Below are 55867 nucleotides of genomic sequence, written 5' to 3'. Positions count from 1 at the left end.
CGTAGAACAACGGGCTCGGAGATTCGTTGTGATTTGAGTATACGAAATACCTCATTGATAAGACAGCTAAAGCAGATGAATTATTGACCCTTATCAAGGTCGCGTTAATTATCTGTGACAGGTGAGAGCAAGATCACATAAATTAATTCAATGTGCTTGTGGGCTCTTTTTTGTTTGAAAGCGACATTTGAGGTAAGGTGAGCCTAAAAAACATTCGATACCAAATCGAAGTATCAAGACATCAAAGCAAAAGGTGAAATGATGGAACGCGAATCGATGGAATTTGACGTAGTGATTGTCGGGGCTGGTCCTTCTGGTCTTGCAACCGCTTGTCGTCTTATGCAAATAGCTCAAGATACAGAGCAAGAGTTAACCGTGTGTGTGGTTGAAAAAGGCTCTGAGGTTGGGGCTCATATCTTATCTGGGGCAGTATTCGAGCCTAAAGTGCTTGATGAACTGTTCAGTGATTGGCGAGATAAAGATGCACCTCTAAAAACCACTGTGACTCATGATGAAATTTATCTGCTGAATTCTGATAAAAATAGCCGTTTAATGCCGAATGCCTTTGTGCCTAAGACCATGCATAACGAAGGCAATTTCATCATCAGTGTTGGAAATCTTTGTCGCTGGTTGGCTGAGCAAGCCGAAGGCTTAGGCGTCGAAATCTTCCCAGGCTTTGCCGCCAGTGAAACCCTGTATCATGAAGATGGCAGCGTAAAAGGCATCTTAATTGGCGATATGGGCGTGGGTGAAAACGGTGAGCCAAAAGACAGTTACATGCCGGGTATGGAGTTGCACGCCAAGTACACGGTATTTTCTGAAGGGTGCCGAGGTCATCTTGGTAAAGAGTTAATCCAAAAATTTGACCTTGATAACGGCAAAACACCACAACACTATGGCATTGGCTTTAAAGAAATTTGGACCATTCCAGCAGATAAGCATCAAGCCGGTAAAGTGGTTCACACAGGTGGCTGGCCGTTAACAGAAGGTGCCTCTGGCGGTGGGTTCCTATATCACGCTGACGATAACCAAGTGGTCGTCGGCTTGATCATTGACTTGAATTACCAAAATCCACACCTTAGCCCATTTGATGAATTCCAACGCTATAAAACACACCCTGTTATCGCTAAAGAGTTAGAAGGTGGTGAGCGTGTAACTTATGGTGCCAGAGCCATTGCCAAAGGTGGATTAAACTCATTGCCAAAAATGAGTTTCCCTGGTGGTCTATTGGTGGGCTGTGATGCAGGTACATTGAACTTCTCGAAGATCAAAGGCACCCACACTGCAATGAAGAGTGGCATGATTGCCGCTGAAACCATTGCCGAAGCCTTAATGGCAGGTGTTGAAGGCGGAAAAGATCTCGACAGCTATCAAACTAAATTTGAACAAAGCTGGTTGTATCAAGAGCTCTATAGCTCTCGTAATTTTGGTCCTGCGCTGCACAAATTCGGCACGCTATTAGGTGGTGCGTTTAACTATATTGACCAAAATTGGTTTGGCGGTAAGTTCCCGATCACACTGCGTGATGAAATCCCTGATTATGCGCAAATGGCTGAAAAGTCGGCGTATAAAGTGATTGATTACCCGAAGCCAGACGGCAAACTCACCTTTGATAAATTATCATCGGTGTATTTATCCAACACTTACCATGAAGAAGATCAGCCGTGTCATTTAAAATTGACCGATGTGAACATTCCAATTGCGGTGAATCTTGAGAAATACGACGAGCCAGCACAGCGTTATTGCCCTGCTGGTGTGTATGAAGTGGTGGAAGACGCTGGCGAGAAGACCTTTGTCATTAATGGACAAAACTGCATTCACTGTAAGACGTGTGATATTAAAGATCCAAGCCAGAACATTACATGGGTGACGCCTGAAGGCGGTGGTGGTCCGAATTACCCGAATATGTAGTAGCCAGATAAAAATCGGCCGGATAAGACAATATTATCCGGCTTTTTTATGTCATTTCTTATTTAAGTCGAAACCCACTAAGCCCATAAAATTATAGCGGCCAGCTTGTCCCGCGGCAGCCTGAGTGGCTTTAAAAGTATATTGGCCTTGATAGGTAAGGCCGCTATCATCGGCGGCAAAACCGCTTAATGAATAAGAGCGAAAGGCACCAAGGTTATACACGTACTTTCCGTCTGGTGTGACATACAGATCTTTACTGTCACCTTTAGGCGCGTAATCTTTACGGTATGTAAACTGCTTTATGGTGACTGATGGGGATCCAAAAGGCTGATACTGTAAAGTCATAACGGCATTATTATCAAAGCTAGAAACGTAATAGCGGTATGGGAATGCGCTTTGTATTGAAGTCATTGCCATCCAGCCGTTATGAGTTAGGTGGGTGTTTCCATCTATCAATGGCAATTGGTTTTTAGTACTGCTTACAAGTTTACTATCAATGTTGAGTAACCCCGTAAAATCAGGCTGATCATCATTGTGATTCATTGATAAAACAAAGTTAAGGTTAACGCCAAAGTAGTCGTTTAAGAATCCACTGACACCAGCAAAACTCTTCGGTTGCCATTTACAACAATAAAACACACTTCCTGTATCTTGATCGAAGTAATAGGCGCGAATGAGACTAGGGTGCATAAAAAATTGCCCTGTCTCAGGTTGCTCTGTGAACAGGTGTGGGATACCTGCGGTCGAAACAAGCAGATACCGACCTCTTCCAGAGTCGGCTTCTCCTAACGAAATAGGACCGCCACTATCGCGGTTAAAGGTGAACAGAGGCGCTTTAAATAGAGTGAGCTTACCGGTATGACTGTCGAAAGTATATTCTGACACATTGCGTTGTGAGTCACTTTTATCTAAGACGGTAAGATCTTGATTAAAGTATGCTTCATTTGGGTAACGCTTTACCTGTTTTCCATCACCTTGAACGCTAGGGTTACTTTGCTGGTTTGCTACAAATATTCGGTATATTCCTGTTGGTAGCGGCACTTTTGGATCTTTTTTGGGAAATTTTGTTTGAGCGACCGCTAATAAGCTGACAGGACGAGTACCTCCAGATGATACTTTGTATAGGAAGGTTAAATTGCCGTTGGTTTTATTAATATTAAAAACTGTAAAGCTGTTATCTCCAGCATTGACTGTAAACAGATAGTGATCGACGATTTGCATTGCACCACTAGAGTCGAAATTACCCTTGGATAAGCCGTTTCTATTAGGATCGGCAGCCCCAGCTCCCCTTGTTGGATAACTGATTTCATTGCCCACTTGACCATTACTATAACGGGTTACTTGTAACACAGTATTGCCCTTAGGATCATTGGTGCTGGTGTAGATAAACCCAAGTGGTACAGGTTTGGGATCTGCTGATAAATCAACTTGTAACGTATGAACACTTATGGGTAATGACGTATTAGAGAGCCGATCGGCTAACGACATGGGGGAGATAACAATAGAAAAAAGTACAAATGTATTTAATGACTTAATAATAAGTTGAAATAAACGCATCTCAATGCCCAAACTGAGATAATAGAGCTCCGATTCTGGAATAAAGAGAAAATACAAACCAATTAATTTGAGTTAATTATTATTCATTGTTTGTTTGAGGTATTGGAGTCATTTAAAGAAGGACTTACCAAGTAATCGATTTAGCTTGATAGTCTACAAAGCAACCACTATCAGTTTCTGTTAATTGTTGACACACATCATAGAAGCGCTCAGCAGTTTGCCTCGGCGTTTGCAGTTGCTTGGGTTTGAGATTGTGTTGAAACGGTTTGGAGAGCTCAGTGTCCGTGGTACCGGGGTGAAACCCAAATAGACAGCAGTTTTTTAAAGTCCGTTGCCATTCAATACTAATGGTTTTTATCGCCATATTGAGCGCCGCTTTACTGCAACGATAGCTGATCCAACCTCCCAAGCGATTATCACTGATACTGCCTATCCGAGCTGAGAGCACGGCTAAATGGCTCAGTTGGCCATTATTCCTTAGTACTGATTGAAAGTGTTTCGCCAGCAGCAGAGTGGGTAGGGTATTAAGACTTATGTTTTGCGCGAAAAATTCATCATCAAATTGTTGCAGGCTTTTCTCTGGTAAGCGTTTTTCTGTATGCAAAAAGCCGATGGCATTGATCAATAAATCTAAGTGAGAAAACAATTGTGACAGTGAATGGATCTGGCTTTCATTGGTGGCATCTAGAGAATACCAAACTAGATTCGGTGCTTTTAGTTGGGGCTTGTTTCGATGATAAGTGGCGTAAATGGTAACATAATCAAAGCGTCTTAACGCCTCTTTTATCAACGCTTGTCCTATGCCGCCACTGCCACCGATGATTAGTATTTCCATATGTTTATGAATTGAAGGTCACTTACCTCTTTTATACGAGAGAAGTGACCTTTTTGTTCAACCTTAAGGTGTTTTAAAATCCCATATATTGCGCAGGATATATGGCAAGACCAATGTAACGTCTTGAATCATCGTTGGGTAAGGTTAACTGTAATGGCGAGTTATCTAACTCTGTCAACTTACCATCATTTGCGACTTGGAATATGGATACCGTATGGCTTTCACCACCAAGCACCAATGCCAATTCGTTATCACGATTAAAGATAATATCTTTGGCATCTCCAGCAGGGGCACTTTTTCTATCAACTTGATCAATGAGGGACAGTTGAGAGCCATCAACGTGAAAGTAGCTAATGCGATTAGGCTCTGATGAAACAACATATAAATTTCGGTTATTAGCACTGAGCCAAGTCCAACAAGCTGCAGGACGTCCATCTGCCATCACCTCCCCAGTTCCAGCAGGAATTTGATCGTCTAAGGTATTAAATTGGTTTCCAACGTCAGTCGTATCAAGTGTGATCACATTAGAGGCTTGTTGCGTGGCTGACAAAATCGCGTTAGTGACATACAAATAGCGACTGTCAGATGACCAGCTAAAGCCAACAGATGCTGAAATCCCACGATTAGCAAAGCTCCCCACTTCCTCAAGACTCAGAGTATCTTGCGAGAACTGAGTGTTAAATAAAAACACTCTGGAAGGTTGCTGCTGCGTTGGGTCAGCAGGGTTGGCAGCATTTGGGATCCCAAAGGTGGTCAGTGCGAGTTTAGTACCATCTGGGCTAAATGACGCTTGAACTGGTCCCCCAACTCCGACGGTGAAAGTATGAGGAGTGGCGAGTGGAAATAGGCGACCATTCTCAAATCGGAAAATAGCGATATTCCGTCGTCCAGGAAAATCATTATCCCTTAGGTCACTCATCGAATTGCCATCGGCATCGAGACAATCAAAAAAATTACGATTGTCGGCCACTTTTTCGCACTCAGGTGTTTGATACTGGTTCGTCACTACCGCGTACTGAGTACTGTTATGTTGAACGATATCAATTGAGCTGGGTCGATATCCTTGAGAGTCCATATTTTGAATACCATCGGTACTTAAATCTTGGTCAACACGGGTTAAGGCTCCGTTGGATGGGTTGATATCAAATACACTTATGCTGCCGTTAGTGTCGCCACCAGCATTGACAACCAGTAAGTGATCGTCAATCACTCGTATACTGCCTTGGTTGGGAAAACCTGCACCAGTACCTTGTCCACCTGTACTGTATTCAGCAGTTTGTTCAAGCTGACCATTGGATTTTAAGGTTAATGCGACAACATGGTTATCACTGGCACTGTTAGAGCTGGTGTAGACCATTTGTATCGAAGGCTTTTTGTGATCAGAGCAGGCGGAGATCGTGGCAAAGCACATAAGGGTAACAGCGGTTTTAAAAATCCTTTTCATGACTATCTAACTTCCATTTCAGAATAATGGATTAAGTATAGATAGCCATAGCATTTTTGCTTCAACCTAAAAATATTAGCTGGCATCGCCCTCAGCCGAAAAAATGATTGATAGCTGTACTAAGCTAATTAAGCGTAATAGGAAGTTATAGTCGTTTAAACAGGGAGTTTCGTTTTAATGATAGAGTTCAATGAATATATCAAGCTCACGGTAAGCTTATTTGCAATCACGGTTCCCGTCGCCGCATCGGCCGTCTATTTGGGGTTAACCAGAGAATATAGCCACATTGATAAATTAAAAACCATCGGCCTTACGGCGGTGATGTTTTTTTCTATTCTGACCTTGTTTACGTTTTTTGGCGAAAACATCCTTAACTTTTTTTCGATTTCTATCGAAGCCTTTAAGGTAGCTGGTGGTGCGATATTGTTCTTGAGCGCACTGCAGCTTGTCAGTAGTAAAACAAATATTAGTTCGAGCGATAACGATGAACAATCCTCAAGTCCGATGGCAATCGCTATTGTACCACTGGCTATGCCGATGTTAGTGGGGCCGGGCACGATCAGTACCGTCGTGATTTACACTCACATGCATCCTTCTTTGCTGCATGAGCTGCTAATGGTAGGCGTCATTTTAACGAATACTTTAATCATCATGTTAGTGTTTTGGTTGACGAATCATTTTGGAAAACTGCTCAGTGACAATGTGACCAGTATCGTAAATCGATTAATGGGGCTAATCATTGCTTCTATGGCGGTGGAGTTTTTATTAACGGGTAGTATTAGCCACATACAGCAAAATTGGGTACAGCCGTAGCCTTTTGTTCGAGCTAGCAATGCGGTTTTCTGTTGTTTATCCTATTGTAAGAAAACCGCGTTGATTAGACTAATGACACACAGAGCAGTTGGCATTAGGGTTGAGTTTCATTTCCCGCATTTGTAAGGTCATGGCATCAAACATCAAAATTCGACCTACTAATGGCTCACCTATTTGGGTAATAACTTTGATGGTTTCTAAAGCTTGTAAACTGCCCATCACCCCAATGACGGGGGCAAGTATCCCGGATTCCACACACGTCAGTTGCTGTTCACCAAATAAGCTTGAAAAGCATTGATAACATGGTGTATTTGCTTGGTAGTTAAACACTGTCAATAGCCCTTCCATACGAATGGCGGCACCAGAAACCAACGGGGTTTTATGTTGAAAACACGCATGGTTTAACTGCTGACGAATCGTGAGGTTATCGGTGCAATCCACCACTACATCGTGGTTAGCAACTAATATAGAGATTTCAGATTCATCAAGAGACTGATTAATGGCTTCAACATCAATATGAGGGTTAAGCTGTTTCAGGCTATCGGCGCCTGAATCCACTTTAGCGCGACTAATATCAGCATCATGATGTAGCACCTGACGCTGCAAGTTAGACAGCTCAACAGTATCAAAATCTACGATCGTAAGATGACCAACACCTGCAACTGCCAGATATTGGCTGGCAGCGCAGCCAAGACCGCCCATCCCCAATATCAATACTCGTGCTTGCTTGAGCTTTTCTTGACCGTCAATGTCCATGGATTTTATGGAGATTTGGCGGCTATAGCGCAACAACTCTTGATCCGTCAGCAGATCGTTTACAATATCGGTCACCACAACTCCCTATGATAAAACCTGATTAAACAGTTCGACTGTCACTTGGCTTCCAGCGACCATCTCGCCTTGCTCTCTCGGTACAATTAAAAAGCTGTTGGCTAAAGACATCGAGGTCAGCATGCCAGAGCCTTGAGCACCTGTAGTACTGACTTCAAGTTCTCCTTGTGCGTTACGAGATACCACAGCACGTTGATATTCCACACGACCCGGTTTACGGCGAATATCATGGGTTAAGGTCGCTTTGACAAGTTGACGTTTTAATCCACCACGCCCTTGCATTTTATGAATGAGTGGCAGTACCAATTGATAGTAAGTGACCATCGATGCGACAGGATTACCCGGTAACCCGCAGAAAATCGCATTAGGTAATGCCCCCATAGCGAATGGTTTGCCCGGTTTCATGGCTAGGCGCCAGAACGTGATTTTGCCAACCTCTTTTAGAACTTGCTTTACATAATCAGCATCACCGACCGATACGCCACCAGAGGTCAATACCAAATCCGCTTGCTCTGAGGCATTTAAAAAGGCTTGTTTAATCGCATTGGGGCAATCTTCAATGATGCCAAGATCAATCCATTCCACGCCTGTTTTACTGAGCAGTCCACGAATGGAGTAACGGTTGGAGTCATAAATCTGCCCAGGCTCTAGCTCTGTGCCCACAGGCTTGAGTTCATCACCAGTGGAGAAAAACGCCACTTTGAGTTTACGAAATACCGTGACTTTAGCTTGACCTAAGGTGGCGAGAACACCGAGCTCAGCAGCTCGAATTACAGTGCCTGTTTTCAATACTGTTTGCCCAATACTAACCTCTTCACCTTTTGAACGTACATTGGCGCCTGTTTTTCTTGGGTGAGTAATACAGATTTGATCGCCTTGTACTTCCGTTTGCTCTTGCATCTGTACGGTATCTAACGCGCTTGGTACTTGAGCGCCTGTCATAATACGAACACAGGCGCCAGTAGGGATATCACCAGTAAACGGATGCCCTGCAAAGGCTTCACCTACCAGTGTTAAGCTGGTGATATCAGTGTCTGAGTTGAGGTCGGCAAAGCGAAACGCATAACCATCCATTGCAGAGTTATCAAACGGCGGTAAGTCGATTTTTGAAATGACATCTTCTGCCAGCACATGATCCAAAGCCTCTTCCAATGGGAGAGCTAAGGTGTCTGTAACAGTATTGACTTGCTCAAGTAATAATGGGAGAGCATCATCAGGGTGGATCAGTTCTGGTTTTGCACAAGGATCGGACGGCGTAGACATACAATTCACTTTAAAAGTCTGGTTATGGGCGTAATGCTGCCACTAGCTGAGGGGTAAGTGCAAGTGTAGAAAAATAAACTACGTATCAGTTTGATCTATAACAAAATGGGGTTGCAAATAAAAATTATTCTTATTTAACAGTGTGTTATGTGATCTTGTGTTGTTGATTTTTTATGTGGGATGGCTCACAATATGACTATTATGATGTCTCCAGCTCAATTGAGGTAAATACATGTTAACGGACGTGATGGTTAAGCAGTTGAATGATCAAATCAACTTAGAGTTTTTTTCTTCGAATCTATACCTACAAATGAGCGCTTGGTGTGAAGACAAAGGCTTTGATGGTGCAGCAAAGTTCATGCGTGCTCATGCTGAAGAAGAAATGGAACATATGCGCCGTTTGTTCACTTATGTAAGTGAGACGGGTGGTATGCCGTTAATTGGTGCCATTGAATCTCCGCAGTCTGAATTTGATTCGTTATTGTCATTGTTTGAGCATACTTATGAGCATGAGCAAATGATCACTGGCAAGATCAATGAGTTAGCTCACCATGCTTTCACTAACCATGATTACTCAACATTCAACTTCCTACAGTGGTATGTCGCTGAGCAGCATGAAGAAGAAAAACTGTTTAAGTCGATTGTTGATAAAATCCGTTTAGTGGGTGAAGACGGTAAAGCGCTATTCTTCATCGATAAAGATCTTGAAGTGATGGCTGGGCAAGGGCACGAAAGCGTGATGAATGCGCAGATCAGCGCGGGATAATAAACGTTTTTTTCCAGTTATCCTATGAGAAAGCAGCCTGAATTGGCTGCTTTTTTATTGATAGCACATGAGGTGTTGCTGAAGGAATGAAGAGGTTAATGTTACTGGTTTTTATTGGTGTTGTGGCAGCACTAATACTTTTTGATCTCTATCGAGGTAAGGTGTCTGTTCGAAACGGCCACTATACTTTGACTGATGAGCCTTCAATGTTTTGGATTAATATCCTCATTCGTCTAGGTATCGCGCTGGTTTTCATTATGCTTTATTTCAGAAAAAAGAATAACTAAAACCGAATCAAACCGATTGCGCTTTTTTAGCGTATTTTTACATTCAGTAAACAGTAAGCAAATAGCCGCTAGGATAGTGCTATCTATACATAAAATTTGCTGGAAATATTATGGCTGAAGGTGCGGCGTCTACATCACGTAGTTTTACTTTAGAATCGGTTTGGGACTGTTCTGATCAATGGCACTATAAGTTATCAGAAAATGATGTAAAGGGCTTATCAGTATTTGTTCCTCCTAAAGATCAGCCTGATTGTGAAGTTAACCCTGTTACATTTACTTATACCTACAAAGTAAGGACTTTAGGTGGATGGGGACCTAAAATAGAAGAGTCTTATACTAATATGATGTGTATTGATCGTGATTGGGAGTCGGAGCAAAAAGAAGTATTGATCTACTTCTGGAATCACACAACTACCGATGACATTCATAATGATTTTGCTGAAAAACTTCAACAGCTGTACAGAATCGCAGAAAAAAAAGGTGTGGACCTAGATCTAAACCAAAAAGCAATATTAAAGCGGGCTGAAATGGGGGAACAAGGTATGTATCGATACAAGAATGCAAGTGGAGAAGAATTGATCACTGTTCATAAAAAAACAGCCGAGGCAGCAAAAACTACAAAGAAAGCATTTTGGAAAAGGTAGGTTTTGTACTTAGATATATTCTGTTATTGCTTTTTCCATTACCCTTATTAGGGAAGTATCAATTTTAGCTTTGAGATTTCTATTATGGCTGAAGAATTGGTACTTGATGAGTCACTCCATTGTTATGTTTCACTAAAAAAGCGGTAATTAATGCCAGTAATAAATCCAACTCAATGGTGGGTCTATATGATCCAATGCGCTAATGATGGACCACTGTATACAGGAATAACAACAGATGTTGAACGTCGATTTAATGAGCATCAAACAGGTGGTGCAAAAGCCGCAAAATTTTTGCGAGGTAAAGGGCCATTGACTTTGCTTTATAGTGAATCAGTTTTTGATAAAAGTACGGCACTAAAAAGAGAAATAGCCATAAAAAAGCTCTCTCGGACTCAAAAGCTAGCCTTAATAAAAAGGCAATGCTGAGCGATGCTACTGCTCAGCGTTGCGTCGGGAAAGAGTTAATCTTCTACGGATACAGGCCCATCAATATCTTTAAAACTCAAGCTTCCAGAGCCTGAATCAATAATATTCAGCCCTTTGGTGTGCCTAACCTTGATACCACCAGAGCCATCATCAATCGTGACCATTCCATTAATATGTTCGGCGTAGATACTGCCTGAACCGTCATTGATGTCGGTATCGCCACCAATTTGGGTTAACTCAATGCCACCCGAGCCGTCATTAATATCCACAGTGCTTTGGGTTTCTTCAATATCAATGTCACCCGAACCGTCTTTAATACGAATCTTGCCCGCTATTTGAGCTAAATCGATATCACCGGAACCATCATTAATGGTTACAGCACCCGTTTCAGTAACCTCAATACTGCCAGAGCCATCGTTGATTCGAATTTTCTTGCCTTGATGGACAGTAATGCCGCCAGAGCCATCATTGATATTGATGTCGGCATTCACCGAGTTGATGTCAATATCACCTGAGCCGTCGTTGATATCCAGCATCAAGCTTTCAGGTACGGTAATGGTTAAATCAATTCGAGGAGAACGGTTATAAAAGCGCTGGTTATCAAACTTAGCGATTAATAAGGCACGCTGACCACTGGGTTTTAAGGTGAGAATGGGAGAAGCATCCTTATAGGTGTATATGTCCGCTTGAACTTGGACACTTTGCTGTCCGCGGACACCGGAGATTTTTAAAAAACCAGAGGTCACTTCTGCTTTTAAACTGGCTAATTGCTCAGTGGATAATTCTAGGGTTTGCTGCTGATGTAGCGTGGGCTCGGCGTGGGCGCCCCCGATATGAATGATGCAGCCACTGAGTAACAGTGTCGTTGATGCTAATAGAAGAGTGGAAAGTGCTCTCATGTGTCTATCCCTAGTTTATTTGATTTAAAACTGGGATAGCACAAAGCATGCCAAAGGGTAATGTGTTGATTATTCGCTGTTTTTCATTTTTCGCGTAAGGCGAGAGTAACTAAGTTCATCAAAAGTTGGTGAAAATGCTCAATCATCACAGGAATAACGACGATTGAGCATTGAGCTTAGCTTAGTGTTGTCGATAGACGGGGTATTTTAAATATTGGTTGTCGTAATATGGACTGCGCTCATAAAACCAACGTAATCTGGCTTTCGGATCAGTGGCAAAAGTTTTATCTTTTAAGGCTTGTTCGAACTCAGCTTTTAGCTTGGTGTTCAGCATTTGTTGTGCCATTGGCTCAACCGCATAGGCTTCCATATATTCAGTGCGAGTGAAAATCGGGTTAAAAAAGCCCCACTGTAAAAAGGAGTCGGGTGATTGAGGCTCTAACAACATCATCGCTAAATCCCCTAACGGTTGCTTGGTATCGACTCTCACCGTTCCCTTCGGCAACTGTACTTTTACTTTTTGCAGTGTCGCTTTTACTTTGACTCGCTGATGGCTCTCATAAGACTGCTTAGCGAATTGGTGTTCATCAAAGTGGTATTGTTTCAGGCTTAGTGTTTGCGGCTGTTCTAGTCGAGTCATGCGAATGCCATGAACGCTTAAACGCTCAATTACAGTTTGCCATTGCGGTGGAATATAGTAGGCATTAGGTCGAGTGACTTGAATGTCGGGAATGGTGTTACCAATTACGGGTAGATTGGGATAAAGCTTAGGCTTTCCCGTCCAGCGGACCACTTCATTGCCACTGATAGGACTCGTTTCTTTGTAATACTCAATGCCTTTAAAGTCCCAGCCTTGAGGCTGAGTTTCACTTTTCCACGTTAAGGTTACAGTGTCGGGAAACGCATATTGGTCTTTTCTAATGGCGGTTTTAAGTTGAGTGCCATGTTTCGCGACGGTTTTCAAAGTTTGTTCAAGGTAAATATAGGTACCCAGCACCCGCTGTTTAAACGGCTTTAAGCTATGATTTTCCACCAGTATCGTGGGTAAGTGACGAGCATGACCATAACCATCGGAATAACGCTGTGATGCTATCCACTGATACAAGCCTTTAGAGAGATCGGTTTTATCCATCGCAAACACTAAAGGGCCGGGAATGTGTCCGGCTTTAGAGAGCTCGGTATCAATTGCGGGTTGATAAACGTCATGTAACCATTGATAACTATTTTGGCTTAATCCGCGAGGTAAGTTATAGCCATAGGTGATGTCATATTGGTAATCGATGCCATCAGTGACATGAACGTCGATATACAAATCCGGTTGCCATTGATTGATGGCTGACAGCATATGACGCATTTCTATTGAGTCGGCTTTAGCGTAATCACGATTAAGATTTAAATTAGTGGCATTGGTGCGCCAACCCATATCGATTGGACCACGCTGGTTTACGCGATTGTGGATACTGGAACGCTCGTGACCATCCACATTAAAAATCGGCACAAATAAGAGGTTTACGTTATCTAACAAATTGGCTTTGTCGCCTTTTACCATATCGCGAAGCAGCATCATGCCGGCATCTTTACCGTCGATTTCACCGGCGTGGATCCCTGCTTGCACTAATACGGTGGGTTTACCGTGATGGTGAAGGGCTTTAGGAGCATTAACGCCTTCTTTACTGGCGACGATCATCCAAATATCACGCCCTTGGGGGCTTTTACCTAAGCTGACTTTATGGAGCAATGATGTTTCACTGATCAAGGTATCTAGCCATTCAAAGGTATCATGGTAATTGGGGCTTTTAAGCCCTTTTGAGCGCTCAAAGGGCGTACTCCATACATGGGGTGGGTCTTTCATGATGGCTAGACTTTGACCTTGCCAATGCGGAAGCGGAGGTAGGATATCATCGTTAACAAACTGAGGTTCAGCCATCGTTGAAAAGGTCGTTGTTGCGGAGATTATGGTCGCTAGCAATAAGTGAAAGCGGTGAGTTTGCATCCTAGGCATCCTAATGATTCGTTCCAAATAAAAGAGATTATCTTTTCTTATTTCCTCACAAACAACAAACGAAATTGGTATAATTTTACCGATTTCAGTTTTTTGTGAGAGTGTCGTGCCACGTCCAATCTGTTCCCAATGTCAGTTTTTAATTCAGCAATGTCTTTGCGACCACTTGTCAGTGGTAAAGAGTGATATTGAGCTAGTGATCATGCAGCACCCAAGTGAAGTAGGGCACGCGAAAAATAGCGTACGATTATTACCTCACTTATTGGATAAAGTGCGGATCGTCGTGGGAGAGACAGAGCAAGACTTTGCTCAATTAAAAGCTGAACTTGAAGCAGAGTCGCGACCGATTTATCTCTTGTATCCATCAGAGCAAAGCGTTGAAGCTTCACAAGTGAAACACAGCCAACAAGGAATACTCATTGTATTAGATGGGACATGGCGTAAGGCGCTGAAGCTGTTGAAATTTAATCCGTGGCTGTTATCATTCCAATCGTTGCATTTTTCGCCACAGGCTCCAAGTCGCTATCGAATTCGAAAAGCGTCTCGGATTGACAGTTTATCTAGCCTTGAAGCGGCGGCTTTTGGCTTACAAGCCTTGCAACCACAAATGGACATCAAGCCCATATTATCTGCGTTTGATGCCATGATAGAACAACAATTGGTACACATGCCGGAGCATGTGCAAGCGCGCTACTAAAAGGATTTAGTTATGACCAAGAAACGGACTCTCATCCTCTCTTGTATGCTTATTGGCTTATCATTACCACTGTGGGCCGATGGTACACAAAAAAAACGCCTAAAGTGGTCTCCAAAGGCGAAATTAGAACAGGCTTCTAATACGCCACCTTTAAGGCAAGATTCTCGTGAAGCAGAGCTTTTACAACAAGCTAAGCTCGCTAATCAACAGCATGCAGCAAGAGCCGAACGCTATAAGAGCGAAGTTAAGCCAGATTGGGAAAAGCGCTTAAAAGAACAAGCTAACCAGCAATTTAAGCAAGCAAAACAACGCACTCAAGAACAGCTAGAGCAGGCAAAAGCAGCGGCGAAAAAACAGAAAAAAATAGCTTCAACACCATCGCAAAGTAGCGTTTTGGAGTAACGTTAGATAGCATACGCTTTTTCACGTTTCTAAATCCGCTATGAAATCTTCTCCTTGCCGTTTATGTCACAGTCCAAACGTAAACTTTTACTTTGCGGATAAACGACGGGAATATTGGCAGTGTCAGAATTGTCAGTTAGTACAAGTACCAAGCGAGTTCTTGTTAACTAAAGCCCAAGAAAAAGCCGAATACGATAAGCATGATAACCAAAGTGATGACATGGGTTATCGTGGTTTTTTATCTCGCTGTTTGCAACCTACGCTGGCGAGAGTAAATGTCAACGCTCAAGGGGTGGATTTTGGCTGTGGTGAGGGCAAAGTGCTATCCATTATGGCGAAAGAGCAAGGTGTGAGTGTTGCCAACTATGATTTGTTTTATGCCAACGATGAGTTACTGCTCAAACAAGAATATGATTTCATTACCTGTACCGAAGTGATTGAGCATATTAGTGATGCTCAATCTACCTTTGAGTTGTTCCAATCCATGCTCAAACCTAATGGCTTGTTAGCATTAATGACCAAACGTGTTCAAGATGTCGATGCATTTAGCCGTTGGCACTATAAAAACGATCTCACCCATATTTGTTTTTATTCGATTGCGACCTTTGAATGGATTGCCAACCACTACGATTGGCAATTAGAAGTCATCAGTAATGATGTGGTGATGTTTACTAAAAGCAACAAAATGTAACAACATTTGTTTAACAAAATCATGGATAACGGATAGAGTAGGGTAAATAACAATAACCGCTACCTACTTTTATGAAACTATCCACTATCGCTACCTTGATAGGGTTGAGTACTCTACTGTCTACGACTCACCTTCAAGCCGCCACGCCTAAATCTTTAACCGCTGATATCGAACCTCGTGTTATCGAGTTACGTCGCCAGCTTCATCAACACCCTGAGCTTTCCAATCGCGAATTTAATACCAGTAAGCTGGTGGCTGAAGAGTTACGTGCTTTAGGGCTCGAAGTACAAATCAATATAGCTCACACTGGTGTGGTTGCCATGCTGAAAGGCGGTAAGCAGGGGCCACTGATTGCACTTCGTGCCGATATGGATGCCTTGCCAGTGACTGAACAAGTAGACATTCCATTTGCATCAAAGGCAACGGCTGAATATCGTGGCCAAAAAGTCGGCGTAATGCATGCTTGTGGTCATGATACTCATGTGGCGATGTTACTGGGTGTTGCTCACAATCTGGTTAAGATGAAAGATCAACTGGCAGGGGATGTCATGTTTATCTTTCAGCCTGCTGAAGAAGGGGCGCCAGCTGGTGAAGAAGGTGGCGCTGAGTTGATGCTAAAAGAAGGACTGTTTGCTAAGCGAAAGCCTGAAAAAGTATTAGGTCTTCATGTGACTTCCAGCATGCATACGGGAACGATTGCACTAAGAAGCGGCCCAGCCATGGCAAGCGAAGATTCCTTTACGATTAAGGTCAAAGGTAAGCAAACGCATGGTTCTCGTCCATGGCAAGGGGTTGACCCCATTGTCGCTTCGGCTCAGGTGATCAATAGCGTGCAAACCATCATCAGCCGTCAGGTCGATGTGACTAAAGCGCCAGCCGTAGTCAGCTTTGGTGCCATTAACGGTGGTATTCGTAGCAATATTATTCCTGATGAAGTGGAATTGATTGGCACCATTCGTACCTTTGATCAAGGCATGCGTAAGGACATTAAAAAGCGCTTACCTGAAATTGCCAGTTTGTCCGCACAAACGCTAGGAGCATCGACATTGACTGAGATCCAACATGGATATCCAGTAACAGTTAACAACCCCGAGTTGGTTAAGCAAATGCGTCCAGTATTAGAAAGTGTCGTTGGTAAAGGAAATCTGATAGAGCCAAGTCTTATTACGGGGGCTGAAGATTTCTCATATTATGCGCTAGAGACACCGGGGTTGTTTTTCTTTTTAGGTGTGACCCCTAAAGATCAAGATTTATCAAAAGTGGCGGCGAACCATTCACCCAGTTTTTATGTGGATGAATCGGCATTGAAATTGGGTGTTGAAGCCATGACTAGCTTGGCTATCGCAAATTTAACTGAAAAAAGGTAATTATCAAGATGAAACGACAATTGAGTGCGCTCGCGTTATCGCTCAGTATACTGTTTGCCTCGACTACGGCATCAGCAACGACGGCGGCTGATGTAAAGAGCTTTACCCTCGATAACGGTATGAAAATCATGGTACTTGAGGACGATTCTATTCCGAATGCCAATATGTATTTGTTCTGGAAAGTGGGCTCTCGTAATGAAGTGCCGGGGATCACTGGGATCTCACACTTCTTTGAACACATGATGTTTAACGGTGCCAAAAAATACGGACCTAAGATGTTCGACCGCACCATGGAAGCCAATGGCGGTGCCAATAATGCTTACACTACCGAAGATCTTACGGTTTATACCGATTGGTTTCCTGCCAGTTCAATCGAAACCATCTTTGATTTAGAAGCAGATCGTATTGCTCACCTCGATATCAATCCTAAAATGGTGGAAAGTGAGCGAAATGTCGTGGCATCTGAGCGCAGAACGGGTTTGGAAAACTCAAATTGGCGTGCATTGCAAGGTCCACTAAAAAGTGTGGCCTTTAGTGCTCATCCGTATTCTTGGCCGGTGATCGGTTGGGAATCGGATATCCACGCATGGACGCTAGAAGACTTAGTGAATTACCACAAAACGTACTATGCACCGAACAATGCAGTCGTGGTGATTGCAGGTGATGTAAAACTGGATAATGTGAAGCGCCTAGCCAATAAATACTTTGCGCCGATTCCAGCGCAGACACCGCCAGCTAAAGTGCGTACTGTTGAGCCAAAGCAAACGGGCGAGCGTCGTTTATTTGTGAAAAAAGCCTCGGTCAGTACCCCAAATGTAATGCTGGCCTACCACACGCCGAATGCGAAATCTGACGATTACTACGCACTGGATATCCTGTCGTCGATCTTAAGCGATGGTAAAAGTTCTCGCCTTTATAAAGGCTTAGTGGATAAGCAAGTGGCTTTAGCTGCTGAAACCTATATGCCGACGGCGTTCGATCCTAACCTGTTCTACGTGTATGGCATCGCAGCTCCAGGTGTGTCTGAGCACAAGTTAGAGCGTGCCTTGATTGATCAAATCAATGACATTGCTAAAAACGGTGTGAAGCAAAAAGAGCTGGAAAAAGTGAAAAATATGAAGTTGATGGGGTTCTACAAAACCATGGAAACCATTAACGGTAAGGCCAATACCATTGGTACTTACGAAGTGTACTTCGGCAGTTACAAAAAACTGTTTGATGCCCCAAAACTGTATAGCAAAGTGACCCCTGCTGATATTCAGCGAGTGGCGAAAACCTATCTGATCAAATCGAATCGCACGGTAGGTGTATTAGCGGCGAAAGAGGAGAATAGCAAATGAAATACTCGCCATTAACGAAAGCGTGTGTGATGGCGTTAGCCATGGGAAGCTTGGCACTGACTGGATGTAAATCGACAACGGTTGGGTCATCACCTGCGCAAGTCTCGGTTGAGGCAAGCAGTCAGTTTTCAATGCCAAAGTACGAAAAGTATCAAATGGATAACGGTTTAACCGTGTATTTGATGCAGCGTAAAGAAGTGCCTTTGATCACCATGAATGCCGTAGTACGCGCTGGTAGCGTCAACGATCAAATTTCGGGTGAAGCCGGAATGACGGCAGAAGCCTTAGTATTAGGTGCGGGTAATCAAAGCAAAACGCAAATTGAAAACGCGGTCGACTTCTTAGGCGCAAGTTTGGGTACAGGAGCTGGCCGTGAAGGCAGCTCGGTAAACAGCAGCTTTATGGCTAAAGACATGGGCACCATGTTGCCTATCTTTACCTCAGTACTGACTAAGCCCAAATTCGACAGTGCTGAATTTGCCAAAATGAAGAAGCAACAAATTGCTGGGCTGGCTCAAGCAAAAGAAAGCCCTCGTAATGTGATTGGCAGCTATTTCAATAAGTTTATGTTTGGCAAGCAGCCTTATGGAAATCCAACATCAGGTGATCGCAATAGCCTGAAAAAAATCAATGTTGCCACCTTAAAGCGCTTCTACAAACAGTATTATCAGCCGAGTAATACTGCTATTACTGTCGTGGGTGATTTTAATATTGCCCAGGTGAAAGCTCAGCTGGATCAAGCGTTAGGTGGATGGAAGAATACACATTCTGTCAGTCAACCAGATTTAAGCGCCAACCTTCCAAGTTACAATAGTAGCCGTGTGTTATTGGTGAATAAGGGCGATGCCATTGAAACGCGCTTTATCATTGGCGGCAAAGGGATCGCGTTTGATAATCCAGACTCGGTTGCCATTAGCGTAGTGAACACCATTTTGGGTGGACGTTTCACCTCATGGCTTAATGATGAACTGCGTGTAAACGCGGGTCTTACTTATGGCGCAGGCTCTGGTTTTAGTGAATATTCAAAAGCAGGATTATTCCGTATTAGCTCATTTACCAAAACCTCAACCACTCAAGAAGCCATCGATTTAGCGTTAAAAACCTATGATCGCCTATGGTCACAAGGCATTGATGCAGCAACCTTGAAATCCGCGAAAGCCTATGTAAAAGGGCAATTCCCACCTGACTTTGAAACCAATGGTCAATTGGCTGGATTACTTGGAAACATGTACTTGTATGGATTTGGTGATAGTTATATCAATGACTTTGAAAACAAGGTTAACAGCCTAACGGTTGCAGATACTAAACGCATTATTGATACTTACTTCCCTCGTAACAACTTACAATTCGTACTGGTAGGTAATGCCGCTAAGATTGCACCGATTGCGGCTAAATATGGCAAAGTGACTCAAGTCGATATTAAAGATGTGGGTTTTGATGCCAAATAGTTTTTGACTTCTATAAATCTTAATGGCTTAAATCATACGGTTTAAGCCTTTTTTATGCCCTAAATATGCTTGGAAATGATGCGCATATTTCCAGTAGATTACCTTTACTTAATCTTATGGAATTTATCCATAAAAAGCCTAATCTATATGAGTAAGAGACTAATTTATAGACGGATTTATAACACTTCCTATTCATTATCTGCCCGTAAGTAGCCTCTCCTAATTACTAGGAGGTTTTCTATGAGTTTAGGTTTCATCAGAGTTAAAAACATTAACGCCCGCAAACTTGAGTTTCATGCATTTGAGCAAGCTGAAGCACTGAAAGCGGGTAATATAGATGGTGAATTGACCGTTCGTTGTGATAAGACGGGGTCAAAAAAAGTCTATCAAGTGACGGCAGTTAAAAACTCGACATTCGTACGTCAAGGCGGAATACTTGGTTGGCTAAGTTATTGGTTTACCGCAGGGTTGTACGTGTCGCGTTCAGCGCAACAGTTGAACAAACAATTGGCCAATTATCGTATGGCGCCCGTTCAAAAGCAGCCTGCTCCTATACCATCTGCTGTTAATTCACAGCCAAGTCGGACAATGACTGATATGACGCAAAGCTTACCTACTAAATTCAACCCAGCTTATCAGAAAGACGGTTCCCCAAAGGCTAGAGTAAAAACAGAGAGAGCAACCACGAGTTTAAGAGCACGCGATTTTAGAACTGTTATGATGCGTCAGTATCAGGGTGTAAAACTTGAAAATGAGCGGCAATTAGAAACACTCAGAGAATTGATGTTTGAGTCCAATGATATGTATGAAAAACGATTAGCTATGTTGAAACAGTGTAGCCCGAATGTGTATCAACTCTGGATCAAGTCGCTACAACTGCCTCGTTTGATGGAAACAATGGATGCGTTAAAGCTGAACAATGAGGAAGAGTATCAACTCGAACTGAATGCCTTGAGTGAACGAGATCCTGATTTACATGAAATGTATCTAAAAGAGCTCAAAAAACGTAAACCCTTACAACAAGTGGCGTAGAGGCTGGAAAGCAAAAACACCAGCCTTTAGATTAAATCAAAGCGCACCTTCATAGCCCAATTGGCGCCAGGCTTCATAGCAGATCACAGCCACTGAATTAGATAAGTTCAGGCTGCGGCTGCTCGGCACCATAGGGATGCGTAAGCGTTGATCCGTTGGCGTAGCTTCAATAATATCAGCAGGCAATCCACGCGTTTCAGGGCCAAACAGCAACACATCGTCTTTTTCAAACGTCAGCTCAGAATGAGGGCGACTGCCTTTGGTGGTACAAGCCATAATACGTTTACCTTCAACGGCTTTTAAAAACGCCGCAAAATCTTTATGGCGTGTAACGTTGGTAAGATCTTTGTAATCTAACCCTGCACGGCGTAACTTCTTTTCTTCAAAATCAAAACCCAGTGGTTCAATAAGGTGCAGATGTGTTCCAGTATTGGCACATAATCGAATAATGTTTCCCGTATTTGGGGCGATTTCGGGTTCATATAAGGCGATATGGAACATACAACTTCCTAAGTTTTGAAGAAAAAAAGCATTTTACAATATTTGCTGACTTCTGATCACCAAAACTACAGCACGGACTTGTGTAAAGAAGGCAACGGCTGGTTTTGGTGTTTATCGAAAAAATCTAAGGCCGCGTCGAGTACTTGAGTACGAATTTCATCGGATTCAACAAAGAGTTCATGCTTAGCGCCAGCAAAGCTTTTGATCTCACCTAAACCAATGTGTTTCATCGACCTATAGTATTTGTCGATTTTATGGTTATCAATAATGGTATCGGCTTGGGCTTTTAATAGCAGGATCGGGGCACGCATACCTGCTATGGCTGGCCAACAGCGGTCTGCCGCATGCAAAGCCTCTAACAACCAGCGATTGGTGGGATCGCCAAGCTGAACAGTGGGGCGTTTTCGATAAAGATCATGAAAGGCTTGATAACGCGCTTTACTTGATGTCAGTTTGTTGGTGCTGAAAGGCTTAAATCTAAAATCTCGGCCACCGATAATATATCGAGGGCGTTTAGATGAATCTAAACAGGTCGCTAGGAAATCCACTAACTTCCTCGGTATCGGTAAGTTGACCCCAAACATTGGTGCTGAAAATACAGCAGCATTAAAGGTTTGAGTGTGAAATTGCATGTAGAGTGCGGCGATGGCGCACCCCATTGAATGCGCGAGGCAAAATAACTGCTCGTGTTTTTTGGGTTTGACAACTTGTTGGATGAATTTTCCAAAGTCATCGACATAATCGTTAAATTTATTAACGTGCCCCATGTGTGGGTTTTTGGTTAAACGCGATGATAAACCTTGACCACGATGATCCAAACAATACACCGAATAGCCTTGCTGATATAAGTCGTAGATAAGCTCTTTGTATTTTTCATAACACTCAATACGGCCAGAGCTAATGACGATCGCTTTGGTTGTATGTGGTTGCAATAATTGACAATACGCCAGCGTTATATTCGCGTTAATGGGTAACAGGCCATGTTCCACCTTCTCCCATAGGGCTTGCTGCTCTGGAGTGTGGATGGCGTGTTCACTGGAGTATTGCCGTGTCGTCATTCGTTGGATCAATGTCCTTTAATTTTTGGCTTGCTGCTGAGCAATAAAATCATCAATTTGTTGCTCTAAGATCGGTAAAGTTACAGAGCCTTGGGCTAAAATTGCATCATGAAAGGCGCGAATATCAAATTGTTGTCCCAATGCTTGCTCGGCTTTGTTACGCAATCGCTTAATGGTTAATTCTCCAATTTTATAAGATAACGCCTGCCCCGGCCATGAAATATAGCGATCAACTTCGGTGGTGATATTGTGCAATGATAGTGCTGAGTTCTTCGCCATGTAATCGATAGCTTGTTGTCGAGTCCAGCCTTGAGCATGAATACCCGTATCGACTACTAAACGCGTTGCACGCCACATCTCATAGGTTAAGCGACCGAAATTATCGTAAGGCGTGGTATACATGCCAGCTTCTAACCCTAAATACTCTGAGTATAACCCCCAACCTTCTCCAAAAGCTGAGATATAACTGTAGCGACGAAAGTTAGGCAGTGAATCTAACTCTTTATTAAGCGAAATCTGTAAATGATGTCCCGGTACCGCTTCGTGCAATGTCAATGCCGTCAGTTCATAAAGAGGGCGCTTATTCAAGGCATAAGTATTTACCCAATAATAGCCGGGTTGATCGTCACGATTAGAGCCAGAGTAGCGTCCTGTTGTGTACTTAGGCGCAATTTCCGCTGGCACTGGCATAATGCCATACGGGGTACGAGGCAACTTGCCAAAGTACTTAGGCAGCATGGCATCGGCTTTTTTGGCAATAAAGCTGGCATCTTTTAGCAGCTCTTCTGCGGATTTTGGGTAGAACTTAGGATTGGTACGCAGATAATGCAGAAATTCAGCGAAACTACCTTTGAATCCCGTTTGCTTCATCACTTGTTGCATTTCACTACGGATACGCGCCACTTCTTTTAAACCGATTTGGTGTACTTCTTTTGAACTCATAGGCAGAGTGGTGTAGTAACGCACTCGGTTTTCGTAAAAGGCTTTACCATCGGGTAAGTCGTAGGCGGCAATACTGGTGCGACTATTTGGAATGTAAGTGTTTGTCATGAAGTCATAAAACTTCTGATAACTGGGCAATACGTCTTGGTTAACCGCTTGTAATCCCTGCTGTTTAAGCTCGGCTTTTAATGCCGTTGAAAAATGCTCAGGAAATTGAGTGAAAGGCTTAAAATAACCGCTTTTTTGTGCGGGTACAATAAAGGCTGAAATACTGTCTTCAAAGCCTCTTAAAGTGACTTTGGGTGGCGTAATGCCGGATTTTAATCCTTGAGTTAGCCAATAGGTTTGTTGCTTAAAATACTTCGGCAGTGCATGGAGTTGCGATAAGTAATTTCGATAATCTTGCTCTGTTTTAAAGCGCCCCTTGCTGATACTGGCGATATAGGCATGAAAGCCACTTTCTGCGGTAATGGGTACATATTGCGCGTGGAAACGGTACATATCCACACTGTTTTGTAATTGATATTGAAGTAATTGAGCATTGATTTTTTGCTGCTCGGATAGAGAAGTCATGTCCAGTACTTTTAGCTGTTGTAACAACTGCACACGACGTTGATTGATTTGAGCAAGGTGGCTTGGTGATAAGTCGTCCAGTTTTCCCTGTTGAGATTTATCTCCCATTGAAGCCGCGAGTTGCGCACTGGCATCCAATTTGATTTGCCAGTCTTGCTTGATCAGCGAATCTAGACTTACTTCGCCAAGTTGATGTTTAGATATTTGAGCGGGCTTTGTCGGTTCATTGGGTTGTTGAGTCACTTGTGATTGTTGTATTTCACTGAGAATGTGGGCGGACTGAGTAGTAAATTGTCCGCCATTACTGCAAGCTGTCAAACATAAGCATAACAGCGCGAGAGGGGTAAGCTTGTGCATGAAAATCTCAACTAATTGATAATTTTTTGTCGATTATGCCACTAACTGATTTATACTCAAGTCAAACAGCTTTACATAGAATGCGTTTTTGCTTCTGACGTTGTGGGCTTATCTCATTGATGGTTAACTAAATACTTTCCTTACGCGCAGTTATCCAACCTAGCTCACACATTTACTCAAAAGTGAATGCCAATATTGGCTCAGTTGGTAGACTCCGCTGCCAATTTACGGCTATTGGGGCGCAGATAGGGAGACACCATGATAAACAACACCATTCCGTTAGTGGATTTGCATCGTCATTTAGATGGCAATGTCAGAGTGAACACTATTTGGGAATTAGGGCACCAGCACGGCATTGCTCTACCCGCAGACAGTCTTGAAACACTTGCCCCTTTTGTTCAAATTCAAGGCAAAGAAAGTGATTTACTCGGTTTTTTAAAAAAACTGGACTGGATGGTGGCAGTATTAGCCGATTTGGATGCGGTAAAACGCGTTGCTTATGAAAATGTGGCTGATGCAGCGGAATCTGGATTAGATTATGCTGAGCTGCGCTTTAGTCCTTATTATATGGCGATGAATCATAAGCTGCCAATTGAAGGCGTGGTTGAAGCGGTAATCGATGGAGTTAAAGCTGGGCTTAAAGACTTCGACATCCGAATTAATCTGATTGGGATCATGTCTCGTTCATTTGGTGTAGAAGCCTGTCAGCAAGAACTTAATGCCTTACTTGCGCACAAACAGCATTTGGTCGGTATGGACTTAGCAGGAGATGAACTCGGTTTCCCTGGCGATTTGTTTAAGGATCATTTTAAACAAGTACGTGATGCGGACTTAAATATTACGGTTCATGCTGGTGAAGCCGCGGGCAGTGAAAGCATGTGGCAAGCGATCACCGAATTAGGCGCGACCCGCATCGGTCATGGTGTAAAAGCGGTTCACGATCCTAAGCTGATGGAGTATTTAGCCAAGTATCGAATTGGAATCGAATCTTGCCCAACCAGCAACTTACATACTTCTACTGTATCTAGCTATACAGAGCATCCATTTATTCAGTTCTTAGAACACGATATTTGTATCGGGCTTAATACAGATGATCCTGGTGTCAGTAATATTGATATTAAGCACGAATATCACGTTGCAGCTAATGAATTAGGACTTACAAGTGCTCAGCTTGAGAAGGCGCAACGAAATGGTGTTGAAATGACCTTCCTGTCTGATTCGGAACGTAAGGCCTTGTATCAAGCTAAGCAATAAGGTGCGTCCTAAGTTAAGTTCCTCCTCCCTCTGCAAAACGGCCAAAGCTTTCCTAAACTAGATACCATAGCATTGGCCAAGGAGGGAGCGATGAATCATCACAAAGGCATGTCTAATACCAAAATTTTGGTACTGGCCGCTGGCATAGTATTGATTTTGTTTATTTTGCTGGTCGCAATGAACCAGCAAAGAAAAATGGAAGTGCTTAAGACTAATCATCAACAAGCGCTTACCGATGTACAAGTGGCTATTCAACATGTTAACGATATCGTGCTAGGTGAAGAGCCAACAGGTAACTTTGGAATACACTATGATTATTTTGGTGATGTATCATTAGATTTGGTAAATGGTAAGCTCCGAGCCACGCCTTCGTCACTCGAAAACGGAATAGATATTGCTCGAAAAGTGCTTGTGTTGCCTCATATTCAAAAAATCGACTGGCACATGATCCCTTCAAAGTCCTCTTCAGTTGGTGCCCACCAAATTAAACTCATTCCAAGTGGAGCTAGTGAAAATTGCTACTTGCTTTATACTGAAGCGGGTATCAGTAGTACACCTAAATCACCTCAATACATCATAGTTAATAGCGGATGCTGAACAATAGCTGACAGCTTCAAGTGTAGCGCTTTCTTGTTGATTCAGAGTTAGGTAAAACAACCAAAACTCTGTAATGCCAATCACATTGAGAAAAATGAGGATGCGCTATGAAGAACAACTATGGAACGGGTCAATCTAAGATCACTGGGGTGTTATTAATCTTGGGGATTGCCATTGTCGCTGGAGTTATTGTCAGTCAGAAAACAACAAATGAACAAGTGGCAAAAGAAACGCATGCGAAGGCCATAGACTCACTAAAAATCGCATTAGAACACGCCAATAATATCATTCATAAAAATGCTGAAGAAAATCAGGTTAGTAAAGGTAAAGCGGATATTACCATTAGCTCAATACCCGTATCTTTGATAAATGGTTATTTAAAGGCCAGTCGCTTATCGTTAGAAAATGGACTCAATATTGTCTATAACGCACAACAAGATTTATACAGCGCAGTCTCTAATTGGAATATGGACATCATTGATGTTGCCGCAAATATGCCGGGCAAAGTAAAAATTTACGAACCCAGCGCACCTAAAAATTGTTATTTGATCTACACCGAAGCCGGTACGCTGGGTCACCCTAAACAACCAATTGAATCAATGGTTAAATCAGGCTGTTAATTACCCTTTGAGACTGTCATATTGGCAATACGTTGTGAAAAGTATTATCAATATGACAGCGATTTCATTTTTCTGATTTATGAACGAGTATGTGTTTGATTTGCATCAAATATACTCACTGTTTTAGTTATTGTACGACAATATTTTTTGTAAAGTTTTACTTGTTGTTGGTGCGTTCTTATATGAGCTGCACTGAATGGAATCTAAAACAAGTAAAAGGTGTTTAGCTTGAACAGTTCATCCATAATCCACTCTAAAGAAGTTGAATATCCCTCACACTATAAAATGCTCTCTACTACTGACTTACAAAGTCGCATTACCTATGCCAATCAAGATTTTGTGAATGTCAGTGGCTTTAGTTATGAAGAGTTGATCGGTAAGCCCCATAATTTGGTTCGTCACTCGGATATGCCAAGCCAAGCTTTTGAAAATTTATGGCTAACCATCAAAGCTGGCCATAATTGGATGGGGATGGTGAAAAATACCTGTAAAAATGGTGACTATTACTGGGTTAACGCCTTTGTCAGTCCTGTGAAACAAAAGGGAAAGACGGTTGAATACCAATCTGTCAGAACTCAGCTGGAACCTGAGTTAAAAAAACGTGCTGAAGCCTGTTATCAAAAGATGCAAAAAGGGGGGACGACTTTACCTCAATGGTCCCTAACATTCGTGCAAAAAATCAGTTTGGTGTGGCTTGTGAGCTTGCTGTTCGTTGGAATTGGGTTTATGGCGAATAATAGCTTTTGGCAATGGTGCTCAATAGGTGCTGGGATCATCAGTGGGTTGTTAGGGTTACGATGGCTGAGCGGAAGGTTAAATATATTGATGCAGCTTAGTAAAGAAGTGCATGATAATAAAGTCAATCAATATATTTACAGCGGTACCGTCGATGAATTTTCTCATTTAGAGTTGAGCTTAAGGATGAGAAAAGCAGAAACGCTAGCGATTGTTGGGCGTATCCAAGACAGCGGTGAAAAGCTACAACAGTCGATTATTGTTCAAGACGATCAAAATCAGCAGAATTTGGTTAACCTTGAAGAGCAGAATGAAAATCTAGCACAAGTGGCATTGTCTGTGTGTCAAATGAGTGAAGCCATCAGTGAAGTCGCCGAAAATACGGTTGATACCGCTATGCACATTGAAGAAAGCATAGGCAAATTAGTCGATACTCAAACCGCCTTATCTATCTCTCAAGAATCCAGTAACAAAATAACCCAGCTGTTGGAGCGTTCACAGTCATCCATTGCAAATTTAGATGAACTTTGCGGCAAAATAGACTCAGTATTAAGTGTTATAGATAGCCTTGCCGAGCAAACCAATCTATTGGCTTTAAATGCCGCAATCGAAGCGGCGCGTGCAGGAGAAGCGGGGCGGGGTTTTGCGGTCGTTGCCGATGAAGTAAGAATGCTTGCCAATCGTTCGCAGACCTCAGCCAAAGAAATACAAGAAATCATCAACGGGCTAAAACAAACCACAGCCGTGGCGGTTGAGCAAATGCAGCACAGTCAAAGTATGATTTCAGATAGCACACAATCAGAGAAAGCATTAAAAGATACGCTACTGAACATGAATACAGCCCTTAAACAAGTGCATGGAATGGGACAACAAACCGCCGTAGCCGCTGAGCAGCAATCGCAAGCCATGCTACAAGTTCAGGGAAATATGGATGCCATCAAGCATAATACTGAAGCGCTATTAGAGAATGTCGATAGTTCCGTGGCATTAAGCCAAGGACTGACTTGGCAAAATGAACAGCAACAAGATTTGGTAGCTCAGTTTGATAGGTGATTGTTATCTGAATCGAAGTCGCCCAAATATACTGGGCGATATTTGATGTGCATGTAGGTAAAACTCATAACGGTGGATGATATTTCACCATGACAATCAACAAAACCAACAAGGCTACTGATATGAATAGCGATAAGGCGTTATTTCAATCGGTGTTGTTACGATAAATTTATGAGCTTCAAATCGCACTCCACCTTTTTGTTCGCTGAAAAAGACCAAGCACTGGATCCCAGAATGATGTTTATCATCTCCACCATAATGATAGGTTTTGGTTTCGAAACCGGGTCCGCCTTGATGAAAATGATGAAGGAACTGGTTTAGGTGAGAGACTGTATCTATGGCGTCAACGGTTCTATTACAGGAAAGTAAGCGTTGGTACACAGTGAGAAATGCACTTTCTCGGCTCGGGCTGACATATTGAAGTGATAGAGATTGAGCATCCTGAGCCTGATAATTATTAGGGTGAGTATCTACAGAAAAATATGGGTGTATAGACATAAGGTATTCTCCTAAAGCTGATTATTTGAGAATAAAAGGTGCTATAGCGATAGGCACAATTGAAACAAGATTATTTGTCCATTGAAAGTTGGTATAAAGCTGAATGCAAAGACATAATAAGTATCCAATTATTTAGAAATGGTGTTTCGAGTACCTAAGACAAGATGGTTAGTTGTTAATCTAGGTGGAGAGGCAAAATAACTCGACGATGGTAAAGAATGCTTTTTATCATATCTCTTAAACGGAGATTTATAGGGTTCATTGGGCTTAGCACCAACAAACAGATCGCGTAGCCAAAATTTACGAATGGTTTGGGGTTTTACGACTGGATTCTGCTGAAACGCCACTCGTATTCGAATTCTAGGGTCTCCTTTGACTCTAACCTCATATAACCTGAAATATCGAAATTTTCTGTTATAAGGCAATGACCAGAGTAATTGAACGATTGCATTATGAGCTTCACCACGTGTAGATGCTAAGGATAAATGCGCTAACCTTGCTTTTAGTTTTTGAGCTGAACTTTTGGAATGTATATCAGCAAATTCAATCAACGTTTGATGCCTTGGGTTAGCACTAATATCATATTGGCGCTCGGTTAACTCTTGAACAGAAACGCATGAAGGGCAGGCTGTAGACGTGGGCGAAGCACTCATAAGCAACTGATGATAAGTGGTTTTAGAGGCAGTGTATAAGCCATAGACTGAATTTAAGCTGTCAGTCTGCCTAAATCTTGAGATTTAATCTGACTAAAACCAACTCACCCTAGTATTCTTACGCCAAATCTGTATAATCCTGCCCACAAATTATGAGCCGTGTTTTATGTCAGAATTTATCAAGGTTTTGCAGATAAAATACGCAGCTGGGTTGCTTTTAGTCAAAAGCTGAGTATAATGCACCCCTCACTGAGATATTCAGTGAAAAATAAGCATCAGTTCGTTGAAGCTGATGACTAAACAACAGCGATTCCGATTGGGAATCGAACGGTTAAATCATCTCGCTCTGCCTTCCATAAAAGGATGTTGCAAGAGGGTGATTTTTTATGTGTTCATTTTAGGAGCTCTGGTCAATGCAGAACCAAAGAATCCGTATCCGCTTGAAAGGATTTGATCATCGCTTAATTGATCAGTCTACTGCGGAAATCGTTGAAACTGCGAAGCGTACAGGCGCTCAGGTTCGTGGTCCAATTCCACTACCAACGCGCAAAGAGCGTTATACCGTTTTGATCTCTCCACACGTTAATAAAGATGCGCGTGATCAATATGAACTGCGCACTCACAAGCGTCTGGTAGACATCGTTGAGCCAACTGAAAAGACTGTTGATGCACTTATGCGTCTAGATCTTGCAGCTGGTGTCGATGTTCAGATTAGCTTGGGTTAATTGAGATCCTAAGAAGAGGTTTGAGAGATGGCTATCGGTCTTATCGGTCGTAAAGTTGGTATGACGCGCATCTTCACTGAAGATGGTGCATCAATACCTGTATCTGTAATTGAAGTATTAGCTAACCGTGTTTCTCAAGTTAGAACACTTGAAACTGACGGTTACCGCGCACTTCAACTTACAACTGGTACCAAAAAAGCCAACCGCACTAATAAAGCAGCTGCAGGTCACTTTGCAAAGGCTGGCGTAGAAGCTGGTCGTATCATTCGTGAAATGCGTCTTGCTGATGGTGAAGGTGAAGGCATTGAAGTTGGTGCTGAGCTAACAGTTGATATCTTCGCTGACGTAGCGAAAGTTGACGTTACTGGTCAATCTAAAGGTAAAGGCTTCCAAGGTGGTGTTAAGCGTTGGAACTTCCGTACTCAAGATATGACTCACGGTAACTCTTTGGCGCACCGCGCAAACGGTTCTATCGGTCAGAACCAAACGCCTGGTCGCGTATTCAAAGGTAAAAAAATGTCAGGTCACATGGGTGATGAGCGCACTACTACACAAAACCTAGAAGTGGTTCGTGTAGACGCTGAGCGCAACCTATTATTGGTAAAAGGTGCTGTACCAGGCGCTACCAATGGTGATTTGATCATTAAGCCAGCCGTTAAAGCTTAAGGTCTGAGGAGATAGTAATGGAATTAGTATTGAAAGACGCGCAAGGCGCTCTTGAAGTTTCCGAAACTACCTTTGGCCAGGAGTTTAACGAAGCACTGGTTCATCAGGTAGTAGTGGCTTACGCAGCTAACGCTCGTCAAGGCACTCGCGCGCAAAAAACTCGCGCAGAAGTAAAAGGCTCTGGCAAAAAGCCATGGCGTCAAAAGGGTACTGGCCGCGCTCGTGCGGGTTCAGTAAAAAGCCCAATCTGGCGTTCTGGTGGTGTGTCGTTCGCGGCTAAGCCACAAGATCACAGCCAAAAAGTAAACAAGAAAATGTACCGCGGTGCGATCAAAAGCATCCTTTCTGAGTTGGTACGTCAAGACCGTTTACTGGTTGTTGAGAAGTTTGGTGTTGAAGCACCAAAGACTAAAGAGCTTAAAAACAAGCTGAACGCTATGGATCTGGAAGACGTATTAATCGTTACTCCAGAAGTAGATGAGAACTTGTTCTTAGCTGCTCGCAACCTATACAAGGTTGACGTTCGTGATGTTGCTGGTATTGATCCAGTAAGCCTAATCGCGTTCAACACTGTGTTGGTAACTGCTGATGCAGTGAAGCAAATCGAGGAGATGCTAGCATGATCCGCGAAGAACGTTTGCTAAAAGTTATTCTAGCACCACACATCTCTGAAAAGAGCACCATCAACGCTGAGCAAAACAACACTGTTGTTTTCCGTGTAGCTGTTGATGCGACTAAAGCTGAGATTAAAGCTGCAGTAGCTCAATTGTTTGAAGTTGAAGTTAAGTCTGTTCGCACTCTAGTTGCAAAAGGCAAAACCAAGCGTCACGGTGCCCGTTTCGGCCGTCGTAGCGACTGGAAAAAAGCTTATGTAACTCTAGCTGACGGCGCTGACCTAGACTTCGTCGGCGGCGCTGAATAAGCAAAGGAGATTGAATCATGGCAGTTATTAAGTGTAAGCCAACCTCTGCTGGTCGTCGTCACGTAGTTAAAGTGGTGAACAGCGATCTGCACAAGGGTAAACCTTTTGCTGGCCTGTTGGCGAAAAAATCAAAGTCTGGTGGTCGTAACAACACCGGTCGTATCACTGTTCGCCACGTGGGCGGTGGTCACAAGCAGCACTATCGTATTGTTGACTTTAAGCGTAACAAAGACGGTATTCCTGCGAAAATCGAACGTCTTGAGTACGATCCTAACCGTACTGCACATATCGCACTTGTGCTTTATGCAGATGGTGAGCGTCGCTACATCCTTGCTGCTAAAGGCATGCAAGCTGGTGACAAGATCATGTCAGGCGTTGAAGCGGAAATCAAACCAGGTAATGCTTTGCCACTGCGCAACATTCCAGTAGGTTCGGTTGTTCACGCTGTAGAAATGAAGCCTGGTAAAGGTGCACAAATTGCACGTTCTGCTGGTGCTTATGTTCAAGTTGTTGCTCGTGATGGCGCTTATGCAACTCTACGTCTTCGCTCTGGCGAAATGCGTAAAGTTCCAGTAGATTGCCGCGCAACTCTTGGTGAAGTTGGTAACTCTGAGCACATGCTACGCCAATTAGGTAAAGCGGGTGCTAAACGCTGGAGAGGCGTACGTCCAACGGTTCGTGGTGTAGCTATGAACCCGGTTGATCACCCACATGGTGGTGGTGAAGGTCGTACATCAGGTGGTCGTCACCCAGTTTCTCCTTGGGGTGTGCCTACCAAGGGTTACAAGACTCGTACCAACAAACGCACTGACAAGTACATTGTACGTCGTCGTAATAAATAGTAAGAGGATTCGCCATGCCACGTTCTCTCAAGAAAGGTCCATTCATTGACCTGCACTTGCTGAAGAAGGTAGAGAAAGCGGTGGAAGCCGGTGACAAAAAGCCTATCAAGACTTGGTCTCGCCGCTCTATGATCATTCCAAACATGATTGGTTTGACCATCGCTGTCCATAATGGTCGTCAGCACGTACCTGTTTTCGTAACTGACGAAATGATCGGCCACAAACTTGGTGAGTTTTCACCAACGCGTACTTATCGCGGCCATGCTGCTGATAAGAAAGCGAAGAAGCGTTAATACGGGAGAATATAGATGGAAGTTTTAGCTAAACATCGCTACGCCCGTACGTCGCCACAAAAAGCTCGCTTAGTTGCTGATCAAATTCGTGGATTACCTGTTGCTAAAGCGCTGGAAATCCTAACATTCAGCCCTAAGAAAGCGGCCGTACTGGTTAAGAAAGTACTAGATTCAGCAATTGCTAATGCTGAACACAACGAAGGCGCAGACATCGATGAGCTAGTAGTTGGTAAAGTGTTCGTTGACGAAGCACCTACCATGAAGCGCATCATGCCACGTGCTAAAGGCCGTGCTGACCGTATCATCAAGCGTACCAGCCACATCACTGTGGTTGTATCAGATCGCTAGGAGAGAGTAATGGGACAGAAAGTACATCCAAATGGTATCCGTCTGGGTATCACCAAGCCTTGGATCTCTACCTGGTACGCTGATAAAGGTGAGTATGCTGCTAACCTAGATAGCGACTGGGAAGTACGTCAGTTTCTATTTAAGAAACTAAAAGCGGCGTCTGTATCTAAGATTGTTATCGAGCGTCCAGCGAAAAGTGTTCGCGTGACTATCCACACTGCACGTCCAGGTGTTGTGATTGGTAAGAAAGGTGAAGACGTTGAAGTTCTACGTAAAGCAGTATCAAAAATTACTGGTACTACTGCGCAGATCAACATTGCTGAGATCCGTAAGCCAGAACTAGACGCTAAGCTAGTTGCTGATTCTATCGCACAACAGCTTGAGCGTCGTGTAATGTTCCGTCGCGCTATGAAGCGTGCGGTACAAAATGCAATGCGCATTGGTGCTCAAGGTATCAAAGTTGAAGTAAGCGGTCGTCTAGGCGGCGCTGAAATCGCACGTTCTGAGTGGTATCGTGAAGGTCGTGTACCTCTACATACTTTACGTGCTGACATCGACTACGCTACTGCAGAAGCTCACACCCAATACGGTGTGATCGGTATCAAAGTTTGGATCTTCAAAGGTGAAGTTCTAGACGGTGTTATGCCGAAGCTTGAAGAGCCGAAGCAGCCTAAGCGCAAGTCTCGTGGTAAATAGGAGAGCCTTCAATGCTGCAACCTAAACGAATGAAGTTTCGCAAGATGCACAAAGGCCGTAACCGCGGTCTTGGTAAAGGCGCAGAAGTAAGCTTCGGTGAATTTGGTCTGAAAGCAGTTGGCCGCGGCCGTTTAACTGCACGTCAGATTGAATCTGCGCGTCGTGCGATGACACGTCACATTAAGCGTCAAGGTAAAATTTGGATCCGAGTTTTCCCTGACAAGCCAATTACCTCTAAGCCTCTTGAAGTGCGTATGGGTAAAGGTAAAGGTAACGTTGAATACTGGGTATGTCAGATTCAACCTGGTAAGGTACTTTACGAGATGGAAGGTGTACCAGAAGAGCTAGCGCGTGAAGCGTTTGAACTTGCTGCTGCCAAGCTTCCAATCAAGACTACCTTCGTAACTAAGACGGTGATGTAATGAAAGCGAGCGAACTAAGAGAAAAAAGCGTTGAAGAACTAAACGCTGAACTACTTGGTCTGCTGCGTGAGCAGTTTAACCTGCGTATGCAACACGCTACTGGCCAACTGAACCAAACTCATCAGTTGAAGCAAGTACGCCGTAACATTGCGCGTGTTAAGACCATTATTACTTCTAAGGCGGGTGCATAATGTCTGAGAAAATTCGTACATTACAAGGTCGCGTACTAAGCAACAAAATGGACAAGTCTATTACTGTTGCAGTAGAGCGCCAAGTAAAACACCCAATCTACGGGAAGTACATTAAGCGTACTACTAAACTTCACGCACACGACGAAGCAAACGTGTGTAACGAAGGCGATTTAGTAACCATTCGCGAATGTCGTCCTCTGTCTAAGACTAAGTCTTGGACTTTGGTAGAAGTAGTAACAAAAGCCTAATTTTTTAGTCTTTTAGTGAAACGGCTCCAAAAAATGGGGCCGTTTGTTTTTTTAACACTACCTATTTCAAAATTATGGTGTTATACTTGCGCGCCATTTTTGACCAAATTGGGTCGAAAATGGGTGTTTTTATGTCCTAATTTTGGGATTTGTGTAGTAACGATAGCGGAGCACTTGAAATGATCCAAATGCAATCGCAGCTTGAAGTGGCCGACAACAGCGGTGCACGTAGAGTTCAATGTATTAAGGTCTTGGGTGGCTCTCATCGTCGTTATGCCGGGATCGGCGACATCATCAAAGTTTCTGTAAAAGAAGCAATTCCTCGCGCTAAAGCGAAGAAAGGTGATGTATATAACGCGGTGGTAGTCCGTACTAAGAAAGGCGTTCGTCGTCCAGACGGTTCTGTCATTCGCTTCGATCGGAACGCAGCGGTATTGCTAAATGCAAACCTTGCACCGATTGGTACTCGTATCTTTGGCCCTGTGACACGTGAATTGCGTACTGAGCAATTCATGAAAATTGTGTCGCTAGCCCCAGAAGTACTATAAAGGAGCTTCAAAATGGCAGCTAAAATCCGTCGCGAAGACGAAGTAGTAGTAATTGCTGGTAAAGACAAAGGTAAATCTGGAAAGGTTACTCAAGTTTTTACAAACGGCAAAGTACTTGTTGAAGGCGTTAACCTTGTTAAGAAACACCAAAAGCCAAACCCACAATTGGGCGTAACTGGCGGCGTGATTGACAAAGAAGCACCGATTCAAGCATCAAATGTAGCGATCAAGAACCCTACCACTGGTAAGGCGGATCGTGTTGGTTTCCGATTCGAAGATGGCAAAAAAGTGCGCTTCTTCAAATCGAACAGTGAACTCGTATAAGTATTGGAGTAAACGATGGCGAAACTGCATGATAAATATAAAGAGACTGTTATCGCTGAACTTTCTAAGAAGTTTGGTTTTACCAGTGTCATGCAAGTCCCTCGGATTGAGAAAATCACCCTTAACATGGGTGTTGGCGAGGCTGTAGCAGACAAGAAAGTTATGGAGCACGCGCTTCGTGACATGACTGCTATCGCAGGTCAAAAGCCAGTTGTAACTGTTGCTCGTAAATCAGTTGCTGGTTTTAAAATCCGTGATGGCTACCCTATTGGTTGTAAAGTTACCCTACGCGGTGAGCGTATGTGGGAATTCTTCGAGCGTTTAGTTGATATCGCGATCCCTCGTATCCGTGACTTCCGTGGTCTAAGTGCGAAGTCTTTCGACGGTCGTGGCAACTATGCGATGGGCGTGCGTGAGCAAATCATCTTCCCTGAAATCGATTACGATAAAATCGATAAAATTCGTGGTATGGATATCGTTATCACTACTACTGCGAAAAATGATGAAGAAGGTCGAGCTCTATTAGACGCATTCAACTTCCCATTCAAGAAATAAGGGTAGCGCAATGGCAAAAAGTTCAATGAAAGCACGTGAAGCAAAACGTGCCAAGCTTGTAGCTCAGTACGCTGAAAAGCGTGCGACTCTTAAAGCTATCATTGCAAGTCCTGAGACTTCAGAAGAAGATCGTTGGGACGCAGTATTGAAGCTGCAAGGTCTTCCACGTGATTCAAGCCGTTCGCGTCAGCGCAACCGCTGTAATCAAACTGGACGCCCACATGGTTTCCTACGTAAGTTCGGCCTTAGCCGTATCAAATTACGTGAAGCAACTATGCGCGGTGAGGTTCCTGGTCTGCGTAAGGCCAGCTGGTAAGCACTTGTTACGGAGTAAGCTAATATGAGCATGCAAGATCCTATTGCGGATATGTTAACCCGTATTCGTAACGGCCAAGCTGCTAACAAAGTATCTGTGAAAATGCCTTCAGCTAAGCTGAAAGTTGCATTAGCCAAAGTTCTTAAGGACGAAGGTTATATCACTGACTACGCCGTAGCAGATGAAGCCAAGCCTGAATTAGAAGTTGAATTAAAATACTTCCAAGGCAAACCAGTCGTTGAGACTATCCAACGTGTATCACGTCCAGGACTACGTATTTACAAAGGTAAAGACGAGCTTCCTAAAGTGATGGGCGGTTTGGGTATCGCAATCGTATCCACTTCAAAAGGCTTGATGACCGACCGCGCTGCCCGCCAAGCAGGCATGGGTGGTGAAGTTATCTGCTACGTAGCATAAGGAGTTAGCAATGTCTCGTGTAGCAAAAGCACCAGTCGCTATTCCAGCTGGCGTAGAAGTGACTTTAAACGGCCAAAACATCACAGTGAAAGGTGCTAAAGGTACACTTTCTCGTGAGCTAAACGCTGCAGTAACTGCAGTTGTTGAAGGTACTGAGCTTAAAGTAGCACCTGTTGAAGGTGTAGCTAACGCTTGGGCACAAGCAGGTACTGCTCGTGCACTTATCAACAACATGGTTATCGGTGTTTCTCAAGGTTTTGAGAAGAAACTACAACTAATCGGTGTTGGTTACCGTGCGAAAATCGCAGGTAAAGGCGTTGATTTGACTTTAGGTTTCTCACATCCTTTAGTTCACGAACTACCAGCAGGCATCAAAGCTGAATGTCCAAGCCAAACTGAAATTGTTATCAGCGGTGTTGATAAGCAATTGGTTGGTCAAGTTGCGGCTGAAATTCGCGGCTACCGTCCACCAGAGCCTTACAAAGGTAAAGGTGTTCGTTACGCTGACGAAAATGTTCGCCGTAAAGAAGCTAAGAAGAAGTAAGGTAACGCGATATGGATAAGAAAACATCTCGCTTACGTCGCGCCACTCGCGCTCGTAAGAAGATCCTTGAACTGGGCGTTAACCGTCTGGTCGTACATCGTACTCCGCGTCACATTTACGCTCAGGTTATCGGTCCTGACGCAAACGTAATCGTTGCAGCTTCTACTGCTGAAAAAGCAGTAAACGAAAGCCTAAAAGCAACAGGTAACGTTGATGCGGCGAAAGCAGTAGGTAAAGCTATTGCTGAGCGTGCGGTAGAGAAGGGCGTAACTAACGTTGCGTTCGACCGTTCTGGTTTCAAGTATCATGGTCGTGTAGCAGCACTAGCTGATGCCGCTCGTGAAGCTGGCCTGAAGTTCTAAGGAGTTATACAAAATTATGGCTAAATTAGAAACTCAGCAAAAAGACGATTTACAAGAAAAGCTTGTAGCAGTAAATCGTGTTTCTAAAGTGGTAAAAGGTGGTCGTATCTTTAGCTTTACTGCACTAACTGTTGTTGGTGATGGTAATGGTAAAGTTGGCTACGGCTATGGTAAAGCACGTGAAGTACCAGCTGCGATCCAAAAAGCGATGGAAAAAGCTCGTCGCAACATCGTGACCGTTCAGCTTAAAGACGGTACTTTGCATCACCCTATTAAGGGTCGTCACTCTGGTTCTAAAGTTTACATGCAACCAGCAAGTGAAGGTACTGGTGTTATCGCCGGTGGTGCAATGCGTGCAGTTCTGGAAGTTGCTGGCGTACACAACGTACTGTCAAAAGCTTACGGTTCTACTAACCCGATCAACATCGTTCGCGCAACTGTAGACGCTCTAGTGCACATGAAGTCACCTGAGCAAATCGCAGCTAAGCGTGGTCTGAACGTTGAAGACATTCAGGGGTAATGCACCATGGCTAAGAAAACTATTAAAGTAACTCAGACTAAAAGTGCTATTGGTCGTTTGCCAAAGCACCGCGCAACCCTAACTGGTTTAGGTCTACGTCGCATTGGCCACACTGTTGAGCTAGAAGATACTCCTTCTGTTCGCGGTATGGTTAACAAAGTCTACTACATGGTATCGGTGGAGGAATAAGATGCAATTAAACACTTTATCTCCAGCACCTGGTTCTAAATCAGCTAAGAAGCGCGTTGGTCGTGGTATTGGTTCTGGTTTAGGTAAGACTGGTGGTCGCGGCCACAAAGGTCAGAAGTCACGTAGTGGCGGCGGTGTACGCGTAGGATTTGAAGGTGGTCAAATGCCACTTAAAATCCGTTTGCCTAAGTTTGGTTTCACTTCTCGTGTGTCTTTAGTGACTGCAGAAGTACGCCTAGGCGAACTAGCTAAAGTTAACGGTGATGTTATTGACTTACATTCGCTAAAAGCAGCGAACGTAATTACTCGCAATATCCAGTTTGCGAAAATCGTTCTTTCAGGTACCATTGATCGCCCAGTGACCGTAAAAGGTCTTAAGGTAACCAAAGGTGCACGTGCAGCTATCGAAGCTGCCGGCGGTAAGATCGAGGAATAATCGTCAATGGCAAAACCAGGACTTGATTTAAAAAGCGCGAAAGGCGGTCTATCTGAATTGAAGACACGTCTCCTGTTCGTGATTGGTGCAATTATCGTCTTTAGAGCGGGTTCATTTGTACCAATTCCTGGTATTGACGCAGCTGTACTAGCAGAGCTGTTTGCTCAACAAAAGGGAACCATCCTAGGCATGTTTAACATGTTCTCTGGTGGTGCCCTTGAGCGTGCCTCTATCTTTGCATTGGGGATCATGCCGTACATTTCGGCGTCGATCATCATGCAATTATTGACTGTTGTGCATCCTGCACTGGCTGAACTGAAAAAGGAAGGCGAGTCTGGACGTAAGAAAATCAGTCAATACACACGATATGGAACGTTCGTGTTGGCAACCTTTCAGGCAATCGGTATTGCGACAGGTTTACCAAACTTAGTACCAGGTCTAGTGGTTAACTTAGGCTTTGGCTTTTACTTTGTTGCGGTAGTGAGCTTAGTGACAGGAACCATGTTCCTTATGTGGCTAGGTGAGCAAATTACCGAGCGCGGCATTGGTAATGGTATCTCGATCCTTATTTTCGCAGGTATTGTTGCTGGGTTGCCATCTGCTATCGGCCAAACGGCTGAGCAGGCGCGTCAAGGTGACTTGAATGTATTAGTGTTGTTGCTGCTTGCTGTGATTGTTTTTGCAGTCACATATTTCGTGGTATTCGTCGAGCGTGGTCAACGTCGTATCGTTGTTAACTATGCTAAGCGTCAGCAAGGCCGTAAGGTGTTTGCAGCGCAAAGTACCCACTTGCCATTAAAAGTAAATATGGCGGGTGTGATACCACCGATTTTTGCATCCAGTATCATTTTGTTCCCAGGCACACTGGCTCAGTGGTTTGGTCAAAATGAATCTATGGCGTGGTTAAGTGATATTTCACTGGCTGTATCGCCTGGACAACCGCTGTATTCTTTATTGTATGCAGCTGCTATTATCTTCTTCTGTTTCTTCTACACGGCGTTGGTATTCAACCCTCGTGAAACAGCAGATAACTTGAAGAAGAGTGGCGCATTCATTCCTGGGATACGTCCTGGAGAACAGACTTCGCGTTACATTGATAAAGTAATGACCCGTCTTACATTGGCTGGTGCGTTATACATTACCTTTATCTGTTTAATTCCAGAGTTCATGCTTATCGCTTGGAAAGTACAATTCTACTTCGGCGGTACTTCACTACTGATCATGGTAGTGGTTATCATGGACTTTATGGCTCAGGTTCAGACCCATATGATGTCTCATCAATATGAGTCTGTGATGAAGAAAGCAAATCTAGTGAACAAAGCGAATTTAGACCGCTTTGGTCGCGGATAAGCATAACGGAGTGATGAAATGAAAGTTCGAGCTTCCGTGAAGAAGATCTGCCGTAACTGCAAGATCGTCAAGCGTAGTGGCGTTGTACGCGTTATCTGTGTTGAACCAAAACACAAACAGCGTCAAGGCTAAAAAGAAGAAGTTTTGACCGATTTACGTGAAAGGTTGTAAATCGGTCAAATAATGATTGCAAAACTGTCGTCTGTCGAGTATCCTTTCGGGCTTTTCGCAGATGACCATTAACTTGAGGAGTGCATAGTGGCCCGTATCGCTGGCATTAACATTCCTGATCAGAAGCATACAGTCATTGCATTGACTGCAATCTTCGGCATCGGCAAAACAACTGCTAAGGCAATTTGTTCTGCTGCATCTATCGCTGAAGACGCTAAGATCAAGGAATTGAGCGAAGCTCAAATAGATACTCTACGCGAAGAAGTTGCCAAATACACTGTAGAAGGTGACTTACGTCGTGAGATTTCAATGAACATCAAGCGCCTAATGGATCTTGGTTGTTATCGTGGTCTCCGCCATCGTCGTAGCCTGCCTCTCCGTGGGCAACGTACAAAGACCAATGCGCGTACGCGTAAAGGTCCACGTAAGCCAATTAAAAAGTAACGGGAAGGGGTTAAGCAATGGCTAAAAGTCCATCACGTTCACCGCGCAAGCGTGTACGTAAACAGATTGCAGACGGCATGGCTCATATCCACGCGTCTTTCAACAACACAATTGTTACTATTACAGACCGTCAAGGTAATGCATTAGCTTGGGCTACTGCAGGTGGTAGTGGTTTCCGTGGTTCACGTAAATCAACTCCATTTGCTGCACAGGTTGCTGCAGAGCGCGCAGGTAATGCAGCTCAAGACTACGGTCTTAAAAACCTTGAAGTTTTCGTAAAGGGTCCTGGTCCAGGTCGTGAATCAGCCATTCGTGCGCTGAACGCAGTTGGTTATAAAATTACCAACATCACAGACGTGACGCCAATCCCTCATAACGGTTGTCGTCCTCCTAAAAAGCGTCGTGTATAACGCCTTAGGATAGTTGGAGAAAGATCATGGCAAGATACTTGGGTCCCAAGCTCAAGCTCAGCCGCCGAGAAGGTACTGACCTTTTCTTAAAGAGCGGTGTGAGAGCAATTGATTCGAAATGTAAACTAGAAACTGCACCAGGTCAGCACGGCGCTCGTAAGCCTCGTCTATCTGAGTACGGTCTTCAGTTACGTGAGAAACAAAAAGTTCGTCGTATTTACGGTGTGTTAGAAAAGCAATTCCGTAACTACTATAAAGAAGCTGCACGTGTTAAAGGCAACACTGGTGAAAACTTGTTGCAATTATTAGAAACTCGTCTAGATAATGTAGTTTATCGTATGGGTTTCGGTTCGACACGCGCAGAAGCACGTCAGCTGGTTAGCCATAAGTCAATTATGGTAAATGGTCGTGTTGTAAACATTCCATCATTCAAAGTGTCTGCGAATGATGTAGTAAGCATTCGCGAGAAGTCACGTAAGCAAGCTCGTATTCAAGCTGCTTTAGAAGTGGCTGGTCAACGTGAAAAGCCTACATGGGTTGAAGTAGACAACGCTAAGATGGAAGGTGCTTTCAAGCGTCTACCTGAGCGTAGCGACCTGTCTGCGGACATAAACGAACAGCTGATCGTCGAGCTTTACTCTAAGTAAGGCTAACAAACAAGAGAGGACACAATGCAGGGTTCTGTTAAAGAATTTCTTAGACCGCGTCTCGTAGATATCGAGCAGGTTAACCCAACTCGTGCCAAAGTAACCCTAGAGCCACTAGAGCGTGGTTTTGGTCACACCTTAGGTAACGCGTTGCGTCGCATCCTATTGTCGTCTATGCCAGGCTGCGCAGTCACCGAAGTAGAAATCGACGGTGTGTTGCACGAGTACAGCAGCAAGGAAGGCGTGCAAGAAGATATCCTTGAAATATTGCTTAATCTAAAAGGCTTAGCAGTACACCTCGAGGGTAAAGATGAAGCCATGCTTACCTTGAGTAAGTCAGGCGCAGGCCCTGTCACCGCAGCAGATATCACTCATGATGGCGACGTTGCTATCATGAATCCAGATCACGTTATTTGTCATTTGACAGGTAACAATGACATCAGCATGCGTATTCGTGTAGAACGTGGCCGTGGTTATGTACCAGCATCTGCTCGTGCACAAACCGAAGACGATGACCGCCCAATTGGCCGTCTATTAGTCGATGCTTCTTTCTCACCTGTTGCTCGTATCGCTTACAATGTTGAAGCGGCACGTGTTGAGCAACGTACTGATTTAGATAAGCTTATCATCGATATGACCACTAACGGTACTATCGACCCTGAAGAAGCGATCCGTCGCTCTGCAACCATCTTAGCTGAACAGCTTGATGCGTTTGTTGAACTACGTGATGTGTCTGAGCCAGAGCAGAAAGAAGAGAAGCCAGAGTTCGATCCGATATTATTGCGTCCTGTCGACGATCTAGAGTTAACTGTACGTTCGGCTAACTGTTTGAAAGCCGAAGCGATTCATTACATCGGTGATCTGGTACAGCGCACTGAAGTTGAGCTGCTTAAAACCCCTAACCTTGGTAAGAAGTCTCTTACTGAAATTAAGGATGTTTTGGCATCTCGCGGACTGTCGTTAGGTATGCGTCTTGAAAACTGGCCTCCAGCTAGTTTAGCAGACGACCTATAAGTCCCAGGTCTGTACAGATTTTAGGTTATAAGGATTAAGTCATGCGCCATCGTAAGAGTGGACGTCAACTTAACCGCAACAGCAGTCATCGTAAGGCCATGTTCTCAAACATGGCTGCATCGCTAGTTCGTCATGAGATCATCAAGACGACTACCGTTAAAGCGAAAGAACTGCGCCGCGTAGTTGAGCCATTGATCACACTTGCTAAAAGTGACAGTGTTGCAAATCGTCGTTTAGCGTTTGCTCGCACTCGCGACGCTGAAGTTGTAGGTAAGTTATTTACTGAATTGGGTCCACGCTATCAGGAACGTCCTGGTGGTTACACCCGTATCCTGAAGTGCGGTCTACGTACTGGTGATAAAGCGCCTATGGCGTATATTGAGCTAGTTGATCGCCCAGAAACTACAGAAGTTGTTGAAGAAGCAGCTGAGTAAGTTTTCAGGAAATTAAAAAAACCGAGCTCAAAGGCTCGGTTTTTTTACGTCTATAAATATTCTATCCAGAAATTCTTTTATAGAAGGTCTATCTGGGTTCTTCTTTTTTTTTTTACAACTATTATTCAGGCTCAAATTCCAGTTTATATTTGGTTTTCCCTGGCAGCAGTGGGCTTGGATTAGCTTGTGCCCAATCGTCAAATCCGGTTTTGTAATAAGGCGATAAAGGATGTCCACTTTGACCTCCAGGCATATGGAAAATACCCTTGTCTTCATGCCCTGGGGCCACAATCATCCGTTCTGACACGCCGGTACTTGGCCTTTGTGCATTCGGCATCCAATTATCTCCTGAAAGCTCAATGTCTGGCATATTGAGGTACTTCCCAACAAGTGGGATGGCGCCGCTTAATGGATGTTTGATTTCAGCGGTATTTCTTTGTCCCCAAGTTGCTGATTTCAGCGCTGTCATTGCATCACTGTGATTTTGTTCTGCTAAGTCAGCAACCACTGAATCTATGGTTTTTAAGAATAATTGGTCCCAACTTTTATATTGTGGGCTTAACCAATTCATTGGTTTTTGTTGATACAAGGTCAATAGCATTTCTCTCTCATGGTTTACCCCTTGCAGCCAGGCATCATCGATTTCTTTATGGGGAATTTGGGTGGTCGCTAATAAGTATCGTCCTATGCTTTGTAATACGGTTTTATTGAGTTGATCATGAAACTCTCGTACTAAACGGTAGCCATGATCATAAGGCTCAGCATGTCCACTCCATTGTTGTATTTGCTCTCTTACATAGGCACGCTCTGGATGATTGATGATAGCTTTAGGCGTCAATACTTCCAGCATGAGTTTACGCCAATGGTTTAAGTATAATGCTCGACTGTCTGTGGCCACCTTGAGGAGTTTATGTTCATTTACTTGCTTGAGTTTGAGTAAGTGGTCACGTATTTGCTTTTGACGTGCGCCGAGCGAGTAACCGCCATCTCCAATCTTGCGAAGATCATCACCACTAGCTACACGGGCGTTTGCTGTCCATATTCGCTTAAGCTTTGGGTTAATGACTTTGGGATATTTATGTATCGGTAACCAACCTTGCCATTGACTGTCGGCGTGTCGCCAATCAATCGGAAATCTTGTGTCTCTGCTCGTTCGTTTAGGGAGTTTACCCGCGATGCTCCAACCTATATTTCCCTGACTATCGGCAATTGCGATGTTTTGTGGTGGTAAGCCCGAACGATTAGCAATATCAATGGCATCGTGTACTGTGTGCGCCGTCTCCATTTCCATCAAGTTAACATTAGTGGCACTGGGCTTATAAGCCGTCCACATTAGGGCATATTTTTGACTGGTAAATGGTGACTCAATTACGGGTCCCCACCGAGTGCTGTCGAATTTCATTTCTACTGGGCTTTCACCTTTTACATTTATGGTGTCGTACCAAGTATGAAATGTATCTTTTCCTTGGTTGGTAAAATATTCATTACCATCAACTTTGAGTTTGATTAAGTCTACCCAGTCGCCATAGCTATTGGTAAATGCCCAAGCTATATGCCCATTACTGCCAACAATCATACTGGGCACACCGGGGAGCGTTGCACCAGTGATTTTTACGGGTTCATGGTCATTAGGGTTCGGAAAGCGTAGTTGTGCTCGATACCAGACGGTAGGCACTCTTAAGCCAAGATGCATGTCATCTTCAACCATGGCGCTTTTATAGGGGGTTAACTCACCAGCAACTGCAAAGTTATTACTGCCAATCATGGTTTCTGGTTTGATGTGTCCAGTCATTGCTGAGTATGTGTCCGGAGATAAATTTCTTAAGTTGATCTCGTTTTTATTTGGGATCGTCATTTTGTATTTATGATCGCTTTCTAGTGGCGAATCCCAACGGGTATATTGAGGTGAAATAAAAGAGAGAACTTTAGGGGAAACCAGTTTCGCTAAAAATCCCTTGGTGGCATCTAAATGACCGCTGGGATCATTGAGGTCGAGATACATGCTGTATATAACAAGGAAGCTGTCCTCCATTTTCCAAGGTTGCGGAGAGACATTCAGTAGCCAATATTCAAAGGGTTTACTGGTTAAATCCCTAAGTCCTTGGTTTACGCCTGTGGTATAGGCTTTGAGTATATTTTTCTGGGCTTGTGGTAAAAGCTTTATGGCTTCGCTAGCGATGAGTCTAAAGCGGTGTATGCGTTGCTTTTTATCATATTCAATGGCGCGTTCTCCAAACAGCTCTGATAACTCTCCTGCCGAATTGCGTCTAGATAAATCCATTTGAAAAAAACGCTCTTGTGCATGTAGATAACCGGTTGCATAGGCAACATCAGCTCTGGATCGCCCTGTTATCGTTGGAACACCTTGTGCATCGCGAGTGACATCTACAGGATGCTGTATATATGGCGACGAGATAGAGCCATTAAGTTGAGGTAAACTCAGTCTGAATACAATGAAGCCAACAATAACAATCAGTGCTGTGATGAATGCTAAGCTTTTCAAACTCCTAGATAACCAAATCCGCATAGCCAACTCCTGTAATACTTTTTATCTACCATAATCGGTTATTGGCTTGCTATCAAATTTACATGCCTAATAGCATTTCAGTGAATTATCTGTGTAGAAATCTATTTTACTTAGCAATTATCAAGTAAATTTCCTTATTCGATTTTGTTCTAAGTATCCGTTTTGGTTTTTGTAAACTATTGAATATATAGGCCATTTTATTGCTCACAATTACCTGCATAATCCAATCGATGAAAAATCGTTCATGAACGTTCGGCTTTAGAACAAGATCATTTAAAATCAATCCTAATCGTATAAGTTGAGTATTCTGCAGCGAGGTATTTATGGGTATCGTTGGCAGTCGTCCGTTTTTAATTCCCAGCTATAGCCCCACTGTTGATGAAAGCTTAGTGAATAAGCTAAAAGCAAAAGGGAACACACGGGGTAATCTATTTTCGTATTTGAATGACTTATGGTTGCGATTTAAAAACTACGTCGTCGGCATTAATTCACAAGAGTTCACCATTCCCCTGAGAGTATTGATCATGGCGGGTAAAGCGGAAGAGGGACAGCTATCCACCTGTCAAACTGCTTGTGTTGAGGCCATGCATCGCTTTAATGGCTTACCACGACAAGAAGTTAATGGTTACGCTGGTCCTAGAGTAATTATGACTTCACCACCAGACAACTGGCACAATGCAGGAAATTATGTCTTCTATCTTGTGTATCAGGATTTGAAAGGCAATAAAAAACAAATTGAACTATGCCGAGTTGACCGTGAAAAAGACATCGATTTTGAGAAAAAACGCAGGAAGAAATTTAATAATGCGACTCAGTTTTCTCGGTGTGCAACTTGTGAATCGCATGAGCTTATTTCACAATTTCCAGAATCCTTTAAACATGAATCAGAGCTTTATGATTTATTCCTCCAAATGAAGGTGGCTAAAACAGTAACTGATTGTGATGCTGTGTTTTTGACTTTACGGAAGGAATGTTTAGATCCTCGGATTAAATTCAAGGCTCGTATTCGAACAGTGGGTGAGGGAGAACATCGTTTTCGTCTAAAAAGTTATTGGGTCGTATTGCCAAATCAAAGTGTTTACGCGTTAAAGAAAAATATTCCATCTGATAATTGGTTGGAAGATGTTCCTTCAAATACCAGAGACCATCAAGATGATGTCTGGTTAAAATTACCAGAAGATGTTGAAGTCGTTGATGAGCAGCCTGTGTTATATGGCTCAGGATTCTTTTTTGGCGGGAAATATACCTATGTTTAGTGTTGAGCTAAGTTAGCTCAACACTAAACATGATGGCATTACTGCTTAGTGGCTTCTTTGCTATATTCAAGTTTTTTATGCTGTTTACCCATTGCCTCAGCCACTTCTGGCGGCATGTATTCCTCATCATGCTTGGCTAATACTTCAGAGGCTTGTAATCGGTTTGGCGCGATTAATACGCCTTGAGCGACAATACCTTGCCCCTCTCGGAATAGATCAGGTAACAGATTATCGTAAACCACAATGATTTGATGTCCGCCTGCATCGTGAACGGCAAACTCAACGTGCAAACTTTTAGGATCACGCTTGAGAGAGCCAACAGTAACCATGCCACCAATACGAATGCGTTGCCCGATAGTTGGTTTTACGCCACTGTCTTTCTTACCATTCACAATTTCAGAAGGGGTATAGAATAAATTCAAATTCGAGTTGAGTGCGTATAGCATTAACGACACGGCTGCCGCGACACCGAGGATCAGAGTGCTGGCTAAGATCAGTCGTTTTTTACGCCTTAGATTCATTTTTATTTCTCCGAATTGCTTTGAGTCTTTCGTCGCGCTTGAGTTTGTCAGCGATACGTTTAAGGTTGCGCTTTTCTTGGGTGGCGCTTAAGTATATGAGTATGCCAATGCTGCCAAAGGTGATGCCATAGGAGCACCAGACAAAAAAGGCATACCCACCCATATTGAAAAAGGCTTGTAAGGAATCAAATTGCATTACTTGTTCTCTCCTTCAAGTGCCATCGTTTTTACCCACGGACGCATACTGCTACGGGCAATGATTTCAGCTTTAAAGCGCATGATCACAATGGCGCCAATCAGTAAGCCAAAACCAAAAATATTCATTAATAGCGGATACAGCATATCGCTAGTGATTGCTGACTTTTCAGTGATTTTAATGGTGGAGCCTTGATGTAATGAGTTCCACCAATCCACCGAATATTTGATGATTGGAATGTTAATGACACCGACGATGGCTAAAATGCCCGCAGCACGAGCGGCAACCACTTTATCTTCAAAAGAGGCGTATAAGGCAATGACGCCTAAGTAGAGGAATAATAGAATGAGCTCTGAAGTCAGTCGAGCGTCCCATACCCACCAAGCACCCCACATGGGCTTACCCCAAAATGAGCCTGTGATCAGCGCAATAAAGGTCATGACTGCGCCAACAGGTGCCATGGCGGCTGCACTCCAATCGGCAAGTTTGAGCTGCCAAACCATGCCGATGAAAGAAGCGATTGCCATGCCCACATAGACAGACATTGACATGGACGCCGCAGGAACATGGATAAAGATGATGCGATAACTGTCCCCTTGTTGATAATCGGTAGGGGCAAACATTAATCCCCAAATGGTGCCGATAAGGGTTAAGGAGAACCCTAACACGGCAAACCATGGGAATAGGGTTGTAGACAGTTGATACGCTTTTTCAGGTGAAGCGTAAGGATGTAACCATTTCCACATCTAATTCGTACTCACTTTTAAAGCAGCGCCAATGGCAAATGGCGCCATAGTTAATGAACCTGCCAACATCGCGGCAATAATCGCCAGTTGACCATCATAAGGTAAATTCATTCCAGCAGCATCGATGGCACTGGTGGCAAAAATCAATATTGGGATATATAAAGGCAAAATTAATAAGCTCAGCAGTACGCCGCCTTTGTTTAATCCGACGGTCAAAGCTACCCCAATTGCCCCTAATAAACTTAAAACTGGGGTACCTAATAATAAAGTGAGGATTAACGCAAGGTAAGCTTGATGATCGAGATTTAATAAAAGTGCTAATAATGGTGAGATAAGCACTAAAGGTAAACCCGTTAAAATCCAATGGGCTAACACCTTTGCCATCACTAAAATAGTGAGTGGTTGTGGGCTTAACAGCATTTGCTCAAGCGTTCCATCATTAAAGTCAGCTTTAAATAAACGCTCTAATGACAACATAGAAGATAATAGGGCGGCGACCCAAATGATCCCAGGGGCGATGCGCGCTAAGGTATTGGGCTCAGGGCCAATACCCAGTGGGAATAGGGTGATCACCATAATAAAAAACAACAGAGGATTAAAGATATCCCCGCGTTGGCGCAGCGCGATGGCTATGTCTCGTTTTAAAACGGTAAAAAAACCTCGGCGATAACTGAGCTGATTCGATTGATCCATGATTAATACTCCTGCGCATCCAAGCGGATGACTTTCAAACGCTCTGCGGGGATCACCGTTAAGTCTTGATGACTGGTCAAGATCACACATCCACCCTGATCGGCATGTTGTAGAAACTTGTTCTCTAAATGTTCAACACCCCGTTTGTCAATCGCGGTAAAGGGCTCATCAAGGATCCAAATTTTGGCATTGGTATGCCACAATCTTGCTAAAGAAGTGCGGCGATGCTGACCTGCGGATAAATGTCCGGCTGGAGTGTCTTCGAACCCTGAAAGATTCACTTCAGCTAAAATCTCTCGAAGATTGGCCTTTTCATAACCATTTAATGTGAGGTAAACATCAAGATTCGCTTGAGCCGTGAGTTCAGGCTTTACTCCAGCTTTGTGTCCCAAATATAACAGGGCTTGTAGAAATTCTTCAGAGGCTTGAGCGATTGGCTGATTTTGGTAGAGCACTTGACCTTCATAAGGACGGGATAACCCTGTCAATATCCGCAGTAAGCTGGTTTTCCCTGCGCCGTTTGGACCTTCTATTTGCACAATATCGCCTGCGTTGACCGAAAAGCTCAGCTCGTCAAACAGCACCCGTTCTTCACGAATGCAAGTCAGACTGTCAGCGGTCAATAAGACATTGGTTGAAACTGGTTGCGACACAGAGCCCTCTTTCATAGGTCTTTGTTTGCTGTAAACACAAACGATGATTTTTGGGTTGGCGCAATAGTAGCACAAAGCATTGCAATGGTTTACTTTCGGTTATGTTTAAGTAACAAGAAATTGATTTACTGCAAAACTCTGTTCATTTCCATCACAAGCTTGATCACCTTATTATTGTTGATAAAAACTGTCTTATTGACAGCGTTTATACAGGCTTATTGTCGATAAACCACTAAATCTTCGCGGGGGTAGGGTGAGTTTTGTCACAATTTATTGTATTCTAAACCCTTAATACCGATCTATAATTGGTAACAATAAGTATAAATATAATAAGAGTACTCCGTTATTCAGGCTTATTAGCTCGAATAATAAATTAAAGCAATGTGTGTAACTGCACTAGGAACATAAAATATGAAAAAACTGTTAATGATGTCAGCGGTAGCTGCGTTGACTCTGTCAGCCAATGTTATGGCTCAAGATGGAAAAGCGGTTTATGACAAAGCATGTCACGTTTGCCACTCTATGGGTGTCGCTGGCGCACCTAAGTCTCATAACACAGCGGATTGGGCACCTCGTCTAAAACTAGGTCTTGATGAGCTAGTTAAAGTTGTGAAAAAAGGTAAGGGTGCAATGCCTCCTGGTGGTATGTGCATGGATTGTAAAGATGCAGACTACAAAGCTGCAATCAAATACATGTCTTCAGCGAAAAAATAATCGTTTAAGATGTGAAAAAACCGGCTATGAAAGCCGGTTTTTTTATGTATTTCAAATAGTAAACGGGCTATTTAATCAATTCGTTTAGCGGCAAGGTGATGTGGCTACCCACTTTTACGTTTGATAATCTACCTTGTAAATCGCCTTTCTCAGCTTTCAATTTACCGGATTTTGTCAGTAAGGCGATGACATCAACGGTTTTCACTTGGCTAAAATCCGTACCTGTGCCCAGTACATTGGATTGATCGAGTTTCACTTCAATTGGTAGCGCTTCGGCCGTGATTTTGGTGGCGGCAATCGGGATGATTTTATCACCAGAAGTACGAGCAAACAGGTAAATGGTATCTTTAGGTGATACATGTTTTGCTAACTCAGGTGTTACCGTTAAGGTAATCGTGACTCCTAATTTTGAGCTATCAACGGGGGGGGCTAAGCGTTTTTTAGCTTCTGCAATCGCATTGTTTACCGCTGCGACATCGATATCACTACGCTGGCTATCTAAGATCCGTTGCCATGCATCAATAGCCTTTTGATACTGCCCTTGGAAGAAAGCATCCATTCCTACAAGTAATAAAGTTGAAGGCTCACTTGGGTCAAGCTCTAAGGCTTTGTCTATCAAGGTTTGGATTTGAGGCGTCATCACTTGTCCTGCTTGATAATACATAGCGGTGGCTTTAGGGCCTAACAACTCTGCGGTTTCACCATCGACCTTGATTGCATTGTTGAAAGAATCAATTGCATCTTGGTAACGACCTAATGACATGTAGGCATGACCCAAGCTAAACCAAGTTTCACTGTCTTTTGGGTTCTTTTTAACTTGCTGCTCCATCATCGCCAATTGCTGACGCATGATCTGCTCAGGTGACATATTAGTGTGACTTTGAGCCAGTTGAGGAACATCATTTAATATCTGATAGGCGCCAAGCTTATGATAAAAGTAACCACCTACAGAAAGGAGCACTATCGACATTAACGCTGGCCATAATGGCGATTTATGATGAGAAGTTTGCGCATTGCTGTCTTCTTCATTCCCCTGCTTGGTATCTTGTAGCAAGGTGATTTCAAGCTCATGTTTTAAGGTTTGAAATTCTTCAGCATTAATTTGTTGCTCAGCCAATTCTTGTTCTAAAAAGGTGATCTTTTCTTTATAGAGAGCAATATTCGCACTTTGGCGTACATCGGTATCAATGTGCTTGTTTTGACGTTGACGGAAAAAAGGCAGCCAGATCAGCAATAAACTGACCAAGATAAACAAAACAATAAAAATCCAAAATGTCGTCATGATGTTAATGCTTTACAAATTATTGGCCTACGGCTTTACCGCATAAGTTGGCAGATTATACGTCAATAAAGCTGAGGTAACTAGATATAGATCAAGTGGTAGCTGAATATAAGCCAGTAGAAAACATAAAATTAAGAGACATCCAGTAGGATTCACTCTAAAATAAGCCAAGTTTTGCACAGTAACTACTGTGTGTACTCATTTGTGGTAGGAACGTTTCATGATCCCTGAACTTGGACACTTTGCACTGGTACTAGGGTTAGCCTTTGCATTACTTTTAACCGTCATTCCATTGGTGGGTGTTGCGCAGCGTAATGATCATTTGATCCGCTATGCATGGCCGCTGTCCTATGGCATGTTTGCTTTCATTTTTATTGCTATCATAGTACTCGGATACAGTTTTGGCACTGATGATTTCTCCGTCAAGTATGTCGCTCAGCACTCTAACTCGCAATTGCCTGAGTTTTTTAAAATAGCAGCGGTGTGGGGCGGCCATGAAGGTTCGCTACTGTTTTGGGTCTTTACTTTATCTTTGTGGACGGCAGCGGTAGCTAAGTTCAGTAAAAGCATTGATATCCGCTACACCGCCAGAGTGTTAGCTATTTTGGGGTTGATTGTGACAGGCTTTACCGCCTTTATGTTGTTAACCTCCAACCCATTTGAGCGTTTATTTCCAATGCCATTAGAAGGGCGTGATCTCAACCCAATGCTTCAAGATGTGGGGTTGATTTTCCATCCTCCAATGCTCTATATCGGTTATGTGGGATTCTCGGTTAGCTTTGCTTTTGCGATTGCCGCATTAATGAGTGGTCGATTGGATTCAGCTTGGGCACGTTGGAGTCGCCCATGGACGTTAGCGGCTTGGATCTTCCTAACCGGTGGTATCGCGCTTGGCTCTTGGTGGGCTTACTATGAGCTTGGCTGGGGCGGATGGTGGTTCTGGGATCCCGTTGAAAACGCTTCCTTTATGCCATGGCTTGTGGGTACGGCGTTAGTGCATTCACTGATTGTGACCGAAAAACGCGGAACCTTTAGAAACTGGACAGTACTGTTGGCTATCTTTGCCTTTAGTTTAAGCTTATTAGGTACCTTTATTGTTCGTTCAGGCGTATTAACGTCGGTACATTCATTTGCCGCTGATCCAAGTCGTGGTTCATTCATCCTTCTCTTGTTAGCCATTACCATTGGTGGCTCGTTAACCTTGTTTGGCTTTAGAGCAAATCAGATGGCAAGTCCATCACGTTTTCAGTTGTGGTCAAAAGAGACGTTAATCTTAGTTTGTAACTTATTACTCACGGTCGCTTGTGCCACAGTATTACTCGGTACTCTATATCCGCTACTGATTGAAGCTTTGGGTATGGGCAAAATCTCAGTAGGTCCTCCATACTTTAACGCCGTATTCGTTCCTATTGCGCTAGTTACACTTGGGCTAATGGGGATCGGTCCTGTGATCCGCTGGAAAAAAGCCAAACAAGGTGAGGTGAAAAAGACACTTTGGGTTCCTGCTGTTGTCGCTGCTATGTTCGGATTTGCCGCACCATTAATCGCCGGTGGCGAATACAAAATTTGGGTTGTCTTAGGGGTAACGGCTGCAATATGGGTAGTACTCGCTACGGCGGCGGTTATCTATAAAAATGCCAAATCATCGACAGGGCAGTTTGAAATTAAGCGTATTGGTCGCAGTCAATGGGGCATGGCGTGGGCTCACGTTGGTATTGCGGTGACGGTTATTGGGGCAACGCTGGTCTCTAATTATGATATCGAACGTAGCGTTCGTATGGGACCAGGGATCACCCAACATGTTGCAGGTTATGACTTTACCTTTGTAAAAGAAGTACCGGTTAAAGGTCCAAACTATACGGCTAATCGTATTTATATGGATATCAATAAGGACGGCAATAAAGTCAGCACTATTCATCCTGAAAAACGAGAATATAACATTCAGGTGATGAGTATGACCGAAGTTGGTATCGATTGGGGTGTGCTGCGTGATTTGTATGTCACTGTTGGTGACCCAATCTCGAAAACCGACTACGCTGTACGTATTACCTATAAACCGTTTGTGCGTTGGTTATGGTTTGGTGCGATATTTATGATGATAGGCGGGATCTTATCGGCTTCTGATAAGCGTTACCGTAAAAAAGTGGCGGCTAAATTTGCTAAGCCTGTTCAAGAAATTAAACCAACTGGTCAACTTGCGACGGAATAAGGAAAACCATTAACGATGAAAAAATTCTTCCTATTTTTACCTTTAGTGACCTTTGCCGTATTAGGGTTCTTTCTTTATAAAGGGCTATTTTTGAATCCGCAACAATTGGACTCAGCCCTTATCGGAAAACCCATCCCAGCTTTTGAGCTACAAAAGTTGGAAGATGAAAACATAAAGCTCACCAACAAAGATCTGATCGGCAAAGTGTCGATGATCAATGTGTGGGGAACTTGGTGTCCATCATGTAAGTTCGAACATCCGTATTTAATGAAGCTAAAAGCGCAAAACATTTTACCAATCTATGGCATTAACTATCGTGATGAACGTAAAGCGGCGTTGCATGAATTAAAGGTAGTAGGCGATCCTTATGCACTAAATATCTTTGATCCCATGGGTAAATTAGGTGTGGATTTAGGGGTTTATGGTGCACCAGAAACCTTTATTGTCGATCATAATGGCATTATTCAATACCGTTATGCGGGGCCGATAGCTGAGCCAGTATGGAATAACACCTTACTGCCTATTATCCAAAAACTGCAACAACAAGCTAAAGCGCGAGGAGCATCATAATGAAACCGTGGATCATGGCTTTATTATTGTGTGTTGGAACGTTTCTTACAGGATATGCCGCAGCGACACCTGTAGATACTTATCAATTTAAAAACCAAACCAACCAAGAGCGTGGACTAAAACTCGCGCGTTCAATGCGTTGTCCGCAATGTCAAAACCAAGATTTGGTTGATTCTAACTCTCCCGTTGCCCACGATTTACGTATTCAAGTTTACAAAATGGTGGATGAAGGTAAGAGTGACGAGCAAATTGTTCAGTATATGACGCAGCGCTATGGTGACTTTGTACTTTATAAGCCAAGAATGGACTCTAAAACCTACATCCTTTGGTGGGGACCACTAGGTTTGCTTATCTGTGGCGCAATTGTCATTGGTTTATTAGTCCGTAAGCAAAGAGCCAATAAAGACAGTAATGAAGCTTTTACTGAAAATGATGAACAAGCACTAAAAGCGATACTTCAAGACGAAGATAACAAATAAGTTATAAACAAAATCAGAAAAAAGGGCGCTTTTTAACGAAAAGCGCCCTTTTTTTCTCCGTTTTGCTGGATATCTAGCCACCCGAAAAGAAAATCGTATTTTTCTTTCAAAAAGCCCTTGCGCAAAATTCTAAGCTCCCTATAATGCGCCACCACTGACACGGCACAGCGGCGAAACAGACACTGTTACAGCAGCTACTGAGTCAGGGTTTGGAAAGTGATTAAGTCACTTTTTAAACGGTCGAAAAAAACTTTAAAAAAGGTGTTGACGACCACAGGGAAATGCGTAGAATACGCAGCCCTGACCCGCTGAGAACAACGACTCGACGGGGTGCTGATAAAAGCACAATGTTCTTTAAAAATAAGTATCAAGCAAATCTGTGTGGACACTCACAGAGATAGAAACATCCAGTTATCATCTTTGGATGCTAACAAAAATTCTATCAATGAAGAGTGTTTACATTGATTGAAATCATTAATTTGATTTCAGAC

The 55867-nt window shown here is 43.4% G+C and carries 67 protein-coding genes, 1 pseudogene and 1 riboswitch (1 of these 69 only partly in view); of the genes and pseudogenes, 49 read left to right on the top strand and 19 right to left on the bottom strand.

Annotated elements, in window-relative coordinates; genetic code table 11:
* A riboswitch (molybdenum cofactor riboswitch) is annotated at positions 1-33 on the bottom strand (it extends 128 nt beyond the left edge of the window).
* A 228-nt stretch (positions 34-261) separates the two neighbouring features.
* Positions 262-1911 carry an electron transfer flavoprotein-ubiquinone oxidoreductase gene (locus E2H97_RS17975; protein ID WP_133408703.1) on the top strand — a complete coding sequence of 550 codons (1650 nt, stop codon included), beginning with the start codon at positions 262-264 and terminating at the stop codon, positions 1909-1911.
* 51 nt (positions 1912-1962) lie between these two features.
* Here the strand turns inward: E2H97_RS17975 and E2H97_RS17970 are convergent, their stop codons facing one another.
* From E2H97_RS17970 to E2H97_RS17960, 3 genes are all read right to left on the bottom strand, one after another.
* Positions 1963-3468, bottom strand: coding sequence for a hypothetical protein (locus E2H97_RS17970; protein ID WP_133408391.1), 1506 nt, complete (start codon positions 3466-3468; stop codon positions 1963-1965).
* Positions 3469-3592: 124 nt separating this feature from the next.
* A complete protein-coding gene (locus tag E2H97_RS17965) occupies positions 3593-4303 on the bottom strand; it encodes an SDR family NAD(P)-dependent oxidoreductase (protein ID WP_133408390.1) in 711 nt (236 codons plus the stop codon).
* Between the two features lie 73 nt (positions 4304-4376).
* Positions 4377-5747: a beta-propeller fold lactonase family protein gene (locus E2H97_RS17960; protein WP_133408389.1), complete on the bottom strand. Its 1371-nt coding sequence runs from the start codon at positions 5745-5747 to the stop codon at positions 4377-4379.
* A gap of 177 nt (positions 5748-5924) precedes the next feature.
* On the opposite strand from E2H97_RS17960, the gene E2H97_RS17955 reads away from it, so the two are divergent.
* Positions 5925-6560, top strand: a complete 636-nt coding sequence (locus E2H97_RS17955) for a MarC family protein (protein WP_133408388.1) — start codon at positions 5925-5927, stop codon at positions 6558-6560.
* A 69-nt stretch (positions 6561-6629) separates the two neighbouring features.
* On the opposite strand, the gene moeB is transcribed toward E2H97_RS17955, so the two are convergent.
* On the bottom strand, positions 6630-7391 hold the full coding sequence (gene moeB, locus E2H97_RS17950) for a molybdopterin-synthase adenylyltransferase MoeB (RefSeq protein ID WP_133408387.1): 762 nt from the start codon (positions 7389-7391) through the stop codon (positions 6630-6632).
* Positions 7392-7400: 9 nt separating this feature from the next.
* On the bottom strand, positions 7401-8654 hold the full coding sequence (gene moeA, locus E2H97_RS17945; protein ID WP_133408386.1) for a molybdopterin molybdotransferase MoeA: 1254 nt from the start codon (positions 8652-8654) through the stop codon (positions 7401-7403).
* A 232-nt stretch (positions 8655-8886) separates the two neighbouring features.
* Here moeA and ftnA point away from each other — a divergent pair, with 232 nt between their 5' ends.
* The 3 genes and pseudogenes from ftnA to E2H97_RS17930 form a co-directional block, all read left to right on the top strand.
* Entirely contained in the window at positions 8887-9420 is a 534-nt protein-coding gene (ftnA, locus tag E2H97_RS17940) for a non-heme ferritin (RefSeq protein ID WP_133408385.1), read from the top strand.
* A 397-nt stretch (positions 9421-9817) separates the two neighbouring features.
* Positions 9818-10351 (top strand): hypothetical protein, encoded by a 534-nt coding sequence (locus tag E2H97_RS17935; protein ID WP_133408384.1) that lies wholly within the window; start codon positions 9818-9820, stop codon positions 10349-10351.
* Between the two features lie 180 nt (positions 10352-10531).
* Positions 10532-10777: pseudogene (locus E2H97_RS17930) on the top strand (GIY-YIG nuclease family protein); the annotation flags it as partial.
* Positions 10778-10812: 35 nt separating this feature from the next.
* On the opposite strand, the gene E2H97_RS17925 reads toward E2H97_RS17930, so the two are convergent.
* Both E2H97_RS17925 and E2H97_RS17920 read right to left on the bottom strand, forming a co-directional pair.
* Positions 10813-11676 carry a DUF4097 family beta strand repeat-containing protein gene (locus tag E2H97_RS17925; RefSeq protein WP_133408382.1) on the bottom strand — a complete coding sequence of 288 codons (864 nt, stop codon included), beginning with the start codon at positions 11674-11676 and terminating at the stop codon, positions 10813-10815.
* A gap of 181 nt (positions 11677-11857) precedes the next feature.
* A complete protein-coding gene (locus E2H97_RS17920) occupies positions 11858-13669 on the bottom strand; it encodes a M14 family metallopeptidase (RefSeq protein ID WP_425466796.1) in 1812 nt (603 codons plus the stop codon).
* Between the two features lie 115 nt (positions 13670-13784).
* On the opposite strand from E2H97_RS17920, the gene E2H97_RS17915 reads away from it, so the two are divergent.
* The 7 genes from E2H97_RS17915 (at position 13785) to E2H97_RS17885 (ending at position 20655) form a co-directional block, all read left to right on the top strand.
* Positions 13785-14375: a tRNA-uridine aminocarboxypropyltransferase gene (locus E2H97_RS17915; RefSeq protein ID WP_133408380.1), complete on the top strand. Its 591-nt coding sequence runs from the start codon at positions 13785-13787 to the stop codon at positions 14373-14375.
* A gap of 12 nt (positions 14376-14387) precedes the next feature.
* Positions 14388-14777, top strand: coding sequence for a hypothetical protein (locus tag E2H97_RS17910; RefSeq protein WP_133408379.1), 390 nt, complete (start codon positions 14388-14390; stop codon positions 14775-14777).
* Between the two features lie 40 nt (positions 14778-14817).
* Positions 14818-15468: a class I SAM-dependent methyltransferase gene (locus tag E2H97_RS17905; RefSeq protein WP_133408378.1), complete on the top strand. Its 651-nt coding sequence runs from the start codon at positions 14818-14820 to the stop codon at positions 15466-15468.
* Between the two features lie 71 nt (positions 15469-15539).
* Positions 15540-16835, top strand: coding sequence for an amidohydrolase (locus tag E2H97_RS17900; RefSeq protein ID WP_133408377.1), 1296 nt, complete (start codon positions 15540-15542; stop codon positions 16833-16835).
* An 8-nt stretch (positions 16836-16843) separates the two neighbouring features.
* Entirely contained in the window at positions 16844-18175 is a 1332-nt protein-coding gene (locus E2H97_RS17895; protein ID WP_133408376.1) for a M16 family metallopeptidase, read from the top strand.
* Positions 18172-19623, top strand: coding sequence for a M16 family metallopeptidase (locus tag E2H97_RS17890; RefSeq protein ID WP_133408375.1), 1452 nt, complete (start codon positions 18172-18174; stop codon positions 19621-19623). The genes E2H97_RS17895 and E2H97_RS17890 overlap by 4 nt, the downstream gene beginning before the upstream one ends.
* Positions 19624-19863: 240 nt before the next feature.
* Entirely contained in the window at positions 19864-20655 is a 792-nt protein-coding gene (locus tag E2H97_RS17885) for a hypothetical protein (protein WP_133408374.1), read from the top strand.
* Between the two features lie 36 nt (positions 20656-20691).
* On the opposite strand, the gene trmL is transcribed toward E2H97_RS17885, so the two are convergent.
* The 3 genes from trmL to E2H97_RS17870 all read right to left on the bottom strand — a co-directional run bounded on the left by trmL (position 20692) and on the right by E2H97_RS17870 (position 24086).
* Positions 20692-21156: a tRNA (uridine(34)/cytosine(34)/5-carboxymethylaminomethyluridine(34)-2'-O)-methyltransferase TrmL gene (gene trmL / locus E2H97_RS17880; protein WP_133408373.1), complete on the bottom strand. Its 465-nt coding sequence runs from the start codon at positions 21154-21156 to the stop codon at positions 20692-20694.
* Positions 21157-21221: 65 nt separating this feature from the next.
* On the bottom strand, positions 21222-22214 hold the full coding sequence (locus E2H97_RS17875; protein WP_133408372.1) for an alpha/beta fold hydrolase: 993 nt from the start codon (positions 22212-22214) through the stop codon (positions 21222-21224).
* Between the two features lie 18 nt (positions 22215-22232).
* Positions 22233-24086 (bottom strand): DUF885 domain-containing protein, encoded by a 1854-nt coding sequence (locus E2H97_RS17870; protein WP_133408371.1) that lies wholly within the window; start codon positions 24084-24086, stop codon positions 22233-22235.
* A 258-nt stretch (positions 24087-24344) separates the two neighbouring features.
* Between E2H97_RS17870 and add the strand changes: the two genes are divergently transcribed.
* From add to E2H97_RS17850, 4 genes are all read left to right on the top strand, one after another.
* Complete coding sequence (gene add / locus E2H97_RS17865; protein ID WP_133408370.1) at positions 24345-25340, top strand: adenosine deaminase; 996 nt, start codon at positions 24345-24347, stop codon at positions 25338-25340.
* Positions 25341-25430: 90 nt separating this feature from the next.
* A complete protein-coding gene (locus tag E2H97_RS17860) occupies positions 25431-25937 on the top strand; it encodes a hypothetical protein (RefSeq protein WP_133408369.1) in 507 nt (168 codons plus the stop codon).
* A gap of 107 nt (positions 25938-26044) precedes the next feature.
* Positions 26045-26557 carry a hypothetical protein gene (locus E2H97_RS17855; protein ID WP_133408368.1) on the top strand — a complete coding sequence of 171 codons (513 nt, stop codon included), beginning with the start codon at positions 26045-26047 and terminating at the stop codon, positions 26555-26557.
* 228 nt (positions 26558-26785) lie between these two features.
* Positions 26786-28345 carry a methyl-accepting chemotaxis protein gene (locus tag E2H97_RS17850; protein ID WP_246029025.1) on the top strand — a complete coding sequence of 520 codons (1560 nt, stop codon included), beginning with the start codon at positions 26786-26788 and terminating at the stop codon, positions 28343-28345.
* Between the two features lie 114 nt (positions 28346-28459).
* On the opposite strand, the gene E2H97_RS17845 is transcribed toward E2H97_RS17850, so the two are convergent.
* The gene (locus tag E2H97_RS17845; protein WP_133408367.1) at positions 28460-28843 is read right to left on the bottom strand and encodes a hypothetical protein; all 384 of its coding nucleotides are present in this window, start codon (positions 28841-28843) and stop codon (positions 28460-28462) included.
* A 128-nt stretch (positions 28844-28971) separates the two neighbouring features.
* Positions 28972-29496: a hypothetical protein gene (locus E2H97_RS17840; RefSeq protein ID WP_133408366.1), complete on the bottom strand. Its 525-nt coding sequence runs from the start codon at positions 29494-29496 to the stop codon at positions 28972-28974.
* Positions 29497-29909: 413 nt separating this feature from the next.
* Here E2H97_RS17840 and rpsJ point away from each other — a divergent pair, with 413 nt between their 5' ends.
* From rpsJ to rplQ, 28 genes are all read left to right on the top strand, one after another.
* Complete coding sequence (gene rpsJ, locus E2H97_RS17835) at positions 29910-30221, top strand: 30S ribosomal protein S10 (RefSeq protein WP_011070616.1); 312 nt, start codon at positions 29910-29912, stop codon at positions 30219-30221.
* Positions 30222-30248: 27 nt separating this feature from the next.
* On the top strand, positions 30249-30887 hold the full coding sequence (gene rplC / locus E2H97_RS17830) for a 50S ribosomal protein L3 (RefSeq protein ID WP_121837982.1): 639 nt from the start codon (positions 30249-30251) through the stop codon (positions 30885-30887).
* 17 nt (positions 30888-30904) lie between these two features.
* The gene (gene rplD, locus E2H97_RS17825; RefSeq protein WP_121837981.1) at positions 30905-31510 is read left to right on the top strand and encodes a 50S ribosomal protein L4; all 606 of its coding nucleotides are present in this window, start codon (positions 30905-30907) and stop codon (positions 31508-31510) included.
* Complete coding sequence (rplW, locus tag E2H97_RS17820) at positions 31507-31809, top strand: 50S ribosomal protein L23 (RefSeq protein WP_121837980.1); 303 nt, start codon at positions 31507-31509, stop codon at positions 31807-31809. The genes rplD and rplW overlap by 4 nt, the downstream gene beginning before the upstream one ends.
* Before the next feature lie 17 nt (positions 31810-31826).
* On the top strand, positions 31827-32651 hold the full coding sequence (rplB, locus tag E2H97_RS17815; protein ID WP_121837979.1) for a 50S ribosomal protein L2: 825 nt from the start codon (positions 31827-31829) through the stop codon (positions 32649-32651).
* Positions 32652-32665: 14 nt separating this feature from the next.
* Complete coding sequence (gene rpsS / locus E2H97_RS17810; RefSeq protein WP_025011962.1) at positions 32666-32944, top strand: 30S ribosomal protein S19; 279 nt, start codon at positions 32666-32668, stop codon at positions 32942-32944.
* A gap of 15 nt (positions 32945-32959) precedes the next feature.
* Positions 32960-33292: a 50S ribosomal protein L22 gene (gene rplV, locus E2H97_RS17805; protein WP_121837978.1), complete on the top strand. Its 333-nt coding sequence runs from the start codon at positions 32960-32962 to the stop codon at positions 33290-33292.
* 9 nt (positions 33293-33301) lie between these two features.
* Positions 33302-33988 carry a 30S ribosomal protein S3 gene (gene rpsC, locus E2H97_RS17800; protein ID WP_133408365.1) on the top strand — a complete coding sequence of 229 codons (687 nt, stop codon included), beginning with the start codon at positions 33302-33304 and terminating at the stop codon, positions 33986-33988.
* A gap of 11 nt (positions 33989-33999) precedes the next feature.
* Positions 34000-34410 (top strand): 50S ribosomal protein L16, encoded by a 411-nt coding sequence (gene rplP / locus E2H97_RS17795; protein WP_133408364.1) that lies wholly within the window; start codon positions 34000-34002, stop codon positions 34408-34410.
* Positions 34410-34601 carry a 50S ribosomal protein L29 gene (gene rpmC / locus E2H97_RS17790; protein ID WP_121837975.1) on the top strand — a complete coding sequence of 64 codons (192 nt, stop codon included), beginning with the start codon at positions 34410-34412 and terminating at the stop codon, positions 34599-34601. The genes rplP and rpmC overlap by 1 nt, the downstream gene beginning before the upstream one ends.
* Entirely contained in the window at positions 34601-34849 is a 249-nt protein-coding gene (rpsQ, locus tag E2H97_RS17785; protein ID WP_133408363.1) for a 30S ribosomal protein S17, read from the top strand. Before rpmC ends, rpsQ begins: the two co-directional genes overlap by 1 nt.
* 179 nt (positions 34850-35028) lie before the next feature.
* Entirely contained in the window at positions 35029-35397 is a 369-nt protein-coding gene (gene rplN, locus E2H97_RS17780; RefSeq protein ID WP_121837973.1) for a 50S ribosomal protein L14, read from the top strand.
* A 12-nt stretch (positions 35398-35409) separates the two neighbouring features.
* Entirely contained in the window at positions 35410-35721 is a 312-nt protein-coding gene (rplX, locus tag E2H97_RS17775) for a 50S ribosomal protein L24 (RefSeq protein WP_133408362.1), read from the top strand.
* A 15-nt stretch (positions 35722-35736) separates the two neighbouring features.
* Positions 35737-36276, top strand: a complete 540-nt coding sequence (gene rplE / locus E2H97_RS17770) for a 50S ribosomal protein L5 (RefSeq protein ID WP_121837971.1) — start codon at positions 35737-35739, stop codon at positions 36274-36276.
* A gap of 10 nt (positions 36277-36286) precedes the next feature.
* Positions 36287-36592: a 30S ribosomal protein S14 gene (gene rpsN / locus E2H97_RS17765; protein WP_133408361.1), complete on the top strand. Its 306-nt coding sequence runs from the start codon at positions 36287-36289 to the stop codon at positions 36590-36592.
* A 24-nt stretch (positions 36593-36616) separates the two neighbouring features.
* Complete coding sequence (gene rpsH, locus E2H97_RS17760) at positions 36617-37009, top strand: 30S ribosomal protein S8 (protein ID WP_121837969.1); 393 nt, start codon at positions 36617-36619, stop codon at positions 37007-37009.
* A gap of 10 nt (positions 37010-37019) precedes the next feature.
* Entirely contained in the window at positions 37020-37553 is a 534-nt protein-coding gene (gene rplF / locus E2H97_RS17755; protein ID WP_133408360.1) for a 50S ribosomal protein L6, read from the top strand.
* Between the two features lie 11 nt (positions 37554-37564).
* Positions 37565-37915 carry a 50S ribosomal protein L18 gene (gene rplR, locus E2H97_RS17750; protein ID WP_121837967.1) on the top strand — a complete coding sequence of 117 codons (351 nt, stop codon included), beginning with the start codon at positions 37565-37567 and terminating at the stop codon, positions 37913-37915.
* Positions 37916-37931: 16 nt separating this feature from the next.
* Positions 37932-38435, top strand: a complete 504-nt coding sequence (gene rpsE / locus E2H97_RS17745) for a 30S ribosomal protein S5 (RefSeq protein WP_121837966.1) — start codon at positions 37932-37934, stop codon at positions 38433-38435.
* Positions 38436-38441: 6 nt separating this feature from the next.
* Positions 38442-38624: a 50S ribosomal protein L30 gene (rpmD, locus tag E2H97_RS17740; protein WP_121837965.1), complete on the top strand. Its 183-nt coding sequence runs from the start codon at positions 38442-38444 to the stop codon at positions 38622-38624.
* A gap of 1 nt (position 38625) precedes the next feature.
* Positions 38626-39060, top strand: coding sequence for a 50S ribosomal protein L15 (gene rplO / locus E2H97_RS17735; protein ID WP_121837964.1), 435 nt, complete (start codon positions 38626-38628; stop codon positions 39058-39060).
* Positions 39061-39066: 6 nt separating this feature from the next.
* Positions 39067-40410 carry a preprotein translocase subunit SecY gene (gene secY, locus E2H97_RS17730; protein ID WP_121837963.1) on the top strand — a complete coding sequence of 448 codons (1344 nt, stop codon included), beginning with the start codon at positions 39067-39069 and terminating at the stop codon, positions 40408-40410.
* Between the two features lie 18 nt (positions 40411-40428).
* The gene (rpmJ, locus tag E2H97_RS17725) at positions 40429-40542 is read left to right on the top strand and encodes a 50S ribosomal protein L36 (RefSeq protein WP_006083579.1); all 114 of its coding nucleotides are present in this window, start codon (positions 40429-40431) and stop codon (positions 40540-40542) included.
* A gap of 126 nt (positions 40543-40668) precedes the next feature.
* Complete coding sequence (gene rpsM, locus E2H97_RS17720; protein WP_121837962.1) at positions 40669-41025, top strand: 30S ribosomal protein S13; 357 nt, start codon at positions 40669-40671, stop codon at positions 41023-41025.
* Between the two features lie 17 nt (positions 41026-41042).
* The gene (gene rpsK, locus E2H97_RS17715; protein ID WP_121837961.1) at positions 41043-41435 is read left to right on the top strand and encodes a 30S ribosomal protein S11; all 393 of its coding nucleotides are present in this window, start codon (positions 41043-41045) and stop codon (positions 41433-41435) included.
* 26 nt (positions 41436-41461) lie between these two features.
* Complete coding sequence (gene rpsD, locus E2H97_RS17710) at positions 41462-42082, top strand: 30S ribosomal protein S4 (protein ID WP_121837960.1); 621 nt, start codon at positions 41462-41464, stop codon at positions 42080-42082.
* A gap of 24 nt (positions 42083-42106) precedes the next feature.
* Positions 42107-43096 carry a DNA-directed RNA polymerase subunit alpha gene (locus E2H97_RS17705; protein ID WP_121837959.1) on the top strand — a complete coding sequence of 330 codons (990 nt, stop codon included), beginning with the start codon at positions 42107-42109 and terminating at the stop codon, positions 43094-43096.
* A gap of 41 nt (positions 43097-43137) precedes the next feature.
* On the top strand, positions 43138-43530 hold the full coding sequence (gene rplQ, locus E2H97_RS17700; protein WP_121837958.1) for a 50S ribosomal protein L17: 393 nt from the start codon (positions 43138-43140) through the stop codon (positions 43528-43530).
* A 121-nt stretch (positions 43531-43651) separates the two neighbouring features.
* On the opposite strand, the gene E2H97_RS17695 is transcribed toward rplQ, so the two are convergent.
* A complete protein-coding gene (locus E2H97_RS17695) occupies positions 43652-46057 on the bottom strand; it encodes a penicillin acylase family protein (RefSeq protein ID WP_133408359.1) in 2406 nt (801 codons plus the stop codon).
* Between the two features lie 323 nt (positions 46058-46380).
* Here E2H97_RS17695 and E2H97_RS17690 point away from each other — a divergent pair, with 323 nt between their 5' ends.
* Positions 46381-47313: a hypothetical protein gene (locus E2H97_RS17690; RefSeq protein WP_133408358.1), complete on the top strand. Its 933-nt coding sequence runs from the start codon at positions 46381-46383 to the stop codon at positions 47311-47313.
* A 38-nt stretch (positions 47314-47351) separates the two neighbouring features.
* Here the strand turns inward: E2H97_RS17690 and ccmE are convergent, their stop codons facing one another.
* From ccmE to ccmA, 5 genes are read right to left on the bottom strand one after another with little or no spacing between them, the layout of a single operon-like run.
* Positions 47352-47834 (bottom strand): cytochrome c maturation protein CcmE, encoded by a 483-nt coding sequence (gene ccmE / locus E2H97_RS17685; protein WP_133408357.1) that lies wholly within the window; start codon positions 47832-47834, stop codon positions 47352-47354.
* Positions 47818-48030 (bottom strand): heme exporter protein CcmD, encoded by a 213-nt coding sequence (ccmD, locus tag E2H97_RS17680; protein WP_133408356.1) that lies wholly within the window; start codon positions 48028-48030, stop codon positions 47818-47820. Before ccmD ends, ccmE begins: the two co-directional genes overlap by 17 nt.
* Positions 48030-48776, bottom strand: a complete 747-nt coding sequence (locus E2H97_RS17675) for a heme ABC transporter permease (protein ID WP_133408355.1) — start codon at positions 48774-48776, stop codon at positions 48030-48032. Before E2H97_RS17675 ends, ccmD begins: the two co-directional genes overlap by 1 nt.
* Positions 48777-49469, bottom strand: a complete 693-nt coding sequence (gene ccmB, locus E2H97_RS17670; RefSeq protein WP_133408354.1) for a heme exporter protein CcmB — start codon at positions 49467-49469, stop codon at positions 48777-48779. It lies immediately after the preceding gene.
* Positions 49470-49471: 2 nt separating this feature from the next.
* Complete coding sequence (gene ccmA, locus E2H97_RS17665) at positions 49472-50122, bottom strand: cytochrome c biogenesis heme-transporting ATPase CcmA (protein ID WP_246029024.1); 651 nt, start codon at positions 50120-50122, stop codon at positions 49472-49474.
* 411 nt (positions 50123-50533) lie between these two features.
* On the opposite strand from ccmA, the gene E2H97_RS17660 reads away from it, so the two are divergent.
* A complete protein-coding gene (locus tag E2H97_RS17660) occupies positions 50534-50836 on the top strand; it encodes a c-type cytochrome (RefSeq protein ID WP_133408352.1) in 303 nt (100 codons plus the stop codon).
* Positions 50837-50903: 67 nt separating this feature from the next.
* Here the strand turns inward: E2H97_RS17660 and ccmI are convergent, their stop codons facing one another.
* Positions 50904-52118, bottom strand: coding sequence for a c-type cytochrome biogenesis protein CcmI (gene ccmI / locus E2H97_RS17655; protein WP_133408351.1), 1215 nt, complete (start codon positions 52116-52118; stop codon positions 50904-50906).
* 220 nt (positions 52119-52338) lie between these two features.
* On the opposite strand from ccmI, the gene E2H97_RS17650 reads away from it, so the two are divergent.
* The 3 genes from E2H97_RS17650 to nrfF are packed head-to-tail and all read left to right on the top strand — an operon-like array spanning position 52339 to position 55376.
* Positions 52339-54327 (top strand): heme lyase CcmF/NrfE family subunit, encoded by a 1989-nt coding sequence (locus E2H97_RS17650; RefSeq protein WP_133408350.1) that lies wholly within the window; start codon positions 52339-52341, stop codon positions 54325-54327.
* Between the two features lie 15 nt (positions 54328-54342).
* Positions 54343-54897, top strand: a complete 555-nt coding sequence (locus E2H97_RS17645) for a DsbE family thiol:disulfide interchange protein (RefSeq protein ID WP_133408349.1) — start codon at positions 54343-54345, stop codon at positions 54895-54897.
* Entirely contained in the window at positions 54897-55376 is a 480-nt protein-coding gene (nrfF, locus tag E2H97_RS17640; protein WP_133408348.1) for a heme lyase NrfEFG subunit NrfF, read from the top strand. The genes E2H97_RS17645 and nrfF overlap by 1 nt, the downstream gene beginning before the upstream one ends.
* Positions 55377-55867: the final 491 nt, after the last annotated feature.

The organism is Parashewanella tropica (genome assembly GCF_004358445.1).
In the GTDB taxonomy this organism is placed as follows: Bacteria; Pseudomonadota; Gammaproteobacteria; order Enterobacterales; family Shewanellaceae; genus Parashewanella; species Parashewanella tropica.
The sequence above is the reverse complement of the archived record's forward strand: the minus strand, read 5'-3'. Positions and strand labels throughout refer to the sequence as shown.

Coding starts and splice junctions, on each gene's coding strand:
- E2H97_RS17975 (WP_133408703.1), top strand. CDS start 262: ATGGAACGCGAATCGATGGAATTTGACGTAGTGATTGTCGGGGCTGGT.
- E2H97_RS17970 (WP_133408391.1), bottom strand. CDS start 3,468: ATGCGTTTATTTCAACTTATTATTAAGTCATTAAATACATTTGTACTT.
- E2H97_RS17965 (WP_133408390.1), bottom strand. CDS start 4,303: ATGGAAATACTAATCATCGGTGGCAGTGGCGGCATAGGACAAGCGTTG.
- E2H97_RS17960 (WP_133408389.1), bottom strand. CDS start 5,747: ATGAAAAGGATTTTTAAAACCGCTGTTACCCTTATGTGCTTTGCCACG.
- E2H97_RS17955 (WP_133408388.1), top strand. CDS start 5,925: ATGATAGAGTTCAATGAATATATCAAGCTCACGGTAAGCTTATTTGCA.
- moeA (WP_133408386.1), bottom strand. CDS start 8,654: ATGTCTACGCCGTCCGATCCTTGTGCAAAACCAGAACTGATCCACCCT.
- ftnA (WP_133408385.1), top strand. CDS start 8,887: ATGTTAACGGACGTGATGGTTAAGCAGTTGAATGATCAAATCAACTTA.
- E2H97_RS17935 (WP_133408384.1), top strand. CDS start 9,818: ATGGCTGAAGGTGCGGCGTCTACATCACGTAGTTTTACTTTAGAATCG.
- E2H97_RS17925 (WP_133408382.1), bottom strand. CDS start 11,676: ATGAGAGCACTTTCCACTCTTCTATTAGCATCAACGACACTGTTACTC.
- E2H97_RS17920 (WP_425466796.1), bottom strand. CDS start 13,669: ATGCAAACTCACCGCTTTCACTTATTGCTAGCGACCATAATCTCCGCA.
- E2H97_RS17910 (WP_133408379.1), top strand. CDS start 14,388: ATGACCAAGAAACGGACTCTCATCCTCTCTTGTATGCTTATTGGCTTA.
- E2H97_RS17905 (WP_133408378.1), top strand. CDS start 14,818: ATGAAATCTTCTCCTTGCCGTTTATGTCACAGTCCAAACGTAAACTTT.
- E2H97_RS17900 (WP_133408377.1), top strand. CDS start 15,540: ATGAAACTATCCACTATCGCTACCTTGATAGGGTTGAGTACTCTACTG.
- E2H97_RS17895 (WP_133408376.1), top strand. CDS start 16,844: ATGAAACGACAATTGAGTGCGCTCGCGTTATCGCTCAGTATACTGTTT.
- E2H97_RS17890 (WP_133408375.1), top strand. CDS start 18,172: ATGAAATACTCGCCATTAACGAAAGCGTGTGTGATGGCGTTAGCCATG.
- E2H97_RS17885 (WP_133408374.1), top strand. CDS start 19,864: ATGAGTTTAGGTTTCATCAGAGTTAAAAACATTAACGCCCGCAAACTT.
- trmL (WP_133408373.1), bottom strand. CDS start 21,156: ATGTTCCATATCGCCTTATATGAACCCGAAATCGCCCCAAATACGGGA.
- E2H97_RS17875 (WP_133408372.1), bottom strand. CDS start 22,214: ATGACGACACGGCAATACTCCAGTGAACACGCCATCCACACTCCAGAG.
- E2H97_RS17870 (WP_133408371.1), bottom strand. CDS start 24,086: ATGCACAAGCTTACCCCTCTCGCGCTGTTATGCTTATGTTTGACAGCT.
- add (WP_133408370.1), top strand. CDS start 24,345: ATGATAAACAACACCATTCCGTTAGTGGATTTGCATCGTCATTTAGAT.
- E2H97_RS17860 (WP_133408369.1), top strand. CDS start 25,431: ATGAATCATCACAAAGGCATGTCTAATACCAAAATTTTGGTACTGGCC.
- E2H97_RS17855 (WP_133408368.1), top strand. CDS start 26,045: ATGAAGAACAACTATGGAACGGGTCAATCTAAGATCACTGGGGTGTTA.
- E2H97_RS17845 (WP_133408367.1), bottom strand. CDS start 28,843: ATGTCTATACACCCATATTTTTCTGTAGATACTCACCCTAATAATTAT.
- E2H97_RS17840 (WP_133408366.1), bottom strand. CDS start 29,496: ATGAGTGCTTCGCCCACGTCTACAGCCTGCCCTTCATGCGTTTCTGTT.
- rpsJ (WP_011070616.1), top strand. CDS start 29,910: ATGCAGAACCAAAGAATCCGTATCCGCTTGAAAGGATTTGATCATCGC.
- rplC (WP_121837982.1), top strand. CDS start 30,249: ATGGCTATCGGTCTTATCGGTCGTAAAGTTGGTATGACGCGCATCTTC.
- rplD (WP_121837981.1), top strand. CDS start 30,905: ATGGAATTAGTATTGAAAGACGCGCAAGGCGCTCTTGAAGTTTCCGAA.
- rplW (WP_121837980.1), top strand. CDS start 31,507: ATGATCCGCGAAGAACGTTTGCTAAAAGTTATTCTAGCACCACACATC.
- rplB (WP_121837979.1), top strand. CDS start 31,827: ATGGCAGTTATTAAGTGTAAGCCAACCTCTGCTGGTCGTCGTCACGTA.
- rpsS (WP_025011962.1), top strand. CDS start 32,666: ATGCCACGTTCTCTCAAGAAAGGTCCATTCATTGACCTGCACTTGCTG.
- rplV (WP_121837978.1), top strand. CDS start 32,960: ATGGAAGTTTTAGCTAAACATCGCTACGCCCGTACGTCGCCACAAAAA.
- rpsC (WP_133408365.1), top strand. CDS start 33,302: ATGGGACAGAAAGTACATCCAAATGGTATCCGTCTGGGTATCACCAAG.
- rplP (WP_133408364.1), top strand. CDS start 34,000: ATGCTGCAACCTAAACGAATGAAGTTTCGCAAGATGCACAAAGGCCGT.
- rpmC (WP_121837975.1), top strand. CDS start 34,410: ATGAAAGCGAGCGAACTAAGAGAAAAAAGCGTTGAAGAACTAAACGCT.
- rpsQ (WP_133408363.1), top strand. CDS start 34,601: ATGTCTGAGAAAATTCGTACATTACAAGGTCGCGTACTAAGCAACAAA.
- rplN (WP_121837973.1), top strand. CDS start 35,029: ATGATCCAAATGCAATCGCAGCTTGAAGTGGCCGACAACAGCGGTGCA.
- rplX (WP_133408362.1), top strand. CDS start 35,410: ATGGCAGCTAAAATCCGTCGCGAAGACGAAGTAGTAGTAATTGCTGGT.
- rplE (WP_121837971.1), top strand. CDS start 35,737: ATGGCGAAACTGCATGATAAATATAAAGAGACTGTTATCGCTGAACTT.
- rpsN (WP_133408361.1), top strand. CDS start 36,287: ATGGCAAAAAGTTCAATGAAAGCACGTGAAGCAAAACGTGCCAAGCTT.
- rpsH (WP_121837969.1), top strand. CDS start 36,617: ATGAGCATGCAAGATCCTATTGCGGATATGTTAACCCGTATTCGTAAC.
- rplF (WP_133408360.1), top strand. CDS start 37,020: ATGTCTCGTGTAGCAAAAGCACCAGTCGCTATTCCAGCTGGCGTAGAA.
- rplR (WP_121837967.1), top strand. CDS start 37,565: ATGGATAAGAAAACATCTCGCTTACGTCGCGCCACTCGCGCTCGTAAG.
- rpsE (WP_121837966.1), top strand. CDS start 37,932: ATGGCTAAATTAGAAACTCAGCAAAAAGACGATTTACAAGAAAAGCTT.
- rpmD (WP_121837965.1), top strand. CDS start 38,442: ATGGCTAAGAAAACTATTAAAGTAACTCAGACTAAAAGTGCTATTGGT.
- rplO (WP_121837964.1), top strand. CDS start 38,626: ATGCAATTAAACACTTTATCTCCAGCACCTGGTTCTAAATCAGCTAAG.
- secY (WP_121837963.1), top strand. CDS start 39,067: ATGGCAAAACCAGGACTTGATTTAAAAAGCGCGAAAGGCGGTCTATCT.
- rpmJ (WP_006083579.1), top strand. CDS start 40,429: ATGAAAGTTCGAGCTTCCGTGAAGAAGATCTGCCGTAACTGCAAGATC.
- rpsK (WP_121837961.1), top strand. CDS start 41,043: ATGGCTAAAAGTCCATCACGTTCACCGCGCAAGCGTGTACGTAAACAG.
- rpsD (WP_121837960.1), top strand. CDS start 41,462: ATGGCAAGATACTTGGGTCCCAAGCTCAAGCTCAGCCGCCGAGAAGGT.
- E2H97_RS17705 (WP_121837959.1), top strand. CDS start 42,107: ATGCAGGGTTCTGTTAAAGAATTTCTTAGACCGCGTCTCGTAGATATC.
- rplQ (WP_121837958.1), top strand. CDS start 43,138: ATGCGCCATCGTAAGAGTGGACGTCAACTTAACCGCAACAGCAGTCAT.
- E2H97_RS17695 (WP_133408359.1), bottom strand. CDS start 46,057: ATGCGGATTTGGTTATCTAGGAGTTTGAAAAGCTTAGCATTCATCACA.
- E2H97_RS17690 (WP_133408358.1), top strand. CDS start 46,381: ATGGGTATCGTTGGCAGTCGTCCGTTTTTAATTCCCAGCTATAGCCCC.
- ccmE (WP_133408357.1), bottom strand. CDS start 47,834: ATGAATCTAAGGCGTAAAAAACGACTGATCTTAGCCAGCACTCTGATC.
- ccmD (WP_133408356.1), bottom strand. CDS start 48,030: ATGCAATTTGATTCCTTACAAGCCTTTTTCAATATGGGTGGGTATGCC.
- E2H97_RS17675 (WP_133408355.1), bottom strand. CDS start 48,776: ATGTGGAAATGGTTACATCCTTACGCTTCACCTGAAAAAGCGTATCAA.
- ccmB (WP_133408354.1), bottom strand. CDS start 49,469: ATGGATCAATCGAATCAGCTCAGTTATCGCCGAGGTTTTTTTACCGTT.
- E2H97_RS17660 (WP_133408352.1), top strand. CDS start 50,534: ATGAAAAAACTGTTAATGATGTCAGCGGTAGCTGCGTTGACTCTGTCA.
- ccmI (WP_133408351.1), bottom strand. CDS start 52,118: ATGACGACATTTTGGATTTTTATTGTTTTGTTTATCTTGGTCAGTTTA.
- E2H97_RS17650 (WP_133408350.1), top strand. CDS start 52,339: ATGATCCCTGAACTTGGACACTTTGCACTGGTACTAGGGTTAGCCTTT.
- E2H97_RS17645 (WP_133408349.1), top strand. CDS start 54,343: ATGAAAAAATTCTTCCTATTTTTACCTTTAGTGACCTTTGCCGTATTA.
- nrfF (WP_133408348.1), top strand. CDS start 54,897: ATGAAACCGTGGATCATGGCTTTATTATTGTGTGTTGGAACGTTTCTT.